Below are 56,781 nucleotides of genomic sequence, written 5' to 3'. Positions count from 1 at the left end.
CGAGATGCGGCGCCCGACAGCACGGCCGCACGCGTCGCTTTATGGCGTGCGCTGCATGTGGAAGCGGACGCGCCGCCTCATGTCCTCGACGACACAATCGGCCTGAAGCTTCTCGCTCCCGGCGACGATTGGCGCGAGCGCGGCGATATGGACCCGCAGTTCACGCGCCCGTTTCGGGCTTCGATCGTGGCTCGTGCACGCTTGATCGAAGATCTGGTTATCGAACAGGCCGGCCGTGGGATCACGCAATACGTGATTCTTGGCGCCGGGCTCGACAGCTTCGCGCAGCGCAGACCGGAGATTGCCTCGCGCCTCACTGTATTCGAGATCGACCAGCCGGGTTCGCAGGCGTGGAAGCGCCAGCGGCTGATCGAGCTTGGCTTCGGCGTGCCGCCGTGGCTGCGCTTTGTGCCAGTGGATTTCGAGGCCGGACAAGCGTGGCACGACCGGCTCGTGACAGAGGGTTTTGACTGCGACAAGCCAGCCGTTGTCGTTTCGACGGGTGTGAGCATGTATCTCACGCGCGATGCCAACGCGGCCACGCTGCGCCAGGTCGCGGCCTTCGCGGGCGGATCGACGCTCGCCATGACCTTTCTCTTGCCGCTGGAGATGGCGGACCCCGATGTGCGACCCGGACTCGAAATGGCGGAAAAGGGCGCGCGCGCCAGCGGCACGCCTTTCCAAAGTTTCTTCACGCCGCCGCAGATGCTGGCGCTTGCCAGGGAAGCCGGCTTTGCGGAAGCACGGCATGTGTCGGCGGCCGATCTTACGCGGCGCTACTTCGCGCAGAGAACGGATGGCCTGCGTCCGCCGAACAATGCCGAAGAGTTGCTGATCGCCAATACGTAAGCTGTTTTTGTGTCGCGGCGTGCATGGCGTTAGTGCAGGCAATGCGGTCGTTGCGCGATAGAACGCCAGAGGAAGGTTGACCACCACTTCCAGCGTAAAGCGCGTGCGGGGTATTGCCCGAACGCCGGTTGACGCAGTACTGACAGTCATACAGACAGAAGGGAGCGCCAGCATTTTCAGGAGTGACACACGGCGTCGGTCTGGCGTGAAGCCGCGATAAATTCCAGTGCCACTGGAAGTGCCCAGTCCCTCGACGCCGAGCGGACCAGGTAGTTCGAGTTTTTGTGCAATTCCACGTTGCCGCCACTACTGTATGGATGTACAGTAGTGTACGTGGGCCGTCGCGAAGTGCAAGCGTTTTTTGTGCGGTGGTCCGAGGCAGTTCTTGGTACGTTCCGCGGCGCGATCGGTGCGAGCACTGGCGGTCGCGGTCAGTTCAACGTGAAGAGGAATCCATGTAAATGCCGGCTCCAAGCACGCAGCAAGATGCCTGAACAACTGTGGTTGCCTGGGTTGGAGGCGCCCCCAGCGCCAACAGACGGCCTCTTTTTCGCCGTGTTCCCCGACACCAATACAGCGGCCAGTATTTCAAAGCTTGCGCAGGGGCTTTGCGGGGAGTCGCGCACGCGGAGCAAGCCGCTCGCGGCGAGCCGTTTGCATGTGACATTGCACCACCTCGGTGTTTTCGCCGGCGGGCTGCCGGCAGCTTGCGTCGACGCGGCGATGCGAGCGGCTGGGTCGATTCGCATGGCGCCGTTCACTGTCGAATTCGAAACGGTGGTCAGCTTTGCTGTGAAGCCGCGACCGGGGCCGCTCGTGTTGTCGGGAGGCGAAGGCGTCGCCGGTTTGCGCGCGCTTCACGACGCGTTAGCGGACGCGTTGCGCAATTGCGGCATCGAGACCCGCGCGGCTGCTGCGGCGTTGGCCTACACGCCGCACGTGACGTTGGCTTATGGCTTGCCGTGGGCTGCGGCGCGCCCGGTCGAGCCGGTCTGCTGGAATGTGCGTGGCTTTGCGTTGATCCACAGCTTGCTCGGGCGCACGCGGCACATTGTGCTGGAGCGCTGGCCGCTTGAGGGTGGTGAGCCTTAGGGGGCAGCACCGATTCGCGCGGTTCAAAGCCGACGAAGCCTGGGCGCATGTGCGTCCCCTTGCGCGAACGCCGAAACGCCGGGCGGAGCGCAGAAGGAGCGCGTGTGGGACGACAGGAGGCGACAGGAGGCAATTGCGGCGAAACGAACCCTCGTGCGCTCCCTGATAGAATGTTTGGGCCGCAACGTAGTGGATTGCAGATGAGATTGCTTGATGCGTTAGTCGAACAGCGTATTGCCGCCGCAGCCGCGCGCGGCGAGTTCGACGATTTGCCGGGCGCGGGTGCGCCGCTTAACCTGGACGATGACCTGCTGGTCCCAAAGGAAGTGCGTGTCGCCAACCGGATTCTGAAAAATGCGGGCTTCGTGCCGCCTGCTGTTGAGCAGTTGCGCGCTTTGCGCGACCTGCAAGCTGAACTCGATGCCGTGAGCGATAGAGCTACCCGTTGCCGTCTCCAGGCTCGCATGCTGGCGCTCGACATGGCGCTCGAGTCGCTGCGCGGCGGCCCTTTGATGCTGCCTCGGGAATATTGTCGTCGGATCGCCGAACGGCTGTCGGCGCGGGCTTCCAACGCGGCCGCACCTAACGCCGATGCCTTTGGCGTGGCGACTTGCGGCGCGAATATCGTCGGCGCGGGACAGCAGTGAGCGAGCCCGTCATGCCCAGCGGCGCACCTCGCCCCGACCCGATCGAGGCGGACAGAGCGCCGGATGCAGCTGTCTGCGCTGCGGACTGTGTCGGCAGTTCGGTCGGCGGTTCGGTGGCAGGCATGCCGGAAACCGTCGCCGCCACGTCAGATCACACGTCGGCGCGTGAAGAGCCGCGCGGACATGCGACGCTCACGGAGCGGTCCGCAATGGAGCTGGCCGCGTCGAAGCCAGTTTTGCCAGAGGCAGTCGTGTCAGAGCAAACTGGATTGGAACCAGCCGCGTCACTGCCGCTCCAGCCGCCCCAGTCGGCAGCTTCGTCCGACCCGCCATCCCACGCCCCGTTCTCCGAGCGCGACCGCCGGTTCATGGCGCTAGCCCAAGCCGCTGCCGAAGAAGCGCGAGCCGCCGGCGAAGTGCCCGTCGGGGCCGTCCTCGTGCGGGGCGACGAGGTAATCGCCAAAGGCTTCAACCATCCGATTGGCGCGCATGATCCTTCGGCGCACGCGGAAATGGCCGCGTTGCGCGCCGCGGCGCAGGTTGCGCAGAACTATCGCTTGCCGGGCTGCGAACTGTATGTGACGCTCGAGCCGTGTCTGATGTGTGCCGGCGCGATCATGCATGCGCGCATCGCCCGTGTGGTGTTCGGCGCACGCGATCCGAAGACGGGCGCGTGCGGCAGCGTCGTCGATGCATTCGCGAACCCGCAGTTGAATCATCACACCGTCGTGACTGGCGGCGTGCTCGGAAACGAATGCGGCGCCGCGCTGAAGTCGTTTTTCGCCGAACGGCGGCGTGCGAGCCGCGAAGCGCGGGCGGCGGCGCGCGCGGCCGTCGGCGGTGAAAGAGACCCGGCCGAGCCGCTCTGAGTGCCCGGCCGATCTGGGAAAACGCTCCCAGAAACCGCTCCAAACAACATTAAGCAGGTCCAGCCGATGACCGTCCACCGCACCTTCGATCTGATCGCGCCATCCGGCTACCCGCACGACGCCGAGGTGCTGCACCGCGCGTTGCAGCGCCTGCGCGCGCAAGGGCATCGCGTGGAAGGGGTGGAAGCCACGCGGCGCCGCTATCAGCGCTTTGGCGGCACCGACGCGGAGCGCGCGGCCGACCTCAACCGGCTCGCGGACCCAGCGCGCGCGTTGCCCGACATCGTGCTGGCCGTGCGCGGCGGGTACGGCGCCGTGCGCATCCTGCACGGGCTGGACTATGAAGGTTTGCAGCGCCGGCTGACTGATCAGCCGGTCGCGCTGGTCGGCCACAGCGATTTCACGGCGATCCAGCTCGCGCTCTTCGCGCGCGCCGGTCTCAAGACGTTCGGCGGCCCGATGTTGATGAGCGACTTCGGCGCGGAACACCTCAGCGAATTCACGATGCGCCACTTCTGGTCGACGCTGACGAAGCCAACCACGACGATCGCGAGAAACGTGCCGCAAGCGCAGGCGGTGGATGTCACGGGAACCTTGTGGGGCGGCAATCTCGCGGTGCTCACGTCGCTCATCGGCACGCCTTATATGCCGCCGGTGCAGGGCGGGGTGCTATTCGTCGAAGACATCAACGAGCAGCCGTTTCGCATCGAGCGGATGCTTTATCAACTGCATCTGTCGGGCATTCTCGCGCAGCAGCAGGCGCTCGTTCTCGGCGATTTTTCCGGCGCCAGGTCCTACGACTACGACAACGGCTACGACCTGCACGCGATGATCGAGCACATCAGGTCCGTGATCGGCATTCCAGTCGTTACCGGCTTGCAGTTCGGCCACGTGCCGGACATGCTGACGCTTCCGGTCGGCGCCGACGCGCACCTCGTCGCCGACGCCAACGGCTTCGAACTCACGCTATCCAACTATCCGTATTTGAGCTGAATCGCGGGTCAGGAAGGCGGGCAAGCTGCCCGCTTTTAATGCAGTAATTAAGGCAACTAACGGTCAAGTTTTCACGCGTTTGAGCGACAAAAACCCAGCGAAGGCTTAACTGTTTTGTTGACAAAAATAAGCCGCAGGAGACACCTCCAGTCCCTCCTGATCGAACCAGAATCCAATCTGGACGGGGCTTCTAGCCAGCGGCGACGCCTGACAGCCGACATGCCTTGCCAAGATTGTCGATAACCATAACAAAAATTGTTGACAATTTTTATGTCCATCCTAAGATGACCAACATACCGAGACGTACATCATGTCCGACACCGAATCCCTGAATGCCAGTAGTTCGAAGCCCGAAGCGATTGTCGAGCGCATCCGCGCCGCGATCCTCGAGCATCGGCTGGCGCCGGGCGCCAAGCTGACCGAAGCGCAGTTATGCGAAGTGTTCGGCGTGAAGCGCGGGCCGATCCGTCAAGCGTTGGCGCAACTGGCGACCGATCGTCTCGTGGATCTCGAGCCGAACCGCGGCGCATTTGTCGCGAGTCCTTCGCTTCAGGAAGTGCATGAGGTGTTCGAAATGCGCCGCATCATCGAACTGGCTGTCGTCGAAAAAATTTGCAGCGGCCACGGCGTGCGGCGCCTGAAAAGCATCGGCAACATGATCGGGCGTGAGCGCAAAGCGTTCGAAACGCGCGATTTTTCATCGTGGATTCGCCTGTCCGGCGAGTTTCACACCGAGTTGGCGCAACTCACGGGCAACACGGTGCTGTGCGATTGTCTCGATGGACTGGTGGCGCGTTCCACGCTGATTTCGGCGTTGTACGAGTCGCTCGGACGCAGCCCCTGTTCGTTCGAGGATCACGAAGCCATTCTCGCCGCACTCGACGCCGGCGATGCCAAAGAGTCGGCGGCGCTCATGTCGCGCCATCTGCAAAGCGTCGAGTTGAAGATGCTGGAGCGGCCCGCGCGTGGCGCAGCCGATCTGCACGAAGTATTCGGCGCGCTGAACGGCGTCGGAAAAGAGTCATCCCGAGAGTCAAGCAAAGGCAAGTCCGCGCCAGGCTGAGGCAAGCGGCCGGCGTGCGCCCGCTGCTGGTGCGCGCCGCACTGAACTGAACCGGATTCATCGAGCGTTGCAAGGCGGCCCGCGCGGGCGCGCCCGGCCGGCGCACGCACGTCCGTCGCTCGTGCGGCGGACATGGGAAGCAGTCACGCATTGCCCGGCATCCGCGGCAAGGCAGGCAATGCGATAACCACAAGTACATCAGTACGGAGACACCGCGGCATGGCCATCGGCACGCGCGCGCCACGTTCGTTCGGACAGCCAAATGGCAGGACGGCGAACGCGGCACGCGCGACGACACAGCCGCAACTGGCATGGCCGATGCATTGCCCGTCGATGCGCAGTCGACGGTCCCATCCCAAGGAGGAATCATGGCTCAGTTCAGTGCAGCGCCCGGCAGTTCCGCAATCCCCCCTTATGCCGGCGACGGCGCGTCCGGCGACCCGTCGTTGCCGGCCGGGTACAGCAGGCGCCTGTATAACGAGGACCTCGCGCCTTTGCGTCACCAGACCTGGGGCGCTTACAACATCTTCGCGTTCTGGATGTCGGACGTGCACAGCGTCGGCGGCTACGTGTTCGCGGGAAGTCTCTTCGCGCTCGGACTGACGAGCTGGCAGGTGCTGATCGCGCTGCTCGTCGGCATTGGCATCGTCAATGTGCTGTGCAACCTGATCGCGAAGCCGAGCCAGACGAACGGCGTGCCGTATCCGGTAGCGTGCCGCGCGACCTTCGGCGTGCTCGGTGCGAACGTTCCCGCGGTGATTCGCGGCCTGATCGCGGTGGCGTGGTACGGCATCCAGACGTACCTGGCGTCCAGCGCGCTCGTGATCGTCGTGCTGAAGTTCGTGCCGCAATTGCTGCCGTATGCGGACGTGCATCACCACGCCTTCCTTGGACTGTCGACGCTCGGCTGGTGCGGCTTCATGCTGCTGTGGGTGTTGCAGGCGCTGGTGTTCTGGCACGGCATGGAGACGATCAAGAAGTTCATCGACTTCGCGGGCCCGGCGGTTTATGTGGTGATGTTCATTCTGGCCGGCTACATGGTGTATCGCGCGGGCTGGCGCAACATCGGCATCAACCTGGGCGGCGTCAAGTATCACGGCATGCAGGTGGTGCCCGTGATGATCACCGCGATCTCGCTGGTCGTGTCGTACTTCTCTGGGCCGATGCTGAATTTCGGCGACTTTTCCCGCTACGGCAAGAGCTTTCGCAGCGTGCGGCGCGGCAACTTCTGGGGACTGCCGGTCAACTTCCTGGCCTTCTCGCTGGTGACAGTGGTCACGACGGCGGCCACGCTGCCGGTGTTCGGGCAACTGATCACGGATCCTGTCGAGACCGTGGGCCGCATCGACTATCCGACCGCGGTGATTCTCGGCGCGCTGACCTTCACGATTGCGACCATCGGCATCAACATCGTGGCGAACTTCGTGTCGCCGGCTTTCGACTTCTCGAACGTGGCGCCGCGGCTCATCAGCTGGCGCGCGGGCGGCATGCTCGCGGCGGTCGCGTCGATCTTCATCACGCCGTGGAATCTGTTCAACAATCCGGCGGTCATTCACTACACGCTGGATGTTCTGGGCAGCTTCATCGGACCTTTGTACGGAATCCTGATCGTCGATTATTACCTCGTGAAGCGCCAGAACGTCGTGCTCGACGATCTGTACAGCGTCGCGCCCACGGGATCGTACTGGTATCGCAACGGCGTCAACTATCGGGCCGTGGCGGCGCTCTTGCCGGCCGCGCTGATCGCCGTGGTGTGCGTGATGGTGCCGTCGCTCGACGGCATGGCGAATTTCTCGTGGTTCATCGGCGCAGGCCTCGGGGCGGCGTTTTATGGGGTGCTCGTGCGCTCGGCGCCGGCGCGCGGATAGGGCGCGGGCGTGGTGCTACCCGAAAAAGGCAGCCGAAAAAGGCAGCAGACAAGGAGTCGATATGCGTATCAAACTGATCAACCCGAACACGACCCAGCGCATGACCGATGCCATGGGCCGCTGCGCGCGCGAAGTGGCCGCGCCGGGCACCGAGGTGATCGCGGTGAGTCCGACCATGGGGCCGCCGTCGATCGAAGGCTATTACGACGAAGCCCTCGCCACGCCGGGCTTGCTCGCCGAAGTGATGGCGGGCGAGCGCGAAGGCTGCGACGGCTACGTGATCGCCTGTTTCGGCGACCCTGGCCTCTACGCGGCGCGTGAGCTGGCGCGCGGGCCGGTGATCGGCATCGCCGAGGCGGCGATGCATGCGGCGAGCGTGCTCGCGCCGGGCTTCTCGGTGGTCACGACGCTTGCGCGCACCTGCGGGATGGCGTGGCATCTCGCCGAACGCTACGGCATGAAGCGGTTTTGCCGTAACGTGCGCGCCACCGACGTCGCCGTGCTCGATCTCGACAAGCCGGGCTCGGCGGCGCGGCGCCTCATCCTCGACGAATGCCGGCGCGCGCTGGCCGAGGACGGTTCCGATGCGATCGTGCTGGGCTGCGCGGGCATGGCCGAGCTGTGCGCGCAGATCGAGGACGCGCTCGGCGCGCCGGTGATCGAAGGCGTGACGGCAGCCGTGAAATGGACGGAGGCGCTGGTTTCGCTGCGGCTTTCAACGGCCAAACGCGGCGACTATGCCAGGCCGCTGGCGAAGCGCTACGACGGCGCGCTCGAATCGTTCAGTCCGCCGGGTGCCGATCCGCAGCCCGCGCCGCAGCGCGTGTTCGTGGCCGATGCGGTGCGGGTAAACACCAGCGAAGCGCAGCCGCACATACATTCCGTGTGACACGCACTATCTGGCCGGGTGTATGGGCGCACCCGGGCCTTTTCGCTACACTGGTCCAACTCGGCGCGGGCTGTACGACGCGCTTTCGGGCGCCGCTTCGAGCTGTCATTGCGGAAATGGCCGGCATCCCCGGCACCGGCTTCAAGAGGCCGTTTCAGTGCGCCTTGCGAGCTACAACGTATCGTTATCACGCATTCGTCAAACATGTCACTCGACCCTCACTACCCACGCGATCTGATCGGCTACGGCCGCCACCCGGTGCAGGCGAACTGGCCGGGGCGAGCGCGCGTCGCGGTGCAATTCGTCCTCAATTACGAAGAGGGCGGCGAGAATTGCGTGCTGCACGGCGATCCCGGCTCGGAACAGTTCCTCTCGGAAATTGTCGGCGCGGCGGCGTATCCGTCGCGGCACATGAGCATGGAGTCGATTTACGAATACGGCTCGCGCGCGGGCGTGTGGCGCATTCTGCGTGAATTCGAAAAGCGCGGATTGCCGCTCACGGTGTTCGGCGTCGGCATGGCGATCGAGCGGCATCCCGAGGTGGCGCGCGCGTTCGTCGAACTCGGTCATGAAATTGCCTGTCACGGCTATCGCTGGATTCACTACCAGGACGTATCGCCGGAACAGGAGGCCGAGCATATGCGGCTCGGCATGGAAGCGATCGAGCGCGTCACGGGCGAGCGTCCGCTGGGCTGGTACACCGGTCGCGACAGTCCCAACACGCATCGCCTCGTCGCCGAATATGGCGGCTTTCTGTACGACTCGGATTACTACGGCGACGACCTGCCGTTCTGGATGGACGTGCAAACCACGGGCGGCGCGAACGCGCCGCAACTGATCGTGCCGTACACGCTCGACACCAACGACATGCGGTTCGCGAGCCCGCAGGGCTTCAATACGGCGGACCACTTTTTCACCTATCTGCGCGACGCCTTCGACGTGCTCTACGAAGAAGGCGACGAAGCGCCGAAGATGCTGTCGGTCGGCATGCACTGCCGGCTGCTCGGGCGCCCTGGGCGTTTTCGCGCCTTGCAGCGTTTTCTCGACCATATCGAACAGCACGATCGCGTGTGGGTGACGCGGCGCGTCGACATCGCGCGGCACTGGCGCGAACATCATCCTTATCAGCAAAACAACCGCGGGGCGGCGGCATGAAAGCGATGCAATACACACTGGACCAACTCAACACCGTTTCGACCGACGCGTTCGTCGCGGCGCTATCGGGCATCTTCGAGCACTCGCCGTGGGTCGCGGAAATCGCCGCGCACGAGCGGCCGTTTGCGAGCATCGACGCGCTGCATCGCACGATGTCGAACATCGTGGAAGCGGCGGGCGGCGAGAAACAGCTGGCGCTGATCAACGCTCACCCGGAGCTGGCCGGCAAGGCAGCGGTACGCGGCGAACTGACGGCTGAATCCACGCGCGAGCAGAGCGGCGCCGGCCTCGCGCAATGCACGCAGGCAGAGTTCGACAAGCTGCTCGCGCTGAACGCGGCGTATCGCGAGAAGTTCGGGTTTCCGTTCATTCTCGCGGTGCGCGGCTATGACCGCCACGGCATCATCGCGAATTTCGAGGCGCGCGTGAACAACAGCCGCGCCGACGAACTGCGCGCGAGCCTCGACCAGATCTACCGTATCGCGCGTTTCCGGCTCGACGACCTGATCAATGCGTGATCGAGGCACGATCACCGCGTGATCAGGGCGCGGCGCTTCACCAGAAGCTTTTCTGGCATTAACAAACATCAAGGAAGACAAAGATGGCACTCCCGATTCTCGACCCCAACGCACCCGAATTCACGCGCCGCTACGTGAACCTGGCGGACCCGCGCCTGGGCGCGCAGGCGCTCGAGGCGAGCGACGACTTCTTCGCCCCGAAGGAGCGCATGCTGAACCCGGAGCCGGCCGTCTTCATTCCGGGCAAGTACGACGACAACGGCAAGTGGATGGACGGCTGGGAAACCCGCCGCAAACGCGCCAACGGCTACGACTGGTGCGTCGTCAAGCTGGCGCGTCCGGGCGTGATCAAGGGGCTCGATCTCGACACGAGCCACTTCACGGGTAACTTCCCGCCGGCGGCTTCCGTGGAGGCGGCGCGCGTGGTGGACGGCGCGCCGAACCAGTTGACGCAATGGACCGAAATCGTTGCGTCGACCACCTTGCAGGGCAACAGCCATCACTATCACGAAGTCAGCGACGGCAACGCGTACACGCATTTGCGCGTGAATATCTATCCGGACGGCGGCATCGCGCGTCTGCGCGTGTATGGCCAGCCGCAGGTCGACTGGGCCGGCGCGAGCCGCACTGAGCAGTTCGATCTGGCCGCGATGGAAAACGGCGCGTACCTGGTCGGCGCGAACAACCAGCACTTCGGCGCGGCGTCCACGATTCTGATGCCGGGCCGTGGCGTGAACATGGGCGACGGCTGGGAAACGCGGCGTCGTCGCGAGCCGGGCAACGACTGGGCCATCGTCGCGCTCGCCCAACCCGGCGTGATCAAAAAGATCGAAGTCGATACGGCGCACTTCAAGGGCAACTATCCCGACCGCTGCTCGATCCAGGCCGCGTACGTGACGGGCGGCACGGACAGTTCGTTGATCACACAAGCCATGTTCTGGCCCGTGCTGCTCGGCGAACAGAAGCTGCAAATGGACAAGCAGCATTACTTCGAAAGCGAGATCGCCGCGCTGGGTCCCGTCACGCACGTGCGCTTTAACATCATTCCGGACGGCGGCGTGTCGCGTCTGCGTCTGTGGGGCACGCTCGCATCATGAAGACGCTCGCCATCGAACCGCTGACAAAGGAAGCGTTCGCCGCGTTCGGCGACGTGATCGAACTCGAAGGCGCGAAGCAGATTCCGATCAACCTCGGCACCACGATCCGTTTTCACGATCTCGCGAAAGTGGATGTGACCGACGAGAGCGGCCGCACGCTTGTGAACCTGTTTCGCGGGCAGCCGCGCACGCTGCCGTTCGAGGTGAAGATGCTCGAACGCCATCCGCTCGGCAGCCAGGCTTTCGTGCCGCTGAACGACAAGCCCTATCTGGTGGTGGTCGCGCCGGCGGGCGAGCTGGACGAATCGCAGATTCGCGCGTTCGTGACGAGCGGCTGGCAGGGCGTCAATTATGCGAAGGGCGTGTGGCACCATCCGCTGATTGCGTTGGGCGAAGTGAGCGACTTTATTGTCGTGGATCGCGGCGGCGAAGGGCTCAACCTCAACGAGCAGGATCTGACGGCGTCGCTCTGGCTCACCGAAGATGCGTTGAGCGCAGTGACGGTTTAAGGTTTTTGCTTCGACGTTAGGAGCAAGCCGATATCAAAAAGCCCACGGCAGAAATGCCGTGGGCTTTTTTGCGTATCTGGCGGGTGTTCTCTGGTGTTGTTTGATGTTGTTTAGTGTTGCTTGAGCGGGCGCGCAGCCGCGTTCGGCGGAAGTCCGCGGACCGGCTTTTTAATCGACGCAGGAATCGCGGTGAGTTCCAGGCTTCGGCCGCATTTCAATGCCTCCCGCGCGACGCCACCCGACAAAAAAAGCGGGCTTTCCGCTTCCGCGAAAAGCCCGCTTGCTCACCCTGCATCGTTAGCCGGGCCGACAACGCCCGGCCGGGCGCATGGCCGGGCGCATTACTTCGCGCCACCCTGGAACCAGGCGGCGATCTTCATGCGCTCGTCGTCGGTCATATGCGTGACGTTGCCGAGCGGCATCGCCTTCAGCGTCACGGCCTGCTGATAGATCCGCTGCGCGTTCTGCGAGATCTCGTCGGGCGTGTCGAGCAGCACGCCGGCGGGGGCGCTGCCCATCATCGTCGGATGCGCGGAGTGGCAGGCCACGCAGCGCTGTTGCAGCAGCGGCGCGATGTCGGCGACCTTCACCGCCGGCGCGTTGGCCGCTTGCGCTTGCGGCACGATCGGCTTCGGCATGGTCCAGAAGAGGGCGCCGAACATCAGCGCGATGCCCACGAGCGGCAGATACCACAGCACCTGGCCACGGTGACGCATCACGAAGAACTGACGGATCAGCGCGCCTGCGAGCATGATGACGAGCAGCACGGCCCAGTTGTACGGATGCGTGTAGGTCATCGCGTAGTGGTTCGACAGCATCGCGAACACCACGGGCAAGGTGAAATACGTGTTGTGCACCGAGCGCTGCTTGCCGCGCTTGCCGTAGATCGGATTCGGCGTGTCGCCCTTGAGCATCGCGTCGACCATCTTGCGCTGGCCCGGAATGATCACGAAGAACACGTTGGCCGACATGATGGTCGCGAGCATCGCGCCCATGATCAGATACGCCGCGCGGCCCGCGAAGATATGGCACGCGAGCCAGGCCGCGATCAGCACATACACGCCCACGCAAATGCCGAGCACCTTGTCCTTGTTGCCGAGCAGGCGGCACAACGAGTCGTACACGATCCAGCCGGCGGCGAGAAAGCCGAGCGCCGACGCGACCGCGACCACCGGACCCATGTCGAGCACATTCTTGTCGATCAGATACGTGGACGGCGAAAACAGATACAGCACGGTGAACAGACCGAAGCCCGAGAGCCACGTGGTGTACGACGGCCACTTCGACCAGTGAAGATCGTCCGGCATTTCCGGCGGCGCGACGGTGTACTTCTGCATGTTGTAGAAGCCGCCGCCATGCACGTGCCACAGTTCGCCGAACACGCCGCGCTTGCGCTGGTTCGGGTCCTGAGGCGGTTTCAGGCTGTTGTCGAGTGCGACGAAATAAAACGACTCGCCGATCCATGCAATCGCGGCGATGACGTGAAACCAGCGAATCGCCAGGTTCAACCAGTCGGTAATAAAGCCTTCCATGAAACTCCTCCACTTCTGATTCGTTGTTCACGCGGCGACGTTCGGCGTGTCGCAGAGCCACCTGGCGGATCGTGCGCGCGGCGAGACGTCCCACGCGGACTGCGGGGTCGAAGACGCGGTGCGCTCAGTTCGCACGACGCCGTTTTCTATTGAAGTCCTGAGATGAACCGCGCGCGTTCGGCGGGCGCGGTCAGCTGCCGCTGTCAACTGCCGCTGTCAACTGCCGCTGTCAACTGCCGCGATAGGTGCTGTACGACCACGGCGACACGAGCAGCGGTACGTGATAATGCGCGCCGGCATCGGCCACGCCGAAGCGCAGCACGACACGATCGACGAAACGCGGCTCCGGCACCTTCGTGCCGATCGATGCGAAGTAATCGCCCGCGGCGAACACGAGCTCGTATTCGCCCGCGACGAGCGCGTTGCCTTGCAGGAGCGGTTCGTCGCAGCGGCCGTCGCTATTGGTGAGGGTGGTTTTCAGCGCGCGGCGCGTGTCGCCCGACAGCGCGAAGAGTTCGACCTTGATGCCCGCGCCGGGACGGCCGTTTGCGGTGTCGAGCACATGGGTAGTGAGCTTTCCCATTCGCAATTTTCCTTATGTGAATGCGAGGTTTCGGCGGCGTCCCGATCCATTACGTTTGCGGCGGATCGAGGCTCCACGTCAGTGGCTACATACCCGTCGGCGAATTGAAGCGAGCGCCGTGGCACCATTGTAGAAAGTTGTCCCGCGAAACGCGCGAGCGATAAGAAAGATAATAGCTGGCGCATGACCGACAGCGCGCTGAAAGCCGCGCGACAGCTCGGGCAGATCTCGCGGCATAGATGTCCCCGCTGGATCGTACCGGCGTCAAAAATGCGCCTCCATATCGGCAGCCTGAACATGGTTATCGCACCGGCGCGAGTTGCCAGCGTTATTTTGGCCGTCGAAGGTAACGCCAGTGCGCCGCGGCAATCGCGAGCCCAGACGGGCTCCAGCAAGCAGCGAGAAGCGGGCTGTCAGCGCGGCGCACATCCCGAAGACGGCGGAATACGCTGGGTAACCGGGCCAACGGCGTTCGACGGGACGCGGCGGCGCGGTTGGCGCGCCGTCACATCGCGTTCGCACGACTTTGCACGGCAGCAATCAAGCGGAGAAACGGATGACGATGGAACAGGCGGCACAAACAACGACGAGCAGGCCGAAGAAAACAATGCTGGTCCAACACGCGGACGTGCTCGTCACGATGGACGGCGCGCGGCGCGAACTGCGCGACGGCGGTCTCTATATCGAAGACAATCGCATTGTCGCGGTCGGGCCGACGGCGGAGCTGCCGCAAACGGCCGACGAAATACTCGACCTGCGCGGACACCTGGTGATTCCCGGCCTCGTGAACACGCATCACCACATGTACCAGAGCCTCACGCGCGCGGTTCCCGGCGCGCAGAACGCCGAGCTGTTCGGCTGGCTCACGAATCTGTACAAGGTGTGGGCGAACCTCACGCCGGAGATGATCGAAGTCTCCACATTGACGGCAATGGCCGAGCTGCTGCTGTCCGGTTGCACGACATCGAGCGACCATCTGTATATCTATCCGAACGGCAGCCGGCTCGACGACAGCATCGCCGCGGCGCGCCGTATCGGCATGCGTTTTCACGCGGCGCGCGGCAGCATGAGCGTCGGGCGAAAAGACGGCGGCTTGCCGCCCGATTCCGTGGTGGAGCGTGAAGCGGACATTCTGAAGGACACGCAACGCCTGATCGAGACGTATCACGACGACGGACGTTACGCGATGCTGCGCGTGGTCGTCGCGCCATGCTCGCCGTTTTCGGTGAGCCGTGATCTGATGCGCGAGTCGGCGGCGATGGCGCGGCACTACGGCGTCTCGCTGCACACGCATCTGGCCGAGAACACCAATGACGTGGAATACAGCCGCGAGAAGTTCGGCATGACGCCCGCGCAGTATGCGGAAGATCTCGGCTGGGTCGGGCGCGATGTATGGCACGCGCACTGCGTGCAACTCGACGACGCCGGCATCGAACTGTTCGCGCGCACCGGCACCGGCGTCGCGCACTGTCCGTGCTCGAACATGCGGCTCGCGTCGGGCATCGCGCCGGTCAGGCGGATGCGGCTCGCGGGCGTGCCGGTCGGTCTGGGCGTCGACGGTTGCGCGTCGAACGACGGCGCGCAGATGGTCGCCGAAGTGCGCCAGGCGTTGTTGTTGCAGCGCGTCGGTTTCGGCCCCGACGCGATGACCGCGCGCGGAGCCCTGGAAATCGCGACGCTCGGCGGCGCGAAGGTGCTCAATCGCGACGACATCGGCGCGCTGGCGCCGGGCATGGCGGCGGACTTCGTCTCGTTCGATCTCGGTCAGCCGCTCTTTGCGGGCGCATTGCACGACCCGGTCGCGGCGCTGGTATTCTGCGCGCCGTCGCAGGTGAGTCACAGCGTGATCGGCGGCAAGCTGGTGGTGAAGGACGGACGGTTGACCACGCTTGACCTGGAACCGGTCATCGGGCAGCACAACCGGTTGGCTAAGGCGCTTTACGAAGCGGCGGCGTGACGCAGGCGGATATCGGGCCGCGGCCCGACCCGTCATGCAGGCGCCGCCGGTCTCAAGGCTTGTCGATCAAGGTTTTGGTCGCTTCGGCGACGAGACTGCGCAGCCAGCGCACTTCGTCGGAATAATGCACGCGTTCGTGCCAGAGCTGGTAATACTGCATCGGCGGGAAATCGAGCGGCGCGGGCACCACGGTGAGCGGCAGGAATTTGGCGTAGTAATCCGCGAAGAGGCGCGTGGTCGTGAAAATGAGATCGGACTTGATCAGCACGTACGGCGCGAGATTGAAGTACGGCAACGTGACGACCACGTGGCGCTTTAACCGCTCGCGCGCGAGATGCACGTCGATCGCGCCGCGCTGGCCCACCGAATAGGGAGTCGGCGCGAGATGCGGCGCATTCAGATACTGGTCGAGCGTGAGCCCGCCGCGTTTGGCGAACGGATGCGCGTTGCTCATCAGGCAGACGATCTGATCGACGAACAGGTTCGACAGATGCAGCTGCTCCGGCGGTTCCGGCCAGTTGCCCACGACGATGTCGAGCTTGCCGTCTTCCAGCGCGAGTTCGTAGTCGAACGCGGGGCCGAGCGAATGAAATTCGAGCGTGGCGTTCGGCGCGGCCTGGCGGAAGCGTTCGACCACTGTCGGCACGAACAGCACGTTCAGATAGTCCGGGCAGCCGATCCGGTAACAGCGGATCGATGTCGCCGGATCGAAATTGTGCTGCTGGAACTTGATGCGCTCGATTTCCCGCAGCGCGTTCTGCACCGGTTCGAGCAGACGCAGGCCGTATTCGGTGGGCACCATGCCGGATTTGCCGCGCACGAGGAGCGGGTCGCCGGTGATGTCGCGCAGACGGCGCAGCGCCGCGCTGATGGCGGGTTGCGATTGATTCAGTTTGACGGCCGCGCGCGTGACGCTGCGCTCCATCAACAGGGTATGCAAGACGCGTAAAAGATAGGTATCGATCGCCTCGCGTTGCTGACTCATGACTTCTCCGAAATATATGTGCTGGCTGATCGAGTGGGCGTGGGGGTATATGCGTTTTAATATGAACGCGAGACTGCGTCAAGGGAGACATACCCGCAGAGCGCGCTGTGGCGCGGGTTTCGGGGAATTTTGTCGGCTCGACTGAGCGGGTCGAATTAGGTATTGTCATCCGGTTGTGGTGACGGATCGGCCGCCGGCAAGACGGACGACCGCACGGCAACCGCAGTCACTGGCGTACTACGGAATCACATGAGCGACTCTTCTTATAGCGACGGCGCCGCCGCGCAGCCGGCAGCGAGGCCGGAACAGGCGGCGCCCCGGCTGATGCTCAAGGGCATCACCAAACAATATCCGGCCGTGCGCGCCAACGACGACGTCACGCTGATCGTCGCGCCCGGCGAGATTCACGCCGTGCTCGGCGAGAACGGCGCCGGCAAAAGCACGTTGATGAAAATCATCTACGGCGCGGTTCGCCCCGACGCCGGCGAGATTCACTGGGAAGGCGAGGCGCTCGACATCGCGAGTCCGGCGGCCGCGCGCAAGCTCGGCATCGGCATGGTGTTCCAGCACTTTTCGCTGTTCGAGACGCTCACGGTCGGCGAAAACATCGCGCTCGCGCTCGACGAACCATTCGACCTGAAGGCGCTGTCCAAGCGCATCCGCGAAGTCTCCGCCGATTACGGCCTCGACATCGATCCGCAGCGCCATGTGCATAGCCTCACGGTGGGCGAGCGGCAGCGCGTGGAGATCGTGCGCTGCCTGTTGCAGAACCCGCGGCTTCTGATCATGGACGAGCCCACGTCCGTGCTCACGCCGCAGGCGGTGCGCAAGCTTTTCGCGACGCTGCGCCGGCTCGCCGCCGAGGGCTGCAGCATCCTCTACATCAGCCACAAGCTCGACGAGATCCAGGAACTGTGCGACACCGCCACGGTGATGCGCGGCGGTCGCGTGACCGGCCACGTCACGCCGAAAGAGGAAACGCATGCCTCGCTCGCGCAATTGATGGTCGGCCATTCGCTGCCCGACTACACGCGCCGCGAGCACAATCCGGGCGCCGTGCTGCTCGACGTGAAGGCGCTGTCGGTGGAAAGCGACGACCCGTTCGGCACCTCGCTCGACAACGTGTCGTTCGCCGTGCACGCGGGCGAGATTTTCGGCATCGCGGGCGTCTCGGGCAACGGCCAGGCGGAACTGCTGTCCGCGCTGTCCGGCGAAAAGCGCGGCGCGAACAAGCATTCCGCCTCCTCGGTCACGATCTGCGGCAAGCCCGCGGGGCGTCTCGGCGCGGGCGGCCGGCGCGCGCTCGGCTTTGGCTTCGTGCCCGAGGAGCGGCTGGGCCGCGGCGCGGTGCCCGCCATGACGCTCTCGGAAAATGCGCTGCTGACCGCGCATCGGCAGAAGATGGTGAGTTCGGGGTGGATCAAGGCGGGCGCGATGCGCGCGTTCGCGAGACGCTGCATCGAAGCCTTCGACGTGCGTTGCGGCGGCTCCGAAGCGCTCGCGCAAAGCCTGTCGGGCGGCAATCTGCAGAAGTACATCGTGGGCCGCGAGATTCTGCAGGCGCCCAAGGTGCTGGTGGTCGCGCAGCCCACATGGGGCGTCGATGTCGGCGCGGCCGCGTTCATTCGCCAGCAACTGCTCGATTTGTCGGCGCGCGGCGTCGCGATCCTCGTGATCTCGGAGGAGTTGGAGGAGCTATTCGACATCTGCGACCGGATCGCGGTGCTCGCGGGCGGCAGGCTCTCGCCGGTGCGCACGACGGGCGCGACCAATGCCGAGGAAATCGGCCGCTGGATGGCGGGCCTGTTTGGCGGCCGCGAAGGCGCGGCGCCTTCAGCCGGGCATCCGGCGCGCGTTTAAGACGCGCGCGCCCCGCGACCCAAATCAGAACACGACAATTCACACGCTACCCATGATTCTTCCGTATCGACTCGAAGCGCGCACGACGCCCTCGCGCACCATGCAGCTGGCCGTGCCGCTGATCGCCGCTCTGCTCACGCTGGCCATTGGCTTCGTGATATTCGGGCTTGTCGGCCGCGATCCGCTGCAAGCCATGCACGCGTTTTTCATCGAACCGCTGTCCAGCGTGAACGGCTGGGCGGAGCTGCTGCTCAAGGCGTCGCCGCTGTGTCTGATCGGCCTTGGTCTCGCCGTCGGCTACCGCGCGAATGTCTGGAACATCGGCGCGGAAGGGCAGATGCTGCTCGGCGGGATTGCCGCGAGCGGCGTCGCGATCTATTTCGATCAGGCCACCGGCTGGTGGATCTTGCCGCTGATGATGCTCGCCGGCGCGATCGGCGGCATGTTCTGGGCGGCGATTCCGGCGCTCCTGAAAAGCCGCTTCAACACCAACGAGATTCTCGTGAGCCTGATGCTCACGTATGTGGCGACGCAACTACTGATCTATCTGGTGAGCGGCCCGTGGCGCGATCCGCAGGGCATGAATTTTCCGCTCTCGGAAATGTTCAGCGGCGACGCGCTGTACCCGACGTTCTATGGCGACTGGCATTGGAAATGGCTGCGCGGCACGCGGCTCAATGCGTCGGTGTTCATCACGCTGGCCGCGATTCCGCTCGTGTGGCTCTTCATGCGCAAGAGCTTTGCGGGCTACCGGATGAACGTCGGCGGCCTCGCGCCGCTCGCCGCGCGCTACGCGGGCTTTTCCGATAAGAAAACCATCTGGATGTCGCTGCTCATCAGCGGCGGGTTGGCCGGTCTTGCGGGCATGGGCGAAATTGCCGGCCCGATCGGCCAGTTGCAGGCGACGTGGTCGCCCGGTTACGGCTTCACCGCGATCATTGTCGTGTTCGTCGGGCGGCTGCATCCGGTCGGCATCGTGCTCGCGAGTCTGCTGATGGCGCTGCTGTACCTCGGCGGCGAAGCGGTGCAGACCTCGATGCAACTGCCGCAGGCGCTTTCCGGCGTGTTCCAGGGGCTGCTGCTGTTCTGCCTGCTGGGCGCCGATCTGTTCGTGAATTACCGTGTGCGCCGGCGCTCCGTTGCCGCGCAAGCCCGCTGACCCGTCTACCGCTTCGCTGCCGCATTCCATGGATATTCAACAAGCCAGCGCGCTCACCTCGAGCGCCGTCACCGCCGCGATTCCGCTGATGTTCGCGGGCGCGGGCGAACTCGTCGCCGAAAAGTCGGGCGTGCTCAACCTCGGCGTGGAAGGCATGATGCTGATGGGCGCCGTGTCCGGCTACGCGGTCACCGCGATCACCGGCAACCCGTGGCTCGGCGTGCTCGCCGCCGTCGGCGCGGGCCTCGCGATGTCGCTGCTGTTCGCGTTTCTCACGCTCACCATGCTCGCCAATCAGGTCGCCACCGGCCTTTCCCTGACCATCTTCGGCATCGGCCTGTCCGCGTATGTCGGCAAGCCGTACACGTCGGCGGCGGTGCGCGCGACGATCGACACATGGACCATTCCTGGTCTTTCGAAAATTCCGGTGCTCGGGCCCGCTCTCTTCAGCCTCACGCCGCTCGATTACCTCGCGTTCCTGATGTTCGCCGCGATCGGCTGGTTCCTGTACCGCACGCGCGCGGGGCTCGTGCTGCGCTCGGTCGGCGAGTCGCCGCAGGTCGCGCATTCGGTCGGCTTTCCGGTGGTCGGCGTGCGCTACGGCGCGGTCGCTTTCGGCGGCGGCATGGCGGGCCTCGCGGGGGGGTACTACTCGATCGTCAACCTGCATCTGTGGCAGGAAAACCTGACTTCGGGGCGCGGCTGGATCGCGCTCGCGCTCGTCGTGTTCGCGACGTGGCGCCCTGGGCGTCTGCTGATTGGCGCGTTGCTGTTCGGCGCGGTCACGGGGCTGCAGTTTTACGCACAGGCCATCGGCATGCCGGTTCCGACGCAATTCCTCGCGATGCTCCCGTACGTCGCCACGGTCGTCGTGCTCGTGCTGATCTCGCGCAATCCGAACACGATTCGCCTGAATGCGCCGGCCTCGCTCGGCAGGCCGTTTTTCTCGGCGGGCTGAGGCGTCGCCTGATTGCCCGCTTTTATGACCCAACACGTTTCAATGACCGGACCCACACGACTGGAGAAAACAACATGAAGAGAAGAAATCTGCTGACCGCTTTCGCCTGGGGCGCGGCCTCGCTCGCGCTGGCTGCGCCGCTTGCGCAGTCCGCGCGGGCGGCGGACGCGCCGGGCGTCGCGTTCGTCTATCTCGGCAATCCGGGCGATGCCGGCTGGACCTTCGCGCACGATCAGGGTTCGAAGGAAGCCGAGGCGAAGTTCGGCAATAAGGTCAAGATCACGCGCATCGAGAACGTGCCCGAATCGGCCGACTCGGAACGCGTGTTCCGCGATCTGGCGAACAAGGGCAACAAGATCATCATCGGGTCGAGCTTCGGCTATCAGGACTTCGAGCTGAAGGTCGCGAAGGATTTCCCGGACACCGTGTTCCTGCACGCGACCGGCTACAAGAAGGCGCCGAACTTCGGCACCTATGACGTGCGCATGTATCAGGGCGCCTATCTCGCCGGCGTCGCCGCGGGCTACGTGACGAAGACGAACACGCTCGGTTTCGTCGCGTCGGTGCCGATTCCGGAAGTCGTGCGCAACATCAACGCGTACACGCTCGGCGCGCGTTCGGTCAATCCGAAGGTGCATACGAAGGTCATCTGGATCAATAGCTGGTTCGATCCGGGTAAGGAAAAGCAGGCCGCTGAAACGCTGATCGGCCAGGGCGCGGACGTGCTGCTGCAGAACACCGATTCGAGCGCGACGCTCGCGACGGCGTCCGAGAAGCACGTGCATGCGTTCGGCTGGGATTCGGACATGAAAAAGTTCGGCCCTGACGCGCATCTGGGCTCGGTGGTCGCGCACTGGGGCGTGTACTACAACGCGGCGATCCAGCAGGTGCTCGACGGCAAGTGGAAGAACGACCCGGTGTGGTGGGGCATTCCGCAGAAGGCCGTCAATCTGGAAGATCTGAATACGTCGGTGATTTCGGCCGACGCGCAGAAGAAAGTGGCCGCGAAGCGCGAGGAACTGGCGGGCGGCAAGTGGGATGTGTTCTCCGGCCCGATCAAGGATCAATCCGGCGCGGTGAAGGTGCCGGGCGGCAAGACGCTGAGCGATCCGGAATTGCAACGTCTGAACTGGTACGTCGAGGGCGTGGACGGTTCCTTGCCGAAGTAAGACTTTTGCGTTTCGGCGGCGGATGGCTTGAATCGCCGCCGTCAGAAAGAGCTACGTTCGCTGTCGGGAACGCAGCTCGTTTGTTTCGCTCGTGCTGAGTTGCGGCGCGCGCCGCGCTTCGTCAATCGATGCGCAGGCCGACCTTGATCGTCACCTGCCAGTACGCCACCTTGTCGTTCTCGATCTGGCCCCGTGTTTCCGTCACTTCGAACCAATGCAGATTGCGTAGCGTTTTCGACGCTTTGGTGATCGCGGTGCTGATGGCGTCGTCAATCGATTTCGTCGATGAGCCGGTCAGTTCGATCTGCTTGTAGACGTGGTCTGACATGAAGTTCTCCTTTGATCTTCGTTGACGTTCAAAGAGTATAGGTAACGGAATCGGGTAAGGACGCCCGCCGCGCGAACGAGTGATGCCGCACGTCGCGTGCCCGCCGGACGGCCCGTTATGATGTCCGTCCGACGCAATCTGAAAATCCGATGAGGTGACAAAAGTGGAAATTGGTTTTTGCGGTCCCGGCCTGATGGGCGCGCCGATGATCCGGCATCTGCTGCGCGCGGGGCATACCGTGCGCGTCTGGAATCGCACGCGGGCCAAGGCCGAGGCGTTGGCTGCCGAAGGCGCGCAGGTGGTCGACGCGCCGCGTGAACTGGCCACGCGCTGTGAAGCGGTGCTGCTGTGTCTCGCGGATGCGCCGGCGGTCGAGGAAACCGTATTCGGCGCGGCAGGGCTGCTGGGCGGCGCCAACCCGGCAGAGCCGCTCCGCGTGCGCTGGATCGTCGATCATTCGAGCATTCCGCCCGCGGCGACGCGTGCGTTGGCGCTGCGCGCGGCAGCGGTTTCGAGTGGAGCGACGGACCACGCCACCAACCAGTCGGGCGCCGGCTGGATCGACGCGCCCGTGTCGGGCGGCGTCGCGGGAGCGCAAGCTGGCACGCTCGCCGTGATGGCCGGCGGCGCGGCCGCGGACGTCGACGCGATCAAGCCCTTGCTCGCCGCGTATGCGGCGCGCGTGACGCACATGGGCGACGTCGGCGCCGGACAGACGGCCAAGCTTTGCAATCAGACCATCGTGACCGCGACGATCGCGGCGATTGCCGAGGCGGTGAGCCTTGCCGAGCGCAGCGGCATCGACGCCGCGCGGCTCACCGAGGCGCTCGCCGGCGGCTGGGCCGATTCCGTGCTGCTGCAAACCTTCGTGCCGCGCATGACGCAAAGCGGCCTCGCGCCGATTGGCGCTTTGCGTACCTTTCAGAAGGACGTCGACACCGTCGCGGCCACCGCATATGAGACGGGCACGCCGATGCCCGTGTCGGCGACGGTCCAGCAATTGCTGCGGCTCGGTGCGGCAATGGGGCTCGGCGAGGCCGACCTGTCCGCGTTCGTCGACGTTTTGCAGACGCCGCGCGGCGGCGCCGGCCGCTAGCGTGCGGCGCGCGGGTCGAATTCTCGATAACCTGCTAAAATAGTCGGTTTTTCGCCCGTATCACATTCAAAGGGACGCGCCGTGCTGTCTACTGCCAATATCACCATGCAATTCGGGCCGAAGCCCCTCTTCGAGAACATCTCGGTCAAATTCGGGGGCGGGAATCGCTATGGCCTGATCGGTGCGAACGGCTGCGGCAAATCCACCTTCATGAAGATTCTGGGTTCCGACCTGGAACCGAGTTCGGGCAACGTCATGCTCGAGCCGAACGTGCGCCTCGGTAAGCTGCGCCAGGATCAGTTCGCATACGAAGACGTGCGCGTGCTCGACGTCGTGATGATGGGCCACGCCGAAATGTGGGCCGCCATGACCGAGCGCGACGCGATCTACGCGAATCCCGACGCGACGGACGACGACTACATGCACGCCGCCGAACTCGAAGCGAAGTTCGCCGAATACGACGGCTATACGGCCGAAGCGCGCGCGGGCGAGCTGCTGCTCGGCATCGGCATCGCGATCGAAGATCACAACGGCCCGATGAGCAACGTCGCGCCTGGCTGGAAACTGCGCGTGCTGCTCGCGCAGGCGCTGTTCTCGAAGCCGGACGTGCTGCTGCTCGACGAACCGACCAACAACCTGGACATCAACTCGATCCGTTGGCTGGAAGACGTGCTCAACCAGTACAACTCGACGATGATCATCATCTCGCACGACCGCCACTTCCTGAACCAGGTGTGCACGCACATGGCGGACATGGACTACGGCACGCTGAAGGTCTATCCGGGCAATTACGACGACTACATGCTCGCCAGCACGCAGGCGCGAGAGCGTCAGCAGGCCGCCAACGCGAAGGCGAAGGAGCGCGTGGCCGACCTGCAAGACTTCGTGCGCCGCTTCTCGGCGAACAAGTCGAAGGCGCGCCAGGCGACCAGCCGTCTGAAGATGATCGACAAGATCAAGATCGAGGAATTCAAGCCGTCGTCGCGGCAGAATCCGTTTATCCGCTTCGAATTCGAGAAAAAGCTGCACAACATCGCGGTCGTCGCGGACAGCATCTCGAAGAAATACGAGCGCAGCATCTTCAATAACTTCAGCATCAGCGTGCAGCCGGGCGAGCGCATTGCGATCATCGGCGAGAACGGCGCGGGCAAGACCACGCTGCTGCGTTCGCTGCTCGGCAATCTGCAACTCGATCACGGCTCGGTGAAGTGGGCCGAGAACGCGAACGTCGGCTACATGCCGCAGGACACGTACGAAGAGTTTCCGGGCGACGTCACGCTGATGGAATGGATCGACGGCTATCGCCAGGAAGGCGACGACGAGCAGATGGTGCGCGGCACGCTCGGCCGGCTGCTCTTCAACGCTGACGACATCCGCAAGTCGGTCAAGGTGCTGTCGGGCGGCGAGAAGGGCCGCATGATCTGGGGCAAGCTGATGCTCGGCCGCCACAACGTGCTGCTGATGGACGAGCCCACCAATCACATGGACATGGAGTCGATCGAGTCGCTGCAAATCGCGCTCGACAAGTTCGAAGGCACGCTGATTTTCGTCTCGCACGACCGCGAATTCGTGAGCGGCCTCGCGAACCGGGTTATCGAAGTGAAGACGAATGGCACGCTGCACGACTTCGGCGGCAATTACGAGGACTTCCTCGCGAGCCAGGGCGTGCAGTAACGGTCCCACAGGTCTCGCATCGGCCGGCTGAATCCGCTCACCCGGCAGCCGGTTGCTCAAACGCAAAAGCCCGCTTTTCAAGCGGGCTTTTTTCATGGCGCGCGCGTTGCGCTCGGGCCCTTGGCACGACGCTGGCTAAAATAGAACAACCACCAACCGAACCTTGGGGCCGACCATCATGAAGATTTACGACAAACTCTATATCGACGGCAAATGGATTGCGCCCTGCGGCACGGGCACGATCGACGTGATCGACTCCGGAACCGAGGAGGTGATGGGACGCATCCCGGAAGGCGTCGAGGCCGATGCCGAAAGCGCGATTGCCGCCGCCCGCGTGGCCTTCGACGGTTGGGCCGCGACGCCTGCCGCGCAGCGCGGCGAGTATCTTGAGAAGATAGCGGCGAATCTCAAAGCCCGCACCGAGGAACTGGCCGCGCTGATCGCCGGCGAAGTCGGCATGCCGCTCAAGCTCGCGCGCGCGATCCAGGTCGGCAGTCCGGTATACAACTGGGGCGCGTATGCGAAGCTCGCGAGCAGCTTCCAGTTCGAGCAGCGTGTCGGCAATTCACTCGTCGTGCGTGAGCCGGTCGGCGTGGTCGCGGCCATCACACCGTGGAACTATCCGCTCAATCAGATCACGCTGAAGGTTGCGGCGGCGCTCGCGGCGGGCTGCACCGTGGTGCTGAAGCCGTCGGAGATCGCGCCGCTCAATGCCTTCGTGCTCGCGGAAGCCATTCACGAAGCCGGGCTGCCCGCGGGCGTGTTCAATCTCGTGAGCGGCTATGGGCCGGTGGTCGGCGAAATTCTGGCGAGCCATCCATCGGTCGATATGGTGTCGTTTACCGGTTCCACGCGCGCCGGCAAACGCGTGTCGGAACTGGCGTCGGCGACGATCAAACGGGTCGCGCTCGAACTGGGCGGCAAATCAGCCGCGCTCATTCTCGACGACGCCGATTTCGCCGCCGCGATCAAAGGCACCGTGGGCGCGTGCTTCCTGAATTCGGGGCAAACCTGTTCGGCGCACACGCGCATGCTGGTGCCCGAAGCCCGCTACGACGAAGCGCGAGCGCTCGCGAAAGAGGCCGCGGACAGCTATACCGCCGGCGATCCGCGCAATGAGAAGACGCGCCTCGGGCCATTGGCCTCGGCAGTGCAGCAGACGCGCGTGCAGCAGTACATCGCGAAGGGAATCGAGGAGGGCGCGGAACTCGTGACCGGCGGTGCAGGGTTGCCTGACGGTGTGTCGAAGGGCTTCTTCGTCAAACCGACCGTGTTCGGCCGCGTGCATCCGAAGGCGACGATCGCGCAGGAGGAAATCTTCGGACCGGTCCTGTCCATTCTCACCTACAAGAACGAAGAAGAAGCGATTCGGATTGCCAACGATTCCCCGTATGGACTCGGCGGCGCGGTGTGGGCCGGCAGCGACGAACGCGCGGCCGCCGTCGCGCGGCGCATCCGCACAGGCCAGGTGGACATCAACGGCGGCGCGTGGAATATGGCCGCGCCGTTCGGCGGCTTCAAGCAGTCGGGCTTCGGGCGCGAAAACGGCGTTTATGGGCTGGAGGAATATCTGGAACTGAAGTCCATGCAATTCAAAGTCTGATCGGAATGACGCGCATCAACGACGCGGCGGTTGCCGCCGTGTCGCGCGCGCGCCGATTGATCTGAAGCAACCCCGGCTGCGCCCGCGCGGCGATGATCAGCGGTTTCATCATCGTCCGTCGGGGCAGCTATGCTTAACTCTCACTCCTTTTCGCCGCTGGTCATTCGCGGCCGCTCGTTACTGCCGATCGTCCAGGGCGGCATGGGCGTCGGCGTCTCGGCGCACCGGCTGGCAGGCAGCGTCGCGCGCGAGGGCGCGCTCGGCACCATCGCGAGCATCGACCTGCGCCATCATCATCCGGATCTCGTCGAGCGCTGCCGGCAGTCGCCCGAGCGCGCCACGCTCGAAGCCGCGAACCTCGCCGCGCTCGCGCGCGAAATCGGTTCGGCCAAGGCGCTCGGCGAAGGCCGCGGCATGATCGCCGTCAACGTGATGAAAGCCGTCAGCGCGCAGGCAGACTATGTGCGCGTGGCGTGCGAAAGCGGCGCCGACGCGATCGTGATGGGCGCGGGACTGCCGCTCGACTTGCCCGACATGACGCAAGGCCACGACATCGCGCTGATTCCGATCCTGTCGGACAGCCGCGGCGTCGCGCTCGTGCTCAAGAAGTGGATGAAGAAAGGGCGCTTGCCCGACGCCGTGGTCATCGAGCAGCCGGCGCATGCGGGCGGGCATCTCGGCGTCACGAACCTCGCCGATATGAACGACGAACGCTTCCAGTTCGCGCGCATTCTCGAAGAACTCGACGCCGTGTTCGCGTCGCTCGGCATCGCGCGCCGCGACGTGCCGTTGATTCTCGCGGGCGGCATCAATAGTCACGAGGCCGTGCGCGCGCTGCTGAACGCGGGCGCGAACGGCGTGCAGCTCGGCACGCCGTTCGCCGTCACCGAGGAAGGCGACGCGCATCCGAACTTCAAGCGCGTGCTGGCCGAGGCCGCGCCGGAAGACATCGTCGAATTTGTCAGCGTGACGGGCTTGCCCGCGCGCGCCGTGAAAACGCCGTGGCTCACGCGCTATTTGCGGCACGAAAACCGGATACGCGAGAAGGTCGGCGCGCTCAGGCACGCGTGCCCGACCGCGCTGGAATGCCTCAACGTGTGCGGTTGGCGCGACGGCGTCGAGAGGTTCGGCCATTTCTGCATCGATACGCGGCTGGCGGCGGCGTTGCGCGGCGACGTGGCCAACGGCCTTTTCTTCCGCGGCAAGGAGGCGCTGCCCTTCGGCAGCGCGATTCGCAGCGTGCACGATCTGATCGAACTGCTGCTGACCGGCGCAACGCGGCCGGCTGTCGCAGGGCGCTTCGCATTTTCCCTCGGTTGATGCGAGTCAACTTGTCGCGCGGCGAGCGCTTGGACAATCCCCTTCTCGAAACGAGGTCGTTAACAATAAAGGGATGGATATGAACCGCTCGCTCAGGAAAACAATCAGGACTGCTGCCGTCGTGTCGGCGCTGCTAGGCGGGGCCATACTGGCTCCGCAAGCGCAAGCGCAAGCGCAAGCGCAAGCGCAAGCGCAAGCCGTCGGCGACGACGCCATGACCGGCATTCACGCCGGCGACGTGCTCGTGCGTCTGCGCGCGATCAGCATCATGCCGGTCGCCCATACCTCAGGGACGTTGTCCGCGCTGAACGTGGGCGTCAACAATGCGACCGTGCCGGAGCTGGATCTGACCTACATGATCCGCGACGACCTCGGCGTCGAACTGATTCTCGGCACCTCGCGTCATCAGCTCACGTCGAGCATCGGCAATCTCGGCGGCGTGAACGTATTGCCGCCGACGCTATTGCTGCAATATCACTTCAATCACGCGGGGCGCGTGCGTCCGTATGTCGGCGCGGGTCTCAATTACACGCTGTTCTACAACAACGGTCTGCATGCCGGCGGCCAGCCGGTGTCGATCAACAATCACAGCTTCGGTCCGGCATTGCAGGCAGGCGTCGATGTGCAGGTGACCAGGTCGCTTTTCGTCAACGCGGACATCAAGAAAATCTGGATGCACACGGATGCCGCGCTCGACGCTCAGCCGCTGGGCCGCGTGAGCATCGATCCGGTGGTGGTGGGCGTGGGCGTCGGGATGCGCTTCTAGGCGCGTCGGCGTGGGCTCGCGCGGGTTCGCGTGAGTTTGCGCGCGGCACTTGCGCCGCGCCGTCCCGCGAGCTTCTTAAAGCTTGTCGTTCTGGAAACGCATGGCCGTGCCTTCCTGCTCGATGCGCACCCACACGGCCTGTTTTTCCTCGTCGCTCAAAAAGACCCAGTTGGACACTTCGCCGGCCGTGCGGCCGCAGCCTTTGCAGATGTCGTCGAAAAGGGTCGAGCAGACGCCGATGCACGGGCTGTCGGGAAGAGCGTGAAGATTTGAAGCCATCGGGAACCTTGCGGCAGGAATGCGGAGTTCCGCTATGTTAACCGATACGCGTCGCGCGCCCGGCCGAACCGGGTGCCGAAGCGCCGCGCCCAGGCGTTCAATTGCCGAACGCGACCTGCCACAGCAGCGCGCCATTGAGCATGATGATGAAAGCCGCCGACAGCCACGCGAGCACGAGCGGCACGCCACGCACGCGCCAGCCGCGCATGAGCTGCGCATCGGATGCATAGCGGATCAGCGGCACCACCGCCAGCGGCAATTGCAGGCTCAGCACGACCTGGCTCGCCACCAGCAACTGATTGGAACCCGCCTGGCCGAACATCGTGACGGCGACGAGCGCCGGCCCGATCGCGAGCGCACGCGTGAGCAGCGCACGCTTCCAGCGCGGCAGGCGCAGTTGCAGAAAACCTTCCATCACCGCCTGACCCGCCAGCGTGCCGGTGACGGTCGCGCTCAGGCCGCAGGCGAGCAGCGCCGCCGCGAACAGAATGCCGGCCCAGCGCGTGCCGACAAGCGGGGCGATCAGGCGATGCGCGTCGGCGAGATCGGTGACATCGCGATGGCCGCTCGCGTAGAACACCGCCGCCGCGACAATCAGCAGCGCCGCGTTGATCACCAAAGCGAACAACAGCGAGCCGAACGTGTCGAGATTGACGACATGCAGCGCGGCCCTGATCTGGGCGTCGCTGCTTTCGGGCGCATGGTGTTTCACGAGGAACGAGTGCAGATAGAGGTTGTGCGGCATCACCGTCGCGCCGACGATGCCCGCCGCCAGCCACAGCATGCCCGCGTTGCGCAACAACTCGACGCTCGGCGCGGTGCCCGCCAGCGCCGCGTGCCAGTCCGGCCGCGCGAGCGCCAGTTCGATCACGAAGCATAGTCCGACGAAGCCGATAAGAAGCGCGATCACCGCTTCGAGCTTGCGGCCGCCGATCTGCTGGAGCGCGAGCAGCGCGAACGTGCAGACCGCCGACATCAGCACGCCGACGGTCAGCGAGACGCCGAGCAGCAATTGCAGCGCGACGGCGCTGCCGACCACCTCCGCGACATCGCAGGCGATGATCGCGACCTCGCTCGTCAGCCACAGAACGATCGTGCGGCGCCGGCTCGAACGCTCGCGGCAGACTTGCGCGAGGTCGCGGCCCGTCACGACGCCGAGCCGCGACGACAGCCATTGCAGCAGCATCGCCATCAGGCTCGACAGCACGACCATGCCGAGCAGCCGGTAGCCGTAGCCTGCGCCCGCGCCGAGCGCGGTCGCCCAGTTGCCCGGATCGATATAGCCGACAGCGATCAGCGCCCCCGCGCCGACGAACGAGAACCAGTGCGCGGGAACCCCTTCCGGCAGGCGTCGGCGGCGGGTGGGGCGCAGAGCGGACGGATTCGTGTTCATGAATGCCTGAGGTGGAGGACTGCCTGTTTTCGCAAGGCGCGTGCCCGCGAGGGCTTGGCGCCGCCATCGGAAGCCGCCGCCTCGCGAGGCCTCTTCTTAAGCTCATTGTCAGCTATTGTGCGCCGTCGAACGACAGCATGCTGGCGCGCGATCCGGGCGCGAGCCGCATGCGATGGCCGCGCGAGACCGTCGGGCATCGACGGCATGGCTGTCGACATGCGCCAACCTCCTGTCGGCAAGCTGACAGCCGCGCGAGCCACGGTTTTTTTTGGGTGGACACATGCCGATAACCCGCTAAAATTGCGCCGCATTTTGCGGCGGCGCGGCTGACGCTGTACCGTTTGCGCGACAATGCGGCAATTTTTTTGGACCGCGCACTAATTAATGGTAGTTTTCGGGTTTTTCAGGGGAGCCGTGAGCGCGGTGTGAGCACTGCATCGCGGCATGCGTGAGGACGGCCGGCCAACCGGTCAGGATCGGAGAACGGAATGAAAAGACGGGTAGTGGGGCAAGTGGCTGCGCTGGTCTTGTGCGCGGCGCCGTGGCTGACGGCTGCAGCGAAGGATACGCAGCTCAACGTGTATAACTGGTCCGATTACATCGCCAAGGACACCATTCCGAACTTCAGCAAGCAGACCGGCATTCAGGTCAAGTACGACAACTACGACAGCGACGACACGCTGCAAGCCAAGCTGCTGACCGGCAACTCCGGCTACGACATCGTGGTGCCGACCAGCAACTACGCCGGCAAGCAGATCGCGGCCGGCATCTTCGCGCCGCTCGACAAATCGAAGCTGCCGAACCTCAAGTACCTCGATCCTTCGCTGATGGCACTTGTGGCCGGCGCCGATCCGGGCAACAAGTACGCGGTGCCCTGGGCCTACGGCACGACCGGTCTCGGCTACAACGTCACGAAAGCCCAGCAGATTCTCGGCAAGAACGTGCCGCTCGATAACTGGGACATTCTCTTCAAGCCGGAAAACATCTCGAAGCTGAAGGCGTGCGGCGTGTCCGTGCTCGATGCGCCGGACCAGATGTTCGCCGCCGCGCTGCATTACATTGGTAAAGATCCGATGAGCACGAACCCGGCCGACTACCGCGCCGCGCTCGCCATGCTGAAAAAGATCCGCCCGTATATCACGCAGTTCAACTCGTCGGGCTATATCAACGACCTGGTCGGCGGCGACGTCTGCTTCGCCTACGGCTGGTCGGGCGACGTCGTGATCGCGAAGCATCGCGCGGTCGAGGCGAAGAAGTCCTACAAGATCGAGTATTACATTCCGAAGGGTGGCGCACCCGTCTGGTTCGACGTGATGGCAATTCCGAAGGACGCGAAGAACAAGGAAGCCGCGCTCGAGTGGATCAACTACATCGAGACGCCGCAAGTGCACGCCGCGATCACGAACGCCGTCTACTATCCGAGCGCGAACGTCGAAGCGCGCAAGTATGTGGACAAGGACGTCGCGAACGATCCGGCGGTGTATCCGTCGCCGGAAGTCATCAAGACGCTGTTCCTGCTCAAGCCGCTGCCGCCGGAAATCCAGCGGCTGCAAACGCGGCTGTGGACCGAGTTCAAGTCCGGCCGCTGATTCGCGGCACAGTGCACGCGTAAGCATCATCAAGAAGCCCTCGGTGTTCACCGGGGGCTTTGTTCGTCAAATGCCAGAGTAGAGCCTTATGATGAGTAGTGAGCAGTCGGGCGCGGCGGGCGCGCCGTCCGCCGGCGCCGCCGTGAACGACGCAGCCGATCATTTCGTGCGGATCGTCGACGTCGTGAAGAAGTTCGGCGACACCGTGGCGGTCAAGGAAGTCAATCTGTCGGTGAAGAAGGGCGAGCTGTTTGCGCTGCTCGGCAGTTCCGGCTGCGGCAAGTCGACCTTGCTGCGCATGCTGGCGGGGCTCGAAAGCGTGACCTCGGGCAAGATCCTGATCGACGGCGAAGATCTCGCGCAACTGCCGCCGTATCGCCGGCCGGTCAACATGATGTTCCAGTCGTACGCGCTCTTTCCGCATATGACGGTCGAGGCGAACGTCGCCTTCGGTCTCAAGCAGGAAGGCGTGGCCAAGGCCGAATTGCAGGAGCGCGTGCACACCGCGCTCGAACTCGTGCAGATGGGCCGTTTCGCGAAGCGCAAGCCGCATCAGCTTTCCGGCGGCCAGCAACAGCGCGTCGCGCTGGCGCGCTCGCTGGTGAAGCGGCCGAAGCTGCTGCTGCTCGACGAGCCGATGTCCGCGCTCGACAAGCAGATTCGCCAGCGCACGCAGATTGAACTCGTCAATATTCTCGACAAGGTCGGCGTGACCTGCATCATGGTCACGCACGATCAGGAAGAAGCCATGACCATGGCGAGCCGTCTCGCGGTGATGAGCGAAGGCGAGATCGTGCAGCTCGGCACGCCGCATGAGGTCTACGAGTATCCGAATAGCCGCTTTTCGGCGGAGTTTATCGGCTCGACCAATCTGTTCGAAGGCCGCACGGTTGAAGACGAGCCCGATCACGTCTTTATCGACACGCCCGATCTCACTTGCCGCCTCTATGTGAGCCACGGCATCACAGGGCCGCTCGGCATGCCGGTGACTATTTCGGTGCGGCCCGAGCGCATCGCGCTCACGCGCAAGCCGCCCGAAGGCGCGTACAACTGGGGCAAGGGCGTCGTCACGAATATCGCGTACATGGGCGGCTATTCGCTGTATCACGTGAAGCTCGACGGCGGCAAGACGGTGATCGCCAACGTGACGAGTCTCGCGCTGACGGAGATCGACACGCCGACCTGGGGCGACGAAGTGTACGTGCGCTGGAGCGCCTCGGCTGGTGTGGTGCTGACGTCATGAAGCGCCCGTCCAGTTCGTTCCTCAGCTGGCCGGTGCGGCGTTTCAGGCTGACCGGCCGCACGGCGGTGGTGGCCGGCCCGTTCACCTGGCTGCTGCTGTTTTTTCTGGTGCCGTTTCTGCTGGTCGTGAAGATCAGTTTTGCCGACTTGCAACTCGGCATTCCGCCGTACACGGAGCTGACCAGCTTCGTAGACGGCGCGCTCAATATCAAGCTCGATCTGGCGCATTACGCGTTTCTCGTCACGGACAGCCTGTATTTCGCAACCTACGTGAATTCCGTGGTGGTCGCCGCGATCTCGACGCTGCTGTGTCTGCTGATCGGTTATCCGATGGCGTATTACATCGCGCGTTCCAATCCGGCTCGGCGCAATCTGCTGATGATGGCCGTCATGCTGCCTTTCTGGACGTCGTTTCTGATTCGCGTGTATGCATGGATCGGCATTCTGAAAAACAACGGGCTCCTGAATAATTTTCTCATGTCGATGGGCCTGATTCATTCGCCGATCGAGCTATATCACACGAATACCGCGGTTTATATCGGCATGGTGTATTCGTATTTGCCGTTCCTCGTGATGCCGCTGTACGCGCATCTCGTGAAAATGGACATGACTTTGCTCGAAGCCGCTTACGACCTCGGCGCGAAGCCGTGGAAGGCGTTCTGGCAGATCACGTTGCCGCTTTCGAAGAACGGCATTATCGCCGGTTGTCTGCTGGTATTTATTCCCGCAGTGGGCGAATACGTGATTCCGGAATTGCTGGGCGGCGCGAATACGCTGATGATCGGCCGCGTGATGTGGAATGAGTTCTTCGACAACGCCGACTGGCCGATGGCTTCGGCTGTGACGTGTGCAATGGTGTTGCTGTTGCTGGTGCCGATGGCGTTTTTCCAGTACGCGCAGGCGAAGGCGATGGAGGAAAGACGCTGATGAAGCCAAACCGGTTTTTGCAGTTCACGGCATTGACGTTGGGCTTTCTGTTTCTGTATGTGCCGATCATCAGTCTGATTGTGTATTCGTTCAACGAATCGCAACTCGTGACGGTATGGACGCGCTTTTCCACGCGCTGGTACGAGGCGTTGCTGCACGACGACGAACTGATTGCGGCGGCGTGGTTGTCGTTGAGAGTGGCGCTGCTGACGGCGTTTGCGTCGGTGATTATCGGCACGTGGGCGGGTTTCGTGCTCGCGCGCATGGGGCGCTTTCGCGGTTTCACGCTGTACACCGGCATGATTAACGCACCGCTGGTGATTCCCGAGGTGATTCAGGGCATTTCGCTGCTGCTCCTCTTTATCGAAATGGCGAAGTGGCTCGGATGGCCTGCGGGGCGCGGCATTTTCACGATCTGGATCGGACACGTGATGCTGTGCATTTCGTACGTGGCGATTATCGTGCAGTCGCGCGTGAAGGAGTTGCATCCTTCGCTGGAGGAAGCGGCGCTGGATCTTGGCGCGACGCCGCTGCGGGTGTTTTTCTGGATCACTTTGCCGCTGATTTCGCAGGCGCTGGTATCGGGGTGGTTGTTGTCGTTTACCTTGTCGATTGACGATCTGGTTTTGTCGGCGTTTTTGTCGGGGCCGGGGTCGACGACTTTGCCGCTCGTTGTTTTCTCGCGGGTTCGGTTGGGGTTGAATCCGGAGATGAACGCGCTGGCGACTTTGTTTATTGCGGTTGTTACTGTCGGGGTTGTGGTGGTGAATTATTTCATGCAGCGGAGTGAGAGGAGGAGGGCCGCCGGGGCGGTGTAAGGGCTGGGGTGTCGTCTGTTCTGTTGTTCTGTTGTTGCTGCTTTTGTTTGCGGTCTATTAGCGTTGCCCCTGTGCGGGGCGGCACTAAGAGACCACTAAGAGACCACTAAGAGATCACTCAGAAATCAAGCGCCAACCAAAAAACCGCCGCCGCGTCCGCCCCCATTCCGATGATCGACTCCATCCTCAGCGTCTCAGGCTGGCAACAGCTCTACCACCTGTGGGAGCTAATCGTCCTGCTCTGCAAATTCCTTTGGGACCTGTTGCGTTTCCTTGGAGGCGGCGGCTAAGCGAGCCACGTTACCTGGCCGACGAGAGATCCGCAGACCCCGTGACATCGGCAGCACGCGCATTCGCGGTATCCGCGCAAAGGAAAGCCCGCAAATCCATCATCACCCGCTCGGGCGCCTCTTCCATTGGAATATGCCCCAAGCCCGGATACATCACCCACCTCGAATCCGGAATCCGCTGCGCGAACTCAGCCGCATGCGTGGTCGGAATCCAGCGATCCTTCGCGCCCCACAACACGAGCGTCGGCACAGTCAGCGTGGTCAGCACGTCCGTATCGAGTTCGGCGAAGTCGAGCGTCGGCACCATCTTGCCGATCGCCGCGCGGGTGCCCTCGCCGTGGAAGAACTCGACGTAGCGCCGCAGCGTCGCCGCGTCGAGCTTGCGCGGATCGCCATACACATTGCGCACCGCGCTCCGGATGATCGCCTCGGGCAGCCAGCGCGGCGAACTCGCGCGCACCAGCGCGCTATTGAAAAGACCGATGTAGATGGGCAGCTTCATCGGAAAACCCGCCGAATCGATCAGCACGAGCCGCTCGACGGCCTCGCGATGACGCACCGCGTAGTCCCACGAAATCAGGCCGCCGAGCGAGTTGCCGATAAACGTCGCGCGCCCAATGCCAAGCGCCTGCACGAAGGTGTCGATGAAACGCCGGTAAGCCGGCAGATTCATCGTTTCGATCTCGCCGCTGCGCGATCGCAACGGCCCCGTCACGCCGAACGGCGGCAGATCTAGGCGAATCACGCGGTACTCGCGCTTGAGTTCGTCGGCGACACGATTCCACGTGTGCAGCGAAGACGCGAAACCGTGAATCATCACGATCACATCGCCGCTGCCTTCGTCGACGTAATGCACGTCCGCGCCCATGATCGTGACGAACTTCGAGCCGCTTTGCGTGTAGCGCCGCCGCAATTCGTCGCGCGGCACACTGGTGATGCCAAGCCATGCGGCGAGCGAGCGCCTCGGCAGCGCGGCCGTCGGCGGGTTGGATGTGCTGGGTTCGATGCTTGCCATATTTTTTGTCTCCCTTTTTCTTCGAATCGGCACTGCTGCGAAGCTGCAATCGACATCAACCTCGGCCTCGCGCGCTACGGCACGAAATGATAATCGCGCGGTTGCACGCGGCGCGTCCGTTTGCGAAAGCTGAACGTGAAGCCGGGCCAGATCGCCGTGACTTTGCCGCTTCGCGTCTGATACCAGCTATGGCAGCCGCTCGTCCACACCGCGTGCAGCATGTCCCGCTGCAAGCGCGCATTGAAGTCGCGCTGCACGTCGGGCCGCAAAGTCATCGTGCGCGAGTTGCGCTGGCGTAACTCGCGCAGGCAGTCGGCGATGTATTGCACTTGCGATTCGATCATGTAGATCATCGAGTTGTGCCCAAGCCCGGTATTCGGGCCGACGATCATGAAGAAGTTCGGAAAGTTGGCGACGCTCGTGCCGAGATAAGCCTCGGGACCGTCGCGCAGCCACAGCGCGCCGAGATCGGCGCCGTCGAGGCCGGTCACGTGAAACGGCGCGGGCACGTCGTTGACCTGGAAGCCGGTGCCGCAAATGATCGCGTCCGCGCGATGATGCCGGCCATCGTGCGTCACGATGCCGTCCGCCATGATTTCGCGGATGCCCGTCGTAATCACGTTCACGTTCGGCTCGACGAGCGCGCGATAATAGTCGCTCGACAGCAGCACGCGCTTGCAGCCGAGGCGATAGTTCGGCGTGAGCTTCGCGCGCAGCGCCGGGTCTTTCACGCGCCGTTCGAGATAGCTGAGGCCGAATTTCATCGGCAACTTCATCAGTTTCGGGTTGACCACGAACGCGATGGCGCGCGATTCGAGCTGCCAGTAAATCGCGCTGCGCACAAAGCGTTGTGTGAACGGCAGATGCTCGAACAGCCAACGCGCACGCGGGCCGATCGGCTTGTCGGGCTTCGGCATGACCCATGGCGCGGTGCGCTGGAACAGATCGAGTTGCGCGACGCGCGGCCTGATGCGGGGCACGAACTGGATCGCGCTCGCGCCGGTGCCGATCACGGCGACGCGTTTGCCGTCGAGCGGATACACGTGGTCCCAGCGCGCCGAATGAAAGAGCTTGCCTTCGAAGGTGTCGAGCCCGGCGATTTCCGGCATGGCCGGACGCGACAGCGGGCCGCTCGCGGCGATCACCACGTCGGCTTCGATCTCTTCACGCGTGCCGTTCACATCCAGTTCGACGCGCCACACGTGACGCGCTTCGTCAAAACGCGCGGCCACCACGCGCGCGTTGCAACGCACGTAACGGTCCACGCCATATTTGCGAGCGCAATGCTTCAGGTAGGCGAGAATTTCGGCCTGGCCGCTGAACGCACGAGACCACGCCGGGTTCGGCTCGAACGAAAACGAATACAGATGCGAGGGCACGTCGCATTCGGCGCCCGGATAGATGTTGTCGCGCCACGTGCCGCCGATATCGGAGGCGGCTTCATACACGGTGAACGAAGCGATGCCCATTTTTATCAGGCGAACAGCCATGCCGATGCCGGAAAAGCCGCTCCCCGCGATGGCAATTCGCGGCGCGGCGGATCGTGTGGATTCGGCGGATGAAGCGGGCGTCACGGCGGTCTCCGGCAAGGGAAATTCGGGCTGCGTCCGGGTTGGCGGCATGAGGCCGTATGCACGGCATGCAGCGAACCTGCTGCCGGGCAGCCGCCCGAACGTTACGCGCAGGGTAGACAACTGTACACTTCGCGTCAAGATCGATTAGAGTACGCCTATTAAACGCGCGTGCCGCGCAGTGATTTAAAGCCGATCCGAACGCCACCTTGAAGGCCATGAAATCCGCATCCGACGAGGCGCCTCGCGCCGAGCCCGACATCGCCGCCGCTCACGAATTGCCGGCGGGTAAGCGCAAACTGATCGAAGCCGCCTTGCGTCTGACCGCGGGCGGGCGCAATTTCGCGAGTCTCGGTTTGCGCGAACTCGCGCGCGAGGCGGGGCTCAATCCGAACACGTTCTACCGTCATTTCGACACGCTCGACGACCTCGCGCGCGAGGCCGTCGAATGGGTCAGCCGCCGTTTGCGGCCGATGTTGCGGCGCGAGCGCTGGCTCGCCGCGCACGACCAGCCGCACAGCGTGCCGCGGCGCGCGTGCGTCGCGTTCTTCACGTTCGCATTGGAGAACCGCGAGGCTTTTCTGAGCGCATTAGCCGAATATCACGGCACGTCGCGGGCGCTGCGCGAGGCGGTGCGCGCGACACTTCACGCGGTCTCGGCGGAAATGGCGGACGACGTCGTGCAGCTCGATCTCATGCCGACACTCGCGCGCGATGTCGTCGATGAAGTGTGCACGCAGATCGTGTTGCAGCTGTTCCATCTTTCAGCCGAATACATCGACGCAGACGCTGCGCGTCGCGATGCGCTGGTGGGCTATGCGGAGCGTTTTATCGTGAGGCTTTTTGCGGGATCGGTGCTGCTCGCGCAACATGACGCGGAGCGGGCGCCTATGTCGAAGCGCGCGTGAATCGTCAAACGTGCAGGCAAAAAAACAGGCTCCGTGATGGAGCCTGTTTTTTTGCTAACGATGCCGCGGATGCCGCGCGTTCGATGCGTCAGGTATCGGACCAGCCGCCGGAATCGTCGTTGCTGCCCATGTCGATGCCGCCGCCACTGTTGTCGTTCCAGTCGTTCGAACCCTGACCGAAGTCGAGGCCGCCGCCATTGTCGCCATTGTCGCCGTTGTTACCGCGACGGCGCGTTTCGTCGTCGACGATCACGTCGCGTTCCACCACGCGCTCGCGTCCCGAGTTCAGCGCTTCACCCAGCAAAACGCCCGTCAACAGACCGCCCATGCCGCCGCCGAAGCCGCCGCCCTGTTGCACGACGACCGGCGGTTGCTGCTGATACGGACCTTGCTGCGGATAGGGCGCTTGCGGCGGATTGCCGAAACGCTCGGCTTCGCGTGCATAGGGCGACTGCACGTTGCCTGCTGCCGCCGCGTTCGGATCGGGCCGCCCATCGGCGCGCGCGCGCAGGCTGCCGATGCGCTGTTCCAGCTCGTCGAGCTGATAAGGGGGCACCGGATTCTTGCCGTTCGACAGCGTTTCGACGAGGCCGCGCAACTGGTCTTCGGTGGCTTCGACTTCCTTTTCCAGCGCTTCGTGGCCTGGCGCGGTGGAGAGTTTCACGTCGAGTTTGAGCGAGCGCACGGTGTTGAGCAGATCGGTGGCGCGCTTCAGTTGCACGCGACGATCGTCGTCGGCACGCGTGTCGTCTTGCGTGCGCGCGCGGCGCAACGTCCAGCGCAGCACGAGCGCAATCACGCCGATCACGATCAGAATGCCGATCCACATGCCGATGCCCGGACCATGGCGTGTGGGCGCTTGCGGCGCGATGGCCGATTGTTGCTGCACGGCCGGCGCATTCTGCTGGGCGAACGGATTTGCCGCGTGGCTGGCCATTTTGCCGCCCGCGTTGCCGCTCTCGTTGCCGCCTGCGTTTGCGGCGCGCTCGGCGTCACGGCGCAGGCGCGACTCGGTTTGCGCGAAACGTGTCGGGTCGGTGAAGCGGATTTGCGGATCGAGCGTCTTCGCCTGCTGGACCTGCGCGAGCGCGTCGCCATAACGGCCTTCGCGGTCGAGCACCTGGCTGTACAGATAATGCGCGCGCGCGTTGTTCGGATGCGCCTGCAACACGTCGGACAAGCCCGCGTCGGCTTGCTGCCAGTTGCCTTGCGACATCGCGGATTCGATCTGTTGAACCGTGGGTACGGCAAACGCCGCCGCCGATACGAACATCAGCGAGACGAATGCGCTCGCGATAAGTTTTTTCATGTGTGGGCCGGGCGCAATGCGCCCGTCTCCTTCAGTCGATTGCGGCTGTCCGGCGGCCAGCCGCCATGCACTGCTCACGCAATTACTGGGCCGGCGTGTCGAGCTGCTTCTTCAATGCGGCCAGACGGTCTTCCACCGACGGGCCGCGGTTCAGATCGGCGAGCTTGTCGTCGAGCGCTTTGCCGCTTTGGACGTCTGCGGAGTTCAGACGCGCGTCCGAACGCGCATTGGACAGGGCGACCTTGTCTTCGAGCTTCTGGAAATCTTCCGACAGGTTCTTTCCGCCGATACCGCCGAGCGCCGTTGCCGCGACGTCTTTCGCTTCGGCAATTTGCTGCTTGGCTTGCAGAATGTTCGAACGCGCGTTCAGGTCGTTGCGGCGGCTGCGCATATCTTCGATCTGGCTCTTCAATTGTGCGACCGACGGCTCCAGCGTGGCGAGTTCCTTCGTCAGCGCGTCGCGTTCGGCTTCGGCGGTGGCTTGCGCGCCGAGCGCTTCACGCGCGAGCGTTTCGTCGCCCGATTGCAGCGCGCGCTTCGCGCCGTCTTCGTACTTTTTCGCCTTGTCGGCGGCAACGTCGCGCTTGCTTTGCTGCGTGGCCACTTGTGCCTGAATCTCGATCAGCGAGTTCTCGGCCTTGCCGATGCTCTCGTCAAGCTCGCGGACGATTTGCCGCGAGTCGCGCGACGGGTCTTGCACGGAATCGGCTGCGTCGTTCAGGAGACCTTTAAGCGTGCGCGAAATGCTGTCAAAAAGCGACATGAAAACCTCCAGAGAATGGTGTCGGCGCTGATATTTCCCGTGCGCTCAACTGCTTTGCCTTGTTACTTTACGCCGCCGCGCGAGAAGCTGCGCAGCGTTCGCACCGGAGGTCGGGGCACGCGCGCCGATTGCAATAGCGCGTGTGCAAATTGTCCTGTGCGTGTGCGCATGCGTCGTGATGCACGAGCAGTGGATAAGGTTCAGCAATGAACAAACACGCGCGACGGGACCATCAGCAGCTCGCGGATATTACACCACGGGCTCTCTTAAAATCGCCTTAAAGGGCGCGATGGGCAAGCCTGCAGTGTGCTGGCGGCGAGTGTCGGCTGGATGAATCGGCGCGCGGTTTGCCTGCGCGCCGGCACATGCGGATGGCGGAGGGAGATCACGCCGCGTATCGCACATGGCGCCTTGGTGCGCGCCACGGGGCGCACGCCGCACGCCGCGCGCTAGGCGAAGTGTCCGCCTTCGGTGCCCAGGTCGCCTTGCGCATCCTCGTCTTCCTGCGCGCGCGCGAGCCGCGGACGCTTCAGCACGCTCCTGATCTGCGTTGGCGTGCTCGCGGGCGCGGGCGTCGCGTTCCCGATCGCGGCAGCGCGCGCGGCGGCGACTCGCGCGACGGCTTCGGCTGTGGCCACGGCGTCTTCATCGACCTCGGTGGTGAGCGCCGCCAGTACATCCGCCGGCAGCAGCGGGGCGGGCGCGGCGGCCGGTTTGGCTTCGCTGCGCGCCTGCCGCGTGTCGCGCGCGACGCGTTGCAGCGCCGCGTCGAGCGCATCCGGCGCGCGGGGCACATTGAGCCGGTCCACGATGCTCGCTGCTTTCACCTGTTCGCTGGTCGCGCCGAAGCTCAGCACCGCGCGGCGCATGAGCTCGCTGACGCTGATGCCGAGCTGGTCGGCGGTGGCGGCAATCGCGCGTTTCTGCGCGGGCGTGACGAATACGACGATGCGTTCGCTGGGTTTTGTCATGATCGGCTCGCATACTTGTTGGCTTTGGCGCTGCACGGCGCGTCTCGGTGCGCGCCTGATTCATCATATGACGAGTTGCGCGGATGCGGAACGTGCGCGTCGTGAAAATCCTGTGACATCAACGAGTTGTCGTGCTTTTTGTGGGCTTGTCCACAGGGCTGTGAACATTTTCTGTTGATAACCCGGCCAACGTGTGCGGGCGCCTTGCAAAACTGCCGGATCTACCCGCCACGCGCCGCGAGACCTTGACGCGAAGGGAATTCTTACAAAAAAACTGCGTTGGGCACTGCTTGATTTCTTTAAAATGCCCTGTTACGTTGCGCCGGACGCCGGTCCGGGCGCGTCGCGCGGCCTGGCCGGGGGCAAAGGGGCGCGCGGCGGTTTGCGCCAGGCGGTTTGCACCCCGCCACGCTCGATCACGATTCATGCGCGCCTGACGCGCGAGAACAAGGCGTTGTGTCACACGAGTCCCGCGTGTCACGCGCCCACTATTCCAGTCATGCCAATCATCAAACGACCGCATTCCTCGCATTCTCCCGCCGGTCAGGACCGGGACTCCAACCAACGCACGCCAGGACGCAACGCCGCTTCGCGCGAGCCCGAGGGCGGCCGCCGCTCGATCGGCGCGACCCTTGCCATCTGGTTCGCGAGCCTTCTCGCGACGATCGCCGTGGTGGGCGCGCTGATCGTCGGCTATGCGCTCGTGGTGATGGGGCCGCAACTGCCTTCGCTCGACGCGTTGACCGACTATCGTCCGAAGGTGCCGTTGCGCGTCTACACGGCCGACCACGTGCTGATCGGCGAATTCGGCGAGGAGCGCCGCAGTCTCGTGCGCTTTCAGGACATTCCCGACCAGATGAAGAAAGCGGTGCTCGCCATCGAAGACTACCGCTTCTACGAGCACGGCGGCGTCGACTTCCTGGGCATTATGCGCGCCGGTTTCGCGGACCTCGCGCACGGCGGCGCGTCGCAGGGCGCGAGCACGATCACCATGCAGGTCGCGCGCAACTTCTTCCTGTCGAGTGAAAAGACGTACACGCGCAAGATCTACGAAATGCTGCTCGCGTACAAGATCGAGCGCGCGCTGACGAAGGACCAGATTCTCGAGCTGTACATGAACCAGATCTATCTGGGCGAGCGCGCATATGGCTTCGCGGCCGCAGCGCGCGTGTACTTCGGCAAGGATCTGAAAGACATCACGCTGGCTGAAGCCGCGATGCTCGCCGGCCTGCCGAAAGCGCCGTCCGCGTATAACCCGGTCGTGAATCCGAAGCGCGCGAAAATCCGTCAGGAATACATTCTGAGGCGCATGCTGGAGCTGCGCTATATCAGCCAGGAGCAGTACGACCAGGCGGTCAAGGAAGAGATCCACACGCGCAATCCCGGCAACGAATACAGCGTGCACGCGGAGTACATCGCCGAAATGGTCCGGCAGATGATGTACGCGCAATACAAGGACGAAACCTATACGCGCGGGCTGAACGTCACCACCACGATCGATTCCGCCGACCAGGACGCCGCCTACCGCGCGGTGCGCAAAGGCGTGATGGATTACGAGCGGCGCCACGGTTATCGCGGGCCGGAAGGTTTCGTGCAATTGCCCGCGCCGGGCGACGAGCGCGACCAGACTATCGACGACGCGCTCACCGATCACCCCGATAACGGCGAAATCATCGCCGCGGTCGTCACGGACGCGAATCCGAAGCAGGTCAAGGCGCAACTGGTGGACGGCACGCAGCTCACCATTACCGGCGACGGCCTGCGCTTCGCGGCCGGCGCGCTGAGCGCGCGCGCCGCGGCCGCCACGAAGATCAAGCCGGGTTCGATCGTGCGCGTGATGAGCGACGACAAGGACAAGTGGCAGATCACCCAGCTTCCTCAAGTGGAGGGCGCGCTGGTCTCGCTCACGCCGCAGGACGGCGCGATTCGCGCGCTGGTGGGTGGCTTCGACTTCAACAAGAACAAGTTCAACCACATCACGCAGGCATGGCGTCAGCCGGGTTCGAGCTTCAAGCCGTTCATCTATTCGGCGGCGCTCGACAAGGGGCTTGGACCGGCCACCATCATCAACGACGCGCCGTTGTATTTCCCGTCGAGCACGCCGGGCGGCGATGCATGGGAACCCAAGGACGACGACCAGCCCGATGGTCCGATGCCGCTGCGTCTCGCGTTGCAGAAGTCGAAGAACCTGGTGTCGATCCGCATTCTGTCGTTCATCGGCACCAAGTATGCGCAGGACTTCGTCACGCAGCGCTTCGGTTTCGACGCCGACAAGACCCCGCCGTATCTGCCGATGGCGCTCGGCGCGGGCCTCGTCACGCCGTTGCAGTCGGCGGGCGCGTATTCGGTGTTCGCGAACGGCGGTTACCGGATCAATCCGTATCTGATCAGCGAAGTGACCAACGCGCGCGGCGAGCCGCTTTCGAAGGCGCAGCCGCTCACGGCGGGCCAGGACGCGCCGCGCACGCTGGAGCCGCGCAACGCGTACATCATGAACAGCCTGCTGCATTCGGTCGCGACGGCCGGCACGGGCGCGGGCACCAACGTATTGCATCGCTCGGATTTGCAGGGCAAGACGGGCACGACGAACGACGCGAAGGACGGCTGGTTCGCCGGCTATCAGCAGTCGCTCGTGGCGGTCGCGTGGATGGGCTACGATCAGCCGAAGACCCTCGGCAGCCGCGAATTCGGCGCGCAACTCGCGTTGCCGATCTGGGTCGAGTACATGCAGCGCGCGTTGCGCGGCGTGCCGCAAAGCGAGCCGGCGCAACCGGACGGCGTGACTTCCGTGGACGGCGAACTGTTCTATACGGACATGACGCCGGGCAACGGTTTCGTCGCGAGCATCGGTCTCGATTCGGCGAATCCGACGGCGGGCGTGAGCGATGCGGTCGGCGGCGTGGGGCCCGCGGGCATGACGCCGCCGGCGGTGCCGCCGCCGAGCGTGTCCTCGAATGAGAAGAAGCAGATCATGGATCTGTTCGAGTCGAACAAGCCTTGATTGGGTGAGGGGCGTGCGGGGCGGGGGCTTCGCACGCGCATTGCGCCGGGCGGGCTCGGCCGCGAACGCAGCGCCCGGTGAATTGTTCGCGCGCTCAAGTACTTACCCGTTATGTCCTGAGGTTATCAACAAGGCTGTCAACACAAACTGTGGACAACCTCAACGAATCCCTACTGACTACCAGCTTTATCTCCCGATCCCTCCAAACCCACCCGCGCACGTCCCTCCAAACCCACCACCCCAACCGGCGGATTCCCCATCGCCTGAAACAGCGCCGCCGTATCCGTGAAACGCGCGCTCGTGTAGCGAATCTCGTCGAGCTGCGCAGTGCGCCATTGCTGCTCGCTCGCGCGCGTCGATGAAACCGGGACGGCGCCGAGGCGATAACGTCCCGAGGTTTCATCGAAAATACCTTGCGCCGAGCGCGCGGCCACATTCGCCGCGTCGAGCGCCTGCGCGTCGTGCTCAAGCGAGGCAAGCGTGTCCGCGACATTCTGGAACGCGGCGAGCACGGTCTGCTTGTATTGCGACACCGTTGCGTCGTAGGTGTCCATTGCCGCGCGGCGCTGCGCGACCAGCGCGCCGCCATGAAAGAGCGGCTGCGACAGCGACGCGCCGATGCTCCAGATCGCGCCCGCGCCGGAGAGCGCGACCGGCCAGCTAAAGCCGCCTTGTCCCATCGACGCGCTCAACGACAGACTCGGATACATCTGCGCAGTCGCCACACCGACGTCGGCGGCCGCGGCTTTGAGCGCGGCGTCGGCGGCCTCGATGTCGGGCCGCGCGCGCAGCAGCTCGCTCGGCACGACGACCGGCACCTGCTCGGGCAAATGCAAGCCCGCGAGATCGAGATCGTCGGGCGCGGCGTCCGGCGTGCGTCCGAGCAGCACGGCCAACGCATGACGTGTGGAGAGCCATTGCTGCTGAAGCCCCGGCAGACTCGCCGACACACTCGCCGCGCTTTGTTGCGCGCTCAACTGATCGGCGTGCGAGACGGCGCCGAGCACATAGCGTCGCTGCGTGTCGCGCGCCTGATCGTTCGCGAGCGTCACGAGCCTTTGCGTCGTGTCGATCTGCGCGCGCAGCGCGGCGCTCGTGATCGCCGCACTCACGATGTTGGCCGCCAGCGCGCGGCGCGCGGCGTCGAGCTGAAACGCCTGCACATTCACGCGCGCGGCCAGCGCGGCGTCGGCGAGACGCGCGGCGCCGAACAGGTCGATCGTGTAATGCGCCTGCAATTGCCCGACAAAGATGTTGTACAGAAACGTATTCGAGCCGACCTCGGGAATCGCGAGCGCGCGGTTGCGCGTGGCCTGGCCGCCCGCGTCGATGGTGGGCAGCATCGAACTGCCGACCTGCGCGCGCAATTGCTCGCGCGCGGCAGCGAGGTTCTTTTCGGTGGCGGCGAGCGTCGGGCTGTTGCGCAGACCTTCGTCGACGAGCGCATCGAGCGCGCCCGAGCGATACAGCTTCCACCATTCGGGCACCGGCTTCGCGCCGACCACGAACTGCTGCGCGACGCCCTGTGCGGGCACCGTTTGCGCGGGTTGCGCGGCGGCGCCATAGTGGACCGGCTGCGGCATCGCCGGCGGCTCGCCGTTCGGTCCGAACGAACACGCGGCCAAGGCGAATGCGCAACCGGCGAGCGCCGCGCCCGACGAGAGCCGCGACGCCGGCCACGCGCGAAAGCGGCGAACAAGCCGGGAATGTGCGAAGTCGATCATGCTCAATTCCCCGTATGCGCGGCGCCGGACGCGGACGGCGCCGCCGGCTCGCGTTCGTCGTTGCGCACTCTGAACGACATGGCGTAGAGCGCCGGCAGATAGAACAAGGTGAGAACGGTCGCGCTCGTGATGCCGCCCATCAACGCGGTGGCCATCGGGCCGAAGAAGTTCGAGCGCAAAAGCGGAATCAGCGCGAGCACGGCGGCCGCGGCGGTCAGCGTGATCGGCCGGAAGCGCCGCACGGTAGCGCCGACGATCGCGTCGAAACGCTGATACCCGGAAGCGATGTCCTGCTCGATCTGATCGACCAGAATCACCGAGTTGCGCATGATGATGCCGAACATCGCGATCACGCCGAGCATCGCGACAAAGCCGAACGGCTGGCCGAACAGCAGCAGCGTGAAGACGACACCGATCAGGCCGAGCGGCGCGGTGAGCACGACCATCAGCACGCGCGCGAAACTCTGCAACTGGATCATCAGCAGGGTCAGCACCGCGATGATCATGATCGGCATCTGCGCATTGATCGACGTCTGTCCCTTGCCGCTTTCCTCGACCGAGCCGCCGATCTCGATCCGGTAGCCGACCGGCAGGCTCGCGCGAATCGGCGCGAGCGCGCGGTCGACGGCATGCGTGACGTCGATGCCTTGCGCGCCCGGCGCGACATCGGACTGCACGGTGATGGTCGGCTGGCGGTCACGCTCCCAGATCACGCCGTATTCGAGATCGTTGCGCAGATGTCCGAGCGTGCCGAGCGGCACGGCGCCATTCGGCGTGGGCATGGCCAGCGTGACGAGTTTCGCCGGGTCCACGCGTTCCGTTTTCGGCGCGCGCAGATCGACGCTGATCAGCTTGTCGCGCTCGCGATATTGCGTGACGGTGTAGCCCGAGAGCGTCATCGCGAGGAAGCTCGAAATGTCGTCCGAACTCACGCCCAGCTCGCGCGCTTTCTGCTGGTCGACTTCGAAGCGCACCGAACGCTCGGCGGGTTCGTCCCAATCGAATTGCACATTGCGCGTGCCATGATCCGCGCGCAATGTTGCCGCGACGCGTTCGGCGATCGAGCGCACGGTGGCGATATCGTCGCCGCTCACGCGAAACTGCACGGGATAGCCGACAGGCGGCCCGTTTTCGAGACGCGACAAACGCGTGCGGATCGCGGGAAAGTTGTTGCGCAACTCGGGTTCGAGCCACTGCGCGAGTTTCTCGCGATCCTTCACGGATTTCGCGGTGATCACGAACTGCGCGAAATTCGGCTGCGTCAATTGCTGATCGAGCGGCAGATAAAAACGCGGCGCGCCGGTGCCGACGAAATCCACGCTGTGGTCGATCTCGGGCCGGCCTACCAGCGCCTTTTCGAGCCGCTTCGCTTCGCGCAACGTGGCCTCGAACGATGCGCCCTCGGGCAGCCGCACGTCGACCAGCAATTCAGGCCGGTCCGAACTCGGGAAGAACTGCTGCGGCACGAGCGTAAAGCCGGCCATCGAGATCAGAAACAGCACGACGGTGATCGCGAGCACGATGAAGCGCCGTTCGATACACCAGCCGATCCAGCCGCGCAGACGCGTGTAGAAGCGCGTGTCGTAAATGTCGTGTTCGTGGTCGTCGGCTTCGTGCGCCGCGCGCTTGCGTTCGGGCAGCAGGTGATAGCCGAGCAGCGGAATCAGCACGACGGCCGCGAGCCACGACGCGATCAGGGCGATCGCCGAGACTTCGAAAATCGAGCGCGTGTATTCGCCCGTGCTCGACTTGGCCAGCGCGATCGGCAGGAAGCCGGACACGGTGACGAGCGTGCCGGTCAGCATCGGAAACGCGGTGCTCGTGTAGGCGAACGCGGCGGCGCGCGTGCGGTTCCAGCCTTGTTCCAGCTTCACCGCCATCATTTCGACGGCGATGATCGCGTCGTCCACCAGCAGGCCGAGCGCGAGCACCAGCGTGCCGAGCGACACCTTGTGCAGTCCGATGTCGAACAGATACATGCACAGCGCGGTGACGGCGAGCACCACCGGGATCGAAATCACCACCACCATGCCGGTGCGCACGCCGAGGGAGACAAGGCTCACCACGAGCACGATCGCGACCGCTTCGGCCACGGCTTCGAGGAAGTCGTCGACGGAACGCGCGACCGCGTGCGGCATGCTCGACACTTCGTTCAGTTGCAGGCCAGCGGGCAGCGCCGCGCGCAAGCGCTGCGTTTCTGTGTCGAGCGCCTTGCCGAGGCGGATCACGTCGCCGCCCGGCTGCATCGTCACGCCAATGCCGAGCACCGCCTTGCCGCCCGCGCGCATCTGCGTGACGACCGGATCGTCGTAGCCGCGTCTGATCGTGGCGATATCGCCGAGCCGCAACGAGCGGCCGTTGATGCGAATGAGGGTGTCGGCGAGCGCGGCGACGTCCTTGAACTGGCCGCTCGGACGCACGAACACGCGATCGTCGGCGGTGGTCAGCGTGCCTGCTTGCGAGACCGCGTTCTGCGCGTTGATGGCCTGGCCGAGCTGCTGCGGCGAGATGCCGAGGCGCGTGAGTTGCGTGTTGGCGATCTCGATGTAGATGTGCTGATCCGGATCGCCGAAATAGTCCACCTTGCCGACGCCCGGCACGCGCAGCAGCACCGTGCGCAACTGGTCCGCGTAGTCGTGGAGCTGCGCGGGCGAAAAGCCGTCGCCTTCGAGGGTGTAGATGTTGGTGTAGACGTCGCCGAATTCGTCGTTGAAAAACGGGCCCTGCACGCCTTGCGGCAAGGTCGCCGCAATATCGCCGACTTTCTTGCGCACCTGATACCAGGTCTCGGGCACGTCCTTCACCGGCGCGGAGTCTTTCATGGAGAAAAACATCAGCGACTCGCCGGGGCGCGAGTAGCTGCGCACGAAGTCGACGGCGGGCGTTTCCTGCAATTTGCGGCCGATGCGGTCCGTCACCTGTTCCTGTACCTCACGCGCGGTCGCGCCGGGCCAGAAGGTGCGGATCACCATCACGCGGAAGGTGAAGGGCGGGTCTTCGGATTGCGCGAGCCGCGTGTAGGCGAGCACGCCGAATGCGGTGGCGAGCGCGATCAGGAAGACGACCAGTGCCTGATGGCGCAACGCCCACGCGGACAGGTTGAAGCGTCCTTCTTCGTGCGCGGTGCTCATGAGGCGAAGTCCTCAGGATGCAGCGGCGCAATCGCGCGGACTTTTTCGCCGGCGCTCACGGTGTGCACGCCTTGCAGCACGACGCGATCGCCGTCCTTCAGGCCCTGGCTCACGACGATCGTGCGCTCGTTATAGCGCGCCACGGTGACGCGGCGCAGTTCCAGCGCATTGTCCGCGGCACGCACGACCCACACGGCGGGCTGCGTGCCGGCGTGAAAGAGCGCGGTGGCCGGCAGCAGGAAGAAGCCGTGCGGGCCTTCGGCGCTTGCCGACGCCGACGCCGACGACAGCGCGACGTCCGCGGTCATGCCGAGGCGCACGTCGGGACCGGGGTGGTCGAGTGTGAGTTTCGCGCGATAGGTGCGGCTTTGCGGATCGGCGGCGGGCGACAGCTCGCGCACGCGAGCCGTGAACGTGCGGCCGGGCAACGCGCCGAGCGTGACGTTCGCCGTCTGTCCGGGCGCGAGGCCGGCGAGCGCGCTTTCCGGGACGTCGCAGACCACGTCGACTTCGCCGCTCCACGCGAGGCTGTAGACGGCTTGTCCCGCCGACACGTTCTGGCCCGTGTCCGCCTGTTCGGCGGTGATCACGCCGGCGTGATCGGCGACGAGCGTGGTGTATTGCAACTGGTCTTTCGATAACGCGGCCTGCTGCGCGGCCTGATCGCGCTGCGCGGCGGCGGACGCATACGCATTCGTGGTCTGTTCGAGCTGAGCGGGCGCGATCAGGTTTTCCTTCGCCTGCGCCTCGTCGCGATCGAGCTGCTGTTTCGCGTACGTGTAGCCGTGCTGCGCGGCGGCGAGCTGCGCCGCCGCGCTGGCGGCATTCTTTTGCGCATCCGCGGGATCGAGCCGGGCGACGATCTGTCCGCTCTTCACGACGTCGCCAAGACGGACGCGCCGTTCGACGATCTTGCCGCCGACGCGAAACGACAGCGGCGTCGAATAACGCGCCTGCACTTCGCCGGGCAGCGACGTGACCGGCGCCGTGTTGCCGTCCGCCTGAACCGCCACGGCGACCACCGGACGCGGCTCGGGCGCCGCTGCCTCATGTTTCGAACACGCGCTCAACGCGATGACGCCTGCGGCAGCAAGCGCGATCACGGCGCGGCGCGCGGGACGAGGGAACTGCTGGCGCATCGCGGACGATGCGGGAAGACCGGGACGCTTCACGATGACCCCAACAGGAAACAGCCAACGGACCCGCCCAGTCGGCAAACGGCAGACGGCGGATCATGCAATTGGCATACAAATCTGACTTCGGATGATGAAACGCATTCTAATACAGGTATGTATCTGAATGTCGAGATGAATCGGGATTCTTTTAGGTGCTAGACTGGCGTCCATGAAACGGCAACGACTTACACGCGAGCAGAGCAAAGACCAGACGCGCCAGCGTCTGCTCGACTCTGCGCAGGCAATTTTTATGAAGAAAGGCTTTGTCGCGGCGAGTGTCGAAGACATCGCCGGGGCGGCGGGCTATACGCGTGGCGCGTTCTATTCGAACTTCCGCAGCAAGAACGAGCTGCTGCTCGAACTACTGCGGCGCGACCACGAAACCATGCAGGCAGGCTTGCGGGCCATTTTCGAAAACGCGGCTTCGCGCGAGGAGATGGAGGCGCGCGTGATGCTTTACTACAGCACGCTGCATCGCGAGAACAAATGTTTTCTGCTGTGGGTGGAGGCGAAGCTGCTCGCCGTGCGGGACGGCCGCTTCAGGCTGCGTTTCAACGCGTTCCTGCATGAGAAGCTCAAGCAGTTGGCCGCCTATATCCGCGAATTTTCGTCGCGAGTCGGCACGCCGCTGCTGCTGGAGCCGGAAATGCTGGCGATGGGCTTGATGGGTTTATGCGACGGCGTGCAGTTCTTCCATACCGTCGATCCGCAGAATGTGCCGAGCGAAGCCGCAGAAGCGGTGCTAGCGGGATTTTTCGCGCGCGTGGTGTTTGGGCGAAGCGCGTGACGGTCGTGCATGACGGACTACGGGCGCGATGCGCATGCCGCGCGCGATGCCTGATACGTGAGCGTCGAGGCGCCGCGCGTGCCGTCAAGGCGTTGGATCAGTTCGTTGCCAGTTGCGCGCAGCTGTCGTCCATGGGGCTCGTGCAGATGAACGCGTAGTCGCCGCTGTGGCGCAACGCTTCTTCGCTCGCGTGCAGCACCACCTTGATATCCGGGCAGCGCTCGTAGGCGATGAACGCCGAGCACGCCGCGGCGCCCCAGCAGACCAGCGAAAACGCGATTTTTTCCAGAAGTTGAAAACGATGTGGCATGACGAGTTGGCGTTGATTTGGCGGTGGACATTTTTCGGACGCTATCTTACCAGAGCCTAAGGGTTTCTACCTACTCCAAATCCGCAATAGTGCTGGAAACAGTGCGGCGCGCGCGTCGGCAAAACTGACGCGATTGTCATGAGCAGGTCAGGGTTGGGACAGGTCGGGTCGATACAATCGATTTGTTGGGCGAATCCCCGCGTGCCTTGCCGCGCGGGTGATACAGGCGGCAGCGCCGCTGCCGGCCCCGCGACGCAGGAGTTGTCCCATGAATCAATTGCAGTCGATGCGCGTGTTCGTGAAAGTGGCGGACCTCGGCAGTTTCGTCGGCGCCGCGGGCGCGCTGGATCTTTCCACCGCGGTCGTCACGCGCCACGTCGCGGACCTCGAAACGCGCCTCGGCACGCGTCTGCTGAATCGCACCACGCGGCGTCTTTCGCTGACGGAATCGGGCTCGACTTATCTGGAGCGCGTGCGCCACATTCTCGACGACCTCGAAGGCGTCGAGCAGATGGTGGCGGCCCGCCATCACGAGCCGGTGGGCACGCTGCGCATCGTCGCGCCGGTGGTGTTCGGATTGCAGAGTCTCGCGCCGGCGGTGCAGTCGTATGCCGCGCGCTATCCCGAGGTGGTGCCCGACGTGACACTAGCCGACCGTCAGGCCGATCTCGTCGACGATGGTTTCGACGTCGGCATTCTGGTGGGGCGTCCGGTGCGCAGCGCGAGCATTGTCACGCGGCGGCTCACCACCTGTCAGTTGACGGTGTGCGCGACGCCGGCCTATCTCGCGCAGCATGGCACGCCGACGCGGCCGGAAGATCTGCCGGGTCATCCGTGCCTGAGCCGGCCGCCGGAGCAGGGCGGCGAAGAACGCATATTCAGCGGCCCAGGCGGCATGGTCCGCGTGCGGACCGCCAACGCGATCGCCGCGAACAACAGCGAAATGCTGCGGCAATTCGCGTTGCTCGGCATGGGCGTCGCGATTTTGCCGAGCTATCTGATCGGCCGCGATCTGGCGACGGGCCGCCTCGTCAAATTACTCGGCGATTACGAGTTGCCGGAGATCGAGATCACGATTGCGTATCCGAGCCGTCTTCACTTGCCCGCGAAGGTCCGCACATTTGTGGATCACCTCGTCGAGCATTTCCAGCCGGACGCCACTGCGCCCGCGCGCGATCCGCGCGTTGCGAAGACGATGCACTCCGTTGCCGGTGCGACGGCGCGGCGCGCGCCGCCGCGCGTGGCCGCGCCCGCTGCGTTGCCCGCGTGATGTGAAGCCGGGCGGGCGGGGCGGGGCGGCGAGATCCGGACGTCGTGGGCTGGCGGGCGCGCGCAGGTTGTGTCGCCGGTATTTCTAGCGCCGCGAGGTTCGACCGGCACCAGCGGCAGCTTGACTTCACATTCGGCGAACGGTTTGTATTGCGTGCCAGGACGTGCCAGATGTCACATGCCGCCGGTTTCGAACGCTTTACGCGCTCAGCCCCGGCCCGTAATTGCCGCCGATCAGGCGCGTGACCGACGCGACGTCCGCGTAATCCTGCTCAGGCAAGCCGTCGAGCATCGACAACACGTCGTTGCTCGCGCCCGCTTCGCGCGCGGCGTCGACCAGGGCGTCCTTGTTGGCCGGAAAATGGACTTCGGCGAGCACGTCGGAAATCTGCAAATCGATGGATTCCCCGGGAATGGACGATGCCGTCATGCGAGCGCTCCTGTTGGTACGGTTGTGATGGATCGATTTTGCCGCGGCCCACGGCGGGCGCGACGGCCATTGAAAGCCCGCCGCCCCGGATTCCGGTTCGCCGGCGTTCGCGCCTGCACGGGCGCTCCCGCTGTCAAGCGAAAGAGTCCACAAGAAGCGCGGTGTTCAGGTCTGCAGATGCTCGTGCCGTGCTGCGTAACCCCGCTCGGGATGTCGCGATTTCGGCAGCGCGATGTGCTGCCACTGGTCGGGGCGGTTATCGTCGGTGGCGGCCACGTCCGGCGCCGCGGGGGCGACCGGCGCGGCATTTGCGCGGGCGGCAACGGCGTTCGCGGGCGTGGTTTCGTCTGCGGTATGAACCGGCGCGGCAAAGCACGAAGCGGACAGCGTCACCATGGTCAACAGTGTCGAGGTTTTCATTCCCGACCTCCTAAAACGCATGCGGCGCTGACAGTTGAGCAAGTGCTGTGCCGTCCCCGCGTCGTAAGGAAGGCGCAAGCCCGCGCGTGATATTGCCGCAAGGGCCGCGCGCTTTCGCCATGGGGAGGCAGTCATTGCTGCCACGCACGTCCACCGGCGATTTTACTCATTGTAGATCGCCGATGATGGCGCGGGAATGGCTGCCCGATCGCGCGCGAGTCATAAGCCGAGCTAGGCGTGGGCGCGCGCGAGGTCTCGCTTCGCGCTGCCATTCGCCGGTTTCGTCGCGCAACGGGCGGCGCCGGGCGACGCCGCCCCCGCGCCGCTCGACCATTGCTACCGCAACACCTCGAAGCGCGTCCACGGCCACGACGGCCGGTCGCGCATATAGCCGTTCAGCCAGTTCCACTGCGGATGCCGTTTCATGAACGCCTGAGCGTCGAACGGGCGGCCGCACGGATGACCCCAGCGCGCGGTGAACGCCATGTCGCGCGCCATGTCGCTGTCGACCACCTTGCCGTCGTTCGCGCCCCACGGATTGAACGGCCCGTGATCCGAGCCGCCGAAGCGCGCGTCGTCCAGTTCCAGATGCCCGCAGATCGTGCGCGAGCACGGGTTGTCGTTGCGATCGAGATAGACATCGTGATGATCGGCGATCATCGCCTTGGCGAGTTCCACGTCGATCCTGCCGCGGTGCATCTCCTCTAGCTGCATGAAGCGCAGACGCCGCGCGCCGTTCTTGCGCACGTCCGTATAGTCTTCGCCTTCGCCGAGGCATTCCTGGTTGCGGATCTTCAGATCGGTCGCCGTGTTGTAGCCGCTGTAGAAACCGTTCTTCGTGCTTTCGAAGCCGGAATAGTGCAGCCCCAGTTCGTAGCGCGCGATCTCGCCGGTTTTCGTGTCGCCGAGCAGCCAGCTGTTCGCATAGCCGCCGTTGTTCGTGATCGCGAACATCTCGCACCATTCGCCGATGCTGTTCGCGTACTGCGACGCGCGGCGCGAGCGATAGAACTCGGGCGCGCCCGCCGCGTTGTAGCCGACGAAGTTCGAAATGGTGGTTTCGGTGATCATCAGCCCGGCAGCCGTCACCCAGAAATCGGTGAGGCTCGAAATGCAGCCCGGCAAGCCTTGCATCAGAATGCGGTGGCCCTGATCCGGCGCGATGTCGAACACGACGTTGAAGGCGTCGCCGGCGGCGTAGCGGTCCCACGAGTTGTGCGCCATCACGATGCGGCCGTCGCGCGTCGCGCTGCCCGTCGCGATGAACGCGCTGCAATGATGACCGCGCCGGCCGCGCCACGGCTTGAGCCCGAGGTTCGGCTTCTGCTGCGCGGCGTGCGCCGGCCACCAGCTTTGCAGCAGATCCATGTAGCCGTTCCACGCCAGCACTTCGGCGAAGGGCAGATTCGCGCCGTCGGCAATCCCCTGGATTTCGTCGGCGAATTCGGTGTCGAGCTGGTTGGCGAACTGGGAGACGGCGGCGTCGACGAAGGTGTCGAAATCTTCGCCGGTGTCCCACTTCGCGAGATAGCGGGCGGTGCGGATGGCGTTCTGGATTTCGGCGGCGAGCAACTGGCCGTGCTGTTCGCCGCGGTCGTACGGCTCGCCTTCGATGTGCAGGAAAATCCAGCCCGCCTGGTCGCGGCGCACGGCGTCGGGAGACGGTTCGCTCATTTTCGCTCCGGTCGAAAAGCGGGGCCTGGCGCGGGCATTCTCGCGTGGGCGGCCCAGCGCGGGCGTCCTGGCGTGGGCGTTCAAGCATGGGCATCCCACCGTGGGCACCCCGGCATAACCTGCGCCTCCCGCCGAAAGCGCCGCCGCTTTTCCCATTGTAGAAAGTTTGCCGTGCTTTGCTTCGCGCGCGACATCCGCGCAAAGACTGGCGCGGCGCGGCGCTCAGCGTGTCGGATTCATGCGGAAATACGCGTCGAGCAGCGAGGTTTTATAGACGACACCCGTGAGCCGCGGATGCGCCGTGCTTTCGACCACCGGCAGACGCTCGCCCTGAAACGCCATGAAGTGCTGCAACGCGACGCCGAGCGGCATGTCGGGCGTGAGCACGTCGAAATGCGGTTGCAGATAGTCGGCCGCCGTGCGCGCGGAGGTGTCGCGCTTGTCGAGCAGATCGGAGGTGATGTCCTTCAATGCGACCACGCCGAGAAACGCGCCGGAATCGTTGGCCACGTACAGATACTTCACCGGATATTCGAGGAACACGCGCGTCATGTCGTGCACCGTCGCATTGGGCGGCACGACCGTTTGCGCGGGACGGATCAGCTCGCGCATCTGCGTGGCGCGCAGGCGCGTGCGCTCCTGTTCTTCCTGATTGCGGCGCAGCGTGATTTCATACATGGACGTCTTGGCGATCGCGCGCGACACGAAATACGCGACCACACACGAAAGCATCAGCGGCAACACGACCTGGTAGCTGAGGGTCATCTCGAAGATCATCAGGATCGCCATCAGCGGCGCCTGCGTGGCGCCCGCCAGAAACGCGCCCATGCCGACCATCGCATACGCGAACGGCGCCGAGGTGCCGTGCGGCCACAGCGCGTGCATGCCCTGGCCGAACAGCGAGCCGACCACTGCGCCGACGAACAGCGTCGGCGTGAATACGCCGCCCACCGCGCCCGCGCCCGCCGTGGCCGCGGTCGCGATGAGCTTGAACAGCAGCACGATGACGAGCGCGGTCCACGTCCACGGCGAATGGAGGATCGAGTTCACCACGCTGTAGCCGTTGCCCCACACCTCCGGCGTCCACACCGACAGAATCCCCACGACGAGCCCGCCGAGCGCGAGCCGCGCGGGCAGCGGCAACGGCAGCTTGCGAAAAAGCGCCTTCGAGCCGCCGAGCAGCCGCAGGAACTGCGGCGCCGCCGCACCGCACAGCAGGCCGAGCGCGACGAACAGCAGCACCTCG

49 protein-coding genes and 1 pseudogene (2 of these 50 cut by a window edge) are annotated in these 56,781 nt (G+C 64.4%); 30 read left to right on the top strand and 20 right to left on the bottom strand.

What is annotated here, in order from left to right; all coding sequences use genetic code 11:
* Positions 1 to 849: the 3' portion of a class I SAM-dependent methyltransferase gene (locus VOM14_RS08135; RefSeq protein WP_327628219.1), read on the top strand. 12 nt of this gene lie to the left of the window's left edge; only the last 849 of its 861 coding nucleotides appear in the window; its start codon lies beyond the left edge, outside the window; its stop codon occupies positions 847 to 849.
* 54 nt (positions 850 to 903) lie between these two features.
* Here the strand turns inward: VOM14_RS08135 and VOM14_RS08130 are convergent.
* Positions 904 to 1,107, bottom strand: a pseudogene (locus VOM14_RS08130) (putative DNA modification/repair radical SAM protein); the annotation flags it as partial.
* A 228-nt stretch (positions 1,108 to 1,335) separates the two neighbouring features.
* On the opposite strand from VOM14_RS08130, the gene VOM14_RS08125 reads away from it, so the two are divergent.
* From VOM14_RS08125 to VOM14_RS08075, 11 genes are all read left to right on the top strand, one after another.
* Positions 1,336 to 1,941, top strand: coding sequence for a 2'-5' RNA ligase family protein (locus VOM14_RS08125; protein WP_327628218.1), 606 nt, complete (start codon positions 1,336 to 1,338; stop codon positions 1,939 to 1,941).
* Positions 1,942 to 2,141: 200 nt separating this feature from the next.
* On the top strand, positions 2,142 to 2,588 hold the full coding sequence (locus tag VOM14_RS08120; protein WP_327628217.1) for a DnaJ family domain-containing protein: 447 nt from the start codon (positions 2,142 to 2,144) through the stop codon (positions 2,586 to 2,588).
* A 287-nt stretch (positions 2,589 to 2,875) separates the two neighbouring features.
* On the top strand, positions 2,876 to 3,457 hold the full coding sequence (gene tadA, locus VOM14_RS08115; RefSeq protein WP_327628590.1) for a tRNA adenosine(34) deaminase TadA: 582 nt from the start codon (positions 2,876 to 2,878) through the stop codon (positions 3,455 to 3,457).
* A gap of 66 nt (positions 3,458 to 3,523) precedes the next feature.
* A complete protein-coding gene (gene ldcA, locus VOM14_RS08110) occupies positions 3,524 to 4,450 on the top strand; it encodes a muramoyltetrapeptide carboxypeptidase (RefSeq protein WP_327628216.1) in 927 nt (308 codons plus the stop codon).
* A gap of 310 nt (positions 4,451 to 4,760) precedes the next feature.
* A complete protein-coding gene (locus VOM14_RS08105; protein WP_327628215.1) occupies positions 4,761 to 5,513 on the top strand; it encodes a GntR family transcriptional regulator in 753 nt (250 codons plus the stop codon).
* Positions 5,514 to 5,881: 368 nt separating this feature from the next.
* Positions 5,882 to 7,381 (top strand): NCS1 family nucleobase:cation symporter-1, encoded by a 1,500-nt coding sequence (locus tag VOM14_RS08100; RefSeq protein WP_327628214.1) that lies wholly within the window; start codon positions 5,882 to 5,884, stop codon positions 7,379 to 7,381.
* Between the two features lie 61 nt (positions 7,382 to 7,442).
* The gene (locus VOM14_RS08095) at positions 7,443 to 8,270 is read left to right on the top strand and encodes an aspartate/glutamate racemase family protein (protein WP_327628213.1); all 828 of its coding nucleotides are present in this window, start codon (positions 7,443 to 7,445) and stop codon (positions 8,268 to 8,270) included.
* Positions 8,271 to 8,474: 204 nt separating this feature from the next.
* Positions 8,475 to 9,425 (top strand): allantoinase PuuE, encoded by a 951-nt coding sequence (puuE, locus tag VOM14_RS08090; protein ID WP_327628212.1) that lies wholly within the window; start codon positions 8,475 to 8,477, stop codon positions 9,423 to 9,425.
* Entirely contained in the window at positions 9,422 to 9,943 is a 522-nt protein-coding gene (gene uraD, locus VOM14_RS08085) for a 2-oxo-4-hydroxy-4-carboxy-5-ureidoimidazoline decarboxylase (protein WP_327628211.1), read from the top strand. The genes puuE and uraD overlap by 4 nt, the downstream gene beginning before the upstream one ends.
* 83 nt (positions 9,944 to 10,026) lie before the next feature.
* Positions 10,027 to 11,040 (top strand): allantoicase, encoded by a 1,014-nt coding sequence (gene alc, locus VOM14_RS08080; protein WP_327628210.1) that lies wholly within the window; start codon positions 10,027 to 10,029, stop codon positions 11,038 to 11,040.
* Positions 11,037 to 11,549 (top strand): ureidoglycolate lyase, encoded by a 513-nt coding sequence (locus VOM14_RS08075; RefSeq protein ID WP_327628209.1) that lies wholly within the window; start codon positions 11,037 to 11,039, stop codon positions 11,547 to 11,549. Before alc ends, VOM14_RS08075 begins: the two co-directional genes overlap by 4 nt.
* 341 nt (positions 11,550 to 11,890) lie before the next feature.
* Here the strand turns inward: VOM14_RS08075 and VOM14_RS08070 are convergent, their stop codons facing one another.
* Together VOM14_RS08070 and uraH are read right to left on the bottom strand one after the other, a co-directional pair.
* Complete coding sequence (locus tag VOM14_RS08070; RefSeq protein WP_327628208.1) at positions 11,891 to 13,081, bottom strand: urate hydroxylase PuuD; 1,191 nt, start codon at positions 13,079 to 13,081, stop codon at positions 11,891 to 11,893.
* A gap of 229 nt (positions 13,082 to 13,310) precedes the next feature.
* On the bottom strand, positions 13,311 to 13,664 hold the full coding sequence (uraH, locus tag VOM14_RS08065) for a hydroxyisourate hydrolase (RefSeq protein ID WP_327628207.1): 354 nt from the start codon (positions 13,662 to 13,664) through the stop codon (positions 13,311 to 13,313).
* 556 nt (positions 13,665 to 14,220) lie between these two features.
* Between uraH and VOM14_RS08060 the strand changes: the two genes are divergently transcribed.
* Entirely contained in the window at positions 14,221 to 15,621 is a 1,401-nt protein-coding gene (locus VOM14_RS08060) for an 8-oxoguanine deaminase (protein ID WP_327628206.1), read from the top strand.
* A gap of 52 nt (positions 15,622 to 15,673) precedes the next feature.
* Here the strand turns inward: VOM14_RS08060 and VOM14_RS08055 are convergent, their stop codons facing one another.
* Complete coding sequence (locus VOM14_RS08055) at positions 15,674 to 16,606, bottom strand: LysR substrate-binding domain-containing protein (RefSeq protein WP_012433318.1); 933 nt, start codon at positions 16,604 to 16,606, stop codon at positions 15,674 to 15,676.
* Between the two features lie 249 nt (positions 16,607 to 16,855).
* Between VOM14_RS08055 and VOM14_RS08050 the strand changes: the two genes are divergently transcribed.
* From VOM14_RS08050 to VOM14_RS08035, 4 genes are all read left to right on the top strand, one after another.
* A complete protein-coding gene (locus VOM14_RS08050) occupies positions 16,856 to 18,466 on the top strand; it encodes an ABC transporter ATP-binding protein (RefSeq protein ID WP_327628205.1) in 1,611 nt (536 codons plus the stop codon).
* Between the two features lie 52 nt (positions 18,467 to 18,518).
* Entirely contained in the window at positions 18,519 to 19,625 is a 1,107-nt protein-coding gene (locus tag VOM14_RS08045; RefSeq protein ID WP_327628204.1) for an ABC transporter permease, read from the top strand.
* A gap of 28 nt (positions 19,626 to 19,653) precedes the next feature.
* Entirely contained in the window at positions 19,654 to 20,583 is a 930-nt protein-coding gene (locus VOM14_RS08040) for an ABC transporter permease (protein ID WP_327628203.1), read from the top strand.
* 74 nt (positions 20,584 to 20,657) lie between these two features.
* Complete coding sequence (locus tag VOM14_RS08035; RefSeq protein WP_327628202.1) at positions 20,658 to 21,752, top strand: BMP family ABC transporter substrate-binding protein; 1,095 nt, start codon at positions 20,658 to 20,660, stop codon at positions 21,750 to 21,752.
* A gap of 121 nt (positions 21,753 to 21,873) precedes the next feature.
* Here VOM14_RS08035 and VOM14_RS08030 read toward each other — a convergent pair whose 3' ends face one another.
* Positions 21,874 to 22,080, bottom strand: coding sequence for a dodecin (locus VOM14_RS08030; RefSeq protein WP_134455822.1), 207 nt, complete (start codon positions 22,078 to 22,080; stop codon positions 21,874 to 21,876).
* Between the two features lie 163 nt (positions 22,081 to 22,243).
* On the opposite strand from VOM14_RS08030, the gene VOM14_RS08025 reads away from it, so the two are divergent.
* From VOM14_RS08025 to VOM14_RS08005, 5 genes are all read left to right on the top strand, one after another.
* The gene (locus VOM14_RS08025) at positions 22,244 to 23,176 is read left to right on the top strand and encodes an NAD(P)-dependent oxidoreductase (protein ID WP_327628201.1); all 933 of its coding nucleotides are present in this window, start codon (positions 22,244 to 22,246) and stop codon (positions 23,174 to 23,176) included.
* An 81-nt stretch (positions 23,177 to 23,257) separates the two neighbouring features.
* A complete protein-coding gene (locus tag VOM14_RS08020; protein WP_327628200.1) occupies positions 23,258 to 24,850 on the top strand; it encodes an ABC-F family ATPase in 1,593 nt (530 codons plus the stop codon).
* A gap of 178 nt (positions 24,851 to 25,028) precedes the next feature.
* Positions 25,029 to 26,453, top strand: a complete 1,425-nt coding sequence (locus tag VOM14_RS08015; RefSeq protein WP_327628199.1) for an aldehyde dehydrogenase family protein — start codon at positions 25,029 to 25,031, stop codon at positions 26,451 to 26,453.
* A 129-nt stretch (positions 26,454 to 26,582) separates the two neighbouring features.
* Positions 26,583 to 27,773, top strand: coding sequence for an NAD(P)H-dependent flavin oxidoreductase (locus VOM14_RS08010; RefSeq protein ID WP_327628198.1), 1,191 nt, complete (start codon positions 26,583 to 26,585; stop codon positions 27,771 to 27,773).
* Between the two features lie 79 nt (positions 27,774 to 27,852).
* Entirely contained in the window at positions 27,853 to 28,539 is a 687-nt protein-coding gene (locus VOM14_RS08005; RefSeq protein WP_327628589.1) for an OmpW/AlkL family protein, read from the top strand.
* A gap of 75 nt (positions 28,540 to 28,614) precedes the next feature.
* Here the strand turns inward: VOM14_RS08005 and VOM14_RS08000 are convergent, their stop codons facing one another.
* Both VOM14_RS08000 and VOM14_RS07995 read right to left on the bottom strand, forming a co-directional pair.
* Positions 28,615 to 28,818: a DUF1289 domain-containing protein gene (locus tag VOM14_RS08000; protein WP_327628197.1), complete on the bottom strand. Its 204-nt coding sequence runs from the start codon at positions 28,816 to 28,818 to the stop codon at positions 28,615 to 28,617.
* A 97-nt stretch (positions 28,819 to 28,915) separates the two neighbouring features.
* Entirely contained in the window at positions 28,916 to 30,211 is a 1,296-nt protein-coding gene (locus VOM14_RS07995; RefSeq protein ID WP_327628196.1) for an Nramp family divalent metal transporter, read from the bottom strand.
* A gap of 488 nt (positions 30,212 to 30,699) precedes the next feature.
* Here VOM14_RS07995 and VOM14_RS07990 point away from each other — a divergent pair, with 488 nt between their 5' ends.
* The 4 genes from VOM14_RS07990 (at position 30,700) to VOM14_RS07975 (ending at position 34,787) form a co-directional block, all read left to right on the top strand.
* Positions 30,700 to 31,800 (top strand): polyamine ABC transporter substrate-binding protein, encoded by a 1,101-nt coding sequence (locus VOM14_RS07990; RefSeq protein WP_327628195.1) that lies wholly within the window; start codon positions 30,700 to 30,702, stop codon positions 31,798 to 31,800.
* Between the two features lie 91 nt (positions 31,801 to 31,891).
* Positions 31,892 to 33,043 (top strand): ABC transporter ATP-binding protein, encoded by a 1,152-nt coding sequence (locus tag VOM14_RS07985; protein WP_327628588.1) that lies wholly within the window; start codon positions 31,892 to 31,894, stop codon positions 33,041 to 33,043.
* A complete protein-coding gene (locus tag VOM14_RS07980; RefSeq protein ID WP_327628194.1) occupies positions 33,040 to 33,969 on the top strand; it encodes an ABC transporter permease subunit in 930 nt (309 codons plus the stop codon). The genes VOM14_RS07985 and VOM14_RS07980 overlap by 4 nt, the downstream gene beginning before the upstream one ends.
* Positions 33,969 to 34,787: an ABC transporter permease subunit gene (locus VOM14_RS07975; protein WP_327628193.1), complete on the top strand. Its 819-nt coding sequence runs from the start codon at positions 33,969 to 33,971 to the stop codon at positions 34,785 to 34,787. The genes VOM14_RS07980 and VOM14_RS07975 overlap by 1 nt, the downstream gene beginning before the upstream one ends.
* 300 nt (positions 34,788 to 35,087) lie before the next feature.
* Here the strand turns inward: VOM14_RS07975 and VOM14_RS07970 are convergent, their stop codons facing one another.
* Positions 35,088 to 36,092, bottom strand: coding sequence for an alpha/beta fold hydrolase (locus VOM14_RS07970; protein WP_327628192.1), 1,005 nt, complete (start codon positions 36,090 to 36,092; stop codon positions 35,088 to 35,090).
* Between the two features lie 74 nt (positions 36,093 to 36,166).
* On the bottom strand, positions 36,167 to 37,666 hold the full coding sequence (locus VOM14_RS07965; protein WP_327628191.1) for a flavin-containing monooxygenase: 1,500 nt from the start codon (positions 37,664 to 37,666) through the stop codon (positions 36,167 to 36,169).
* 215 nt (positions 37,667 to 37,881) lie between these two features.
* On the opposite strand from VOM14_RS07965, the gene VOM14_RS07960 reads away from it, so the two are divergent.
* Positions 37,882 to 38,571 (top strand): TetR family transcriptional regulator, encoded by a 690-nt coding sequence (locus VOM14_RS07960; protein WP_327628190.1) that lies wholly within the window; start codon positions 37,882 to 37,884, stop codon positions 38,569 to 38,571.
* Between the two features lie 88 nt (positions 38,572 to 38,659).
* Here VOM14_RS07960 and VOM14_RS07955 read toward each other — a convergent pair whose 3' ends face one another.
* The 3 genes from VOM14_RS07955 to VOM14_RS07945 all read right to left on the bottom strand — a co-directional run bounded on the left by VOM14_RS07955 (position 38,660) and on the right by VOM14_RS07945 (position 41,614).
* On the bottom strand, positions 38,660 to 39,880 hold the full coding sequence (locus tag VOM14_RS07955; protein WP_327628189.1) for a tetratricopeptide repeat protein: 1,221 nt from the start codon (positions 39,878 to 39,880) through the stop codon (positions 38,660 to 38,662).
* A gap of 82 nt (positions 39,881 to 39,962) precedes the next feature.
* Positions 39,963 to 40,643 carry a PspA/IM30 family protein gene (locus tag VOM14_RS07950; protein WP_327628188.1) on the bottom strand — a complete coding sequence of 227 codons (681 nt, stop codon included), beginning with the start codon at positions 40,641 to 40,643 and terminating at the stop codon, positions 39,963 to 39,965.
* Positions 40,644 to 41,092: 449 nt separating this feature from the next.
* Complete coding sequence (locus tag VOM14_RS07945; RefSeq protein ID WP_327628187.1) at positions 41,093 to 41,614, bottom strand: plasmid mobilization protein; 522 nt, start codon at positions 41,612 to 41,614, stop codon at positions 41,093 to 41,095.
* A gap of 499 nt (positions 41,615 to 42,113) precedes the next feature.
* On the opposite strand from VOM14_RS07945, the gene VOM14_RS07940 reads away from it, so the two are divergent.
* A complete protein-coding gene (locus VOM14_RS07940; RefSeq protein WP_327628587.1) occupies positions 42,114 to 44,615 on the top strand; it encodes a penicillin-binding protein 1A in 2,502 nt (833 codons plus the stop codon).
* A gap of 170 nt (positions 44,616 to 44,785) precedes the next feature.
* On the opposite strand, the gene VOM14_RS07935 is transcribed toward VOM14_RS07940, so the two are convergent.
* Genes VOM14_RS07935 through VOM14_RS07925 form a run of 3 tightly spaced genes read right to left on the bottom strand, consistent with a single transcriptional unit; the run spans position 44,786 to position 50,609 of the window.
* Positions 44,786 to 46,339, bottom strand: a complete 1,554-nt coding sequence (locus VOM14_RS07935; RefSeq protein ID WP_327628186.1) for an efflux transporter outer membrane subunit — start codon at positions 46,337 to 46,339, stop codon at positions 44,786 to 44,788.
* A 2-nt stretch (positions 46,340 to 46,341) separates the two neighbouring features.
* Positions 46,342 to 49,470 (bottom strand): efflux RND transporter permease subunit, encoded by a 3,129-nt coding sequence (locus VOM14_RS07930; RefSeq protein WP_327628185.1) that lies wholly within the window; start codon positions 49,468 to 49,470, stop codon positions 46,342 to 46,344.
* Positions 49,467 to 50,609, bottom strand: a complete 1,143-nt coding sequence (locus tag VOM14_RS07925; protein WP_327628586.1) for an efflux RND transporter periplasmic adaptor subunit — start codon at positions 50,607 to 50,609, stop codon at positions 49,467 to 49,469. Before VOM14_RS07925 ends, VOM14_RS07930 begins: the two co-directional genes overlap by 4 nt.
* Before the next feature lie 205 nt (positions 50,610 to 50,814).
* On the opposite strand from VOM14_RS07925, the gene VOM14_RS07920 reads away from it, so the two are divergent.
* Positions 50,815 to 51,432 carry a TetR/AcrR family transcriptional regulator gene (locus VOM14_RS07920; RefSeq protein ID WP_327628184.1) on the top strand — a complete coding sequence of 206 codons (618 nt, stop codon included), beginning with the start codon at positions 50,815 to 50,817 and terminating at the stop codon, positions 51,430 to 51,432.
* 97 nt (positions 51,433 to 51,529) lie between these two features.
* Here VOM14_RS07920 and VOM14_RS07915 read toward each other — a convergent pair whose 3' ends face one another.
* Entirely contained in the window at positions 51,530 to 51,742 is a 213-nt protein-coding gene (locus VOM14_RS07915; protein ID WP_327628183.1) for a hypothetical protein, read from the bottom strand.
* 268 nt (positions 51,743 to 52,010) lie between these two features.
* Here VOM14_RS07915 and VOM14_RS07910 point away from each other — a divergent pair, with 268 nt between their 5' ends.
* The gene (locus tag VOM14_RS07910) at positions 52,011 to 53,012 is read left to right on the top strand and encodes a LysR family transcriptional regulator (protein ID WP_327628182.1); all 1,002 of its coding nucleotides are present in this window, start codon (positions 52,011 to 52,013) and stop codon (positions 53,010 to 53,012) included.
* A gap of 198 nt (positions 53,013 to 53,210) precedes the next feature.
* On the opposite strand, the gene VOM14_RS07905 is transcribed toward VOM14_RS07910, so the two are convergent.
* The 4 genes from VOM14_RS07905 to VOM14_RS07890 form a co-directional block, all read right to left on the bottom strand.
* Complete coding sequence (locus VOM14_RS07905; protein WP_327628181.1) at positions 53,211 to 53,441, bottom strand: DUF2795 domain-containing protein; 231 nt, start codon at positions 53,439 to 53,441, stop codon at positions 53,211 to 53,213.
* 165 nt (positions 53,442 to 53,606) lie between these two features.
* Complete coding sequence (locus VOM14_RS07900) at positions 53,607 to 53,861, bottom strand: hypothetical protein (protein WP_327628180.1); 255 nt, start codon at positions 53,859 to 53,861, stop codon at positions 53,607 to 53,609.
* Positions 53,862 to 54,197: 336 nt separating this feature from the next.
* A complete protein-coding gene (locus tag VOM14_RS07895; protein ID WP_327628179.1) occupies positions 54,198 to 55,535 on the bottom strand; it encodes a C45 family peptidase in 1,338 nt (445 codons plus the stop codon).
* 222 nt (positions 55,536 to 55,757) lie between these two features.
* Positions 55,758 to 56,781, bottom strand: the 3' portion of a protein-coding gene (locus tag VOM14_RS07890; protein ID WP_327628178.1) for a ClcB-like voltage-gated chloride channel protein. The gene runs 710 nt beyond the window's last position; the window shows 1,024 of its 1,734 coding nt (coding positions 711–1,734); the start codon falls outside the window, past its right edge — the gene reads right to left on this strand; its stop codon occupies positions 55,758 to 55,760.

The organism is Paraburkholderia sp. MPAMCS5 (genome assembly GCF_036016995.1).
Classification (GTDB): Bacteria; Pseudomonadota; Gammaproteobacteria; order Burkholderiales; family Burkholderiaceae; genus Paraburkholderia.
The sequence above is the reverse complement of the archived record's forward strand: the minus strand, read 5'-3'. Positions and strand labels throughout refer to the sequence as shown.

Bases quoted from the DNA above. Each gene is read 5' to 3' on its own strand.
- VOM14_RS07915 (WP_327628183.1), bottom strand. From the start codon at position 51,742: ATGCCACATCGTTTTCAACTTCTGGAAAAAATCGCGTTTTCGCTGGTC.
- VOM14_RS08045 (WP_327628204.1), top strand. From the start codon at position 18,519: ATGATTCTTCCGTATCGACTCGAAGCGCGCACGACGCCCTCGCGCACC.
- VOM14_RS08005 (WP_327628589.1), top strand. From the start codon at position 27,853: ATGAACCGCTCGCTCAGGAAAACAATCAGGACTGCTGCCGTCGTGTCG.
- VOM14_RS08095 (WP_327628213.1), top strand. From the start codon at position 7,443: ATGCGTATCAAACTGATCAACCCGAACACGACCCAGCGCATGACCGAT.
- VOM14_RS07925 (WP_327628586.1), bottom strand. From the start codon at position 50,609: ATGCGCCAGCAGTTCCCTCGTCCCGCGCGCCGCGCCGTGATCGCGCTT.
- VOM14_RS08000 (WP_327628197.1), bottom strand. From the start codon at position 28,818: ATGGCTTCAAATCTTCACGCTCTTCCCGACAGCCCGTGCATCGGCGTC.
- VOM14_RS07940 (WP_327628587.1), top strand. From the start codon at position 42,114: ATGCCAATCATCAAACGACCGCATTCCTCGCATTCTCCCGCCGGTCAG.
- VOM14_RS07930 (WP_327628185.1), bottom strand. From the start codon at position 49,470: ATGAGCACCGCGCACGAAGAAGGACGCTTCAACCTGTCCGCGTGGGCG.
- VOM14_RS07970 (WP_327628192.1), bottom strand. From the start codon at position 36,092: ATGGCAAGCATCGAACCCAGCACATCCAACCCGCCGACGGCCGCGCTG.
- VOM14_RS08075 (WP_327628209.1), top strand. From the start codon at position 11,037: ATGAAGACGCTCGCCATCGAACCGCTGACAAAGGAAGCGTTCGCCGCG.
- VOM14_RS08035 (WP_327628202.1), top strand. From the start codon at position 20,658: ATGAAGAGAAGAAATCTGCTGACCGCTTTCGCCTGGGGCGCGGCCTCG.
- VOM14_RS07990 (WP_327628195.1), top strand. From the start codon at position 30,700: ATGAAAAGACGGGTAGTGGGGCAAGTGGCTGCGCTGGTCTTGTGCGCG.
- VOM14_RS07945 (WP_327628187.1), bottom strand. From the start codon at position 41,614: ATGACAAAACCCAGCGAACGCATCGTCGTATTCGTCACGCCCGCGCAG.
- VOM14_RS07920 (WP_327628184.1), top strand. From the start codon at position 50,815: ATGAAACGGCAACGACTTACACGCGAGCAGAGCAAAGACCAGACGCGC.
- VOM14_RS07975 (WP_327628193.1), top strand. From the start codon at position 33,969: ATGAAGCCAAACCGGTTTTTGCAGTTCACGGCATTGACGTTGGGCTTT.
- VOM14_RS07985 (WP_327628588.1), top strand. From the start codon at position 31,892: ATGAGTAGTGAGCAGTCGGGCGCGGCGGGCGCGCCGTCCGCCGGCGCC.
- VOM14_RS07995 (WP_327628196.1), bottom strand. From the start codon at position 30,211: ATGAACACGAATCCGTCCGCTCTGCGCCCCACCCGCCGCCGACGCCTG.
- VOM14_RS07910 (WP_327628182.1), top strand. From the start codon at position 52,011: ATGAATCAATTGCAGTCGATGCGCGTGTTCGTGAAAGTGGCGGACCTC.
- VOM14_RS07935 (WP_327628186.1), bottom strand. From the start codon at position 46,339: ATGATCGACTTCGCACATTCCCGGCTTGTTCGCCGCTTTCGCGCGTGG.
- puuE (WP_327628212.1), top strand. From the start codon at position 8,475: ATGTCACTCGACCCTCACTACCCACGCGATCTGATCGGCTACGGCCGC.
- uraD (WP_327628211.1), top strand. From the start codon at position 9,422: ATGAAAGCGATGCAATACACACTGGACCAACTCAACACCGTTTCGACC.
- VOM14_RS08015 (WP_327628199.1), top strand. From the start codon at position 25,029: ATGAAGATTTACGACAAACTCTATATCGACGGCAAATGGATTGCGCCC.
- VOM14_RS08030 (WP_134455822.1), bottom strand. From the start codon at position 22,080: ATGTCAGACCACGTCTACAAGCAGATCGAACTGACCGGCTCATCGACG.
- VOM14_RS08050 (WP_327628205.1), top strand. From the start codon at position 16,856: ATGAGCGACTCTTCTTATAGCGACGGCGCCGCCGCGCAGCCGGCAGCG.
- alc (WP_327628210.1), top strand. From the start codon at position 10,027: ATGGCACTCCCGATTCTCGACCCCAACGCACCCGAATTCACGCGCCGC.
- VOM14_RS07960 (WP_327628190.1), top strand. From the start codon at position 37,882: ATGAAATCCGCATCCGACGAGGCGCCTCGCGCCGAGCCCGACATCGCC.
- VOM14_RS08100 (WP_327628214.1), top strand. From the start codon at position 5,882: ATGGCTCAGTTCAGTGCAGCGCCCGGCAGTTCCGCAATCCCCCCTTAT.
- VOM14_RS08060 (WP_327628206.1), top strand. From the start codon at position 14,221: ATGACGATGGAACAGGCGGCACAAACAACGACGAGCAGGCCGAAGAAA.
- ldcA (WP_327628216.1), top strand. From the start codon at position 3,524: ATGACCGTCCACCGCACCTTCGATCTGATCGCGCCATCCGGCTACCCG.
- VOM14_RS07980 (WP_327628194.1), top strand. From the start codon at position 33,040: ATGAAGCGCCCGTCCAGTTCGTTCCTCAGCTGGCCGGTGCGGCGTTTC.
- VOM14_RS07950 (WP_327628188.1), bottom strand. From the start codon at position 40,643: ATGTCGCTTTTTGACAGCATTTCGCGCACGCTTAAAGGTCTCCTGAAC.
- uraH (WP_327628207.1), bottom strand. From the start codon at position 13,664: ATGGGAAAGCTCACTACCCATGTGCTCGACACCGCAAACGGCCGTCCC.
- VOM14_RS07905 (WP_327628181.1), bottom strand. From the start codon at position 53,441: ATGACGGCATCGTCCATTCCCGGGGAATCCATCGATTTGCAGATTTCC.
- VOM14_RS07895 (WP_327628179.1), bottom strand. From the start codon at position 55,535: ATGAGCGAACCGTCTCCCGACGCCGTGCGCCGCGACCAGGCGGGCTGG.
- VOM14_RS08125 (WP_327628218.1), top strand. From the start codon at position 1,336: ATGCCTGAACAACTGTGGTTGCCTGGGTTGGAGGCGCCCCCAGCGCCA.
- VOM14_RS07955 (WP_327628189.1), bottom strand. From the start codon at position 39,880: ATGAAAAAACTTATCGCGAGCGCATTCGTCTCGCTGATGTTCGTATCG.
- VOM14_RS08010 (WP_327628198.1), top strand. From the start codon at position 26,583: ATGCTTAACTCTCACTCCTTTTCGCCGCTGGTCATTCGCGGCCGCTCG.
- VOM14_RS08040 (WP_327628203.1), top strand. From the start codon at position 19,654: ATGGATATTCAACAAGCCAGCGCGCTCACCTCGAGCGCCGTCACCGCC.
- VOM14_RS08120 (WP_327628217.1), top strand. From the start codon at position 2,142: ATGAGATTGCTTGATGCGTTAGTCGAACAGCGTATTGCCGCCGCAGCC.
- VOM14_RS07900 (WP_327628180.1), bottom strand. From the start codon at position 53,861: ATGAAAACCTCGACACTGTTGACCATGGTGACGCTGTCCGCTTCGTGC.
- VOM14_RS08055 (WP_012433318.1), bottom strand. From the start codon at position 16,606: ATGAGTCAGCAACGCGAGGCGATCGATACCTATCTTTTACGCGTCTTG.
- VOM14_RS08070 (WP_327628208.1), bottom strand. From the start codon at position 13,081: ATGGAAGGCTTTATTACCGACTGGTTGAACCTGGCGATTCGCTGGTTT.
- VOM14_RS08105 (WP_327628215.1), top strand. From the start codon at position 4,761: ATGTCCGACACCGAATCCCTGAATGCCAGTAGTTCGAAGCCCGAAGCG.